Here is a 55,918-nt window from a genome sequence, read left to right as displayed (position 1 = left end):
TGACGCTGATCGGGGCAGACGCGCCCACTGAAATGCGTTAGGTTTAACTAAAAAACCTGTCACCTTTTGCCCACATTGCGCTGGTAAGGGCCAACCCTGCGCGACGTCCATGGCGTCCGACTGTGTGCGAGTTCGGGAACAATAATGGCAGACAGAACCCCGCTGAAAGTAGCCGACCATAACGACATCGCCGCCGACGATCCGTTCGCGGAATTGACCCGGATCATGGGTTTCGACCCACGCCAGCCGGTGAGGCAGCCGGCCCCCGCGGTCGAGAAGGCCATGCCGGCCAATCAGGCTGCGGAAGCTGACGATTTCGACATCGACCTCGAGAAGGAGTTGATGGGCGAGTTCGATTCCGTCGAGGAAAGCGCGCCCGTCGCTCAGCAGGCCGCACTGCATCAGATCAGCAATGAGCCGACTTTCGAGGCTGCCAGCGCCGCCGCGAACGACGACGAGCTTACCGCATCCTTCGAGCAGGATTTCGTGTTCGACGACGCGGCGGATCATGCCGAGTTCGCCGTGGCCCGCGCGCCAGAGCCGCATTTCGCGCCGGAGCCGGAAGTCGCGCCGGAGGCACATTTCGCATCTGAGCCGCATTTCGCGCCGGAGCCACAAGAAGCTCCCGAGCCGGAAGTCGCTTTCGACGATGACTTCGACAAGGCGGTCGCCAGTTCGCTGGATGTTTCGCCGCTCGAAGACGAGCTTCCGATCGACCAGGAGATGGCGGCTTCGCTGGACGAGGATTTCCTGCTCGACCATCAAGAGTCCGCCAATCTCGACTATCAGGAGCCGGCTGACGCCCGTCAGGACGCCGTCGAAGCCGTGCAGGCTGCGAGCGAGGAAGCGTTCGACGCCGATTTCGGCAATGCGGTCCAGATGTCGCTCGAAGACGAGCTGTCGTTTGAGAGCCACGAGCCGGAGCAGCAAGCGCAGGTCGTCGAGCCGGTCGAAGCTCATCCAGCCGCCCCGCTGATTTCCGAGGACGATTTGGCCGGTCATTTCGACCAGGCGATGGCCGACGTCGATATGGATCCCGGCCAGGATCAGGATATTCAGGAGCCGGAGCTGTCGCTTGGCGACGAGCCGGCGCCGATGGCCGAGGCGCCGATGGAGGCGACCCATTTTGCCGCTGAGCCGGAGTTCGCCGCTTCCGAACCCACCGCCGCGCTTTCCCTTGAAGACGATTTCGAACTGAGCTTCCGCGATGCGCTGAACGACGAGCCGCAAGCTCCGGTCGTCGAGCCCGTTGCCGCGCCGCAACCGGCCGCGGTTGAGCCGGCTCCCGCCGTGGCTGCCCCGGTGCCGCCGGTCGCCGCCGTTGAGCCGGTGAAACCAGCCGCCAGCGAGCGTAGCCTGGAGGACGAGCTCAATGCGCTGCTCGGCGCCATGACCGCGCGGCCGATGCCGGTCGTCAAGGAGCCTGCTCCCGCCCTGCGGCTGGTTGCGGAACCTGCGAGGCACGCCGGCGGACATGCGGCGGCTGACGATCTCGACTGGGATCTCGACGAGCACCAGCCGGCGCAGAACGGGCAGGGCGGTCAGCCGGTCGAGAGCGACCTCGACGACCTGCTCGCCAGCGAGCTCGACCGCCAGGATTTTGCGGCCCCGGCTAAGATCGAGTCTTCCAAGGCAGAGCCTTCGAGGACCGAACCGGGCGCTGATTTCGACGACGACGCCTTCGGCGCTGCTTTCGCCCAAAGCATCGAGGCCGAGCAGGAGGTCGCCACCCGGGCGAAGTCTCCGGCAAATTCGTCTGATTGGGTGCATTCGACGCCCGCGGAGCAGGCAAGGTCGTGGAGTCGCTCGACCCCGACCGCAGCTCCCCCGACGCAGGCTTCGTTCGCCGCGCAGCCGGCGCCCTCGGCACCGGTGCAGCCAGCGCCCCCGGCACCCGTGCAGGCAGCACCTTCGGCGCCGGTGCAGATGGCCGCGCCTGCCTATCGAAGCGAACCGGCAGTGGATTATTCCGCCTACGCCAAGCCGACGCCTTCGTCGCAGGCTCGCCGGCATGAGGACGTGCCGGATGTGGAGACCGTCGATGTGCCGGAGCGCGTGGTCGCGCTCGCGGATGACCTCGACATTCCGGAGCTCAGCTTCGAGGAGGACCAGCCAGCGGCGCCCGCTTACGACGATCTCGATGCGGAGTTCGCGAGCCTGCTAACCGACATGAACGCGACGGAGATCGCATCGGCGCCCGTGCAAAACCGCGGCTATGACGACGAATCCTACAATGCCGGCTTCAACGGCTACGACCGTCGCGACTTGCGCGCCGAAGCTCCGGCGGCTCCGGTGGCCCCGGCTTCGTTCGCCGTCGCCAATGATTACGACGCCGACGACGTGCCGGGCAGCCGGCCGGTTTCGCAGGCGGAGGATTTCGCCACCGATGAGCTGGACTACGATCCCGAGCTCGAGGAAGCGATGGCGATCCCCGGACTTGCCGAGCGCGAGGCGGCGCAGCCGCGCCGTCGCGGCATGATGATCGGAGCGCTCGTCGGTGCCGTGGTGGTTCTCGGCGGCCTTGGCGCGCTGGCCTTCTCCTTCGGCGGCAAGGGCGGTAGCGAGGCTCCAGTGATCGTCAAGGCCGACAATTCGCCGATCAAGGTGAAGCCCGAAAATCCGGGCGGCGCTGTGGTGCCGAACCAGGACAACAAGGTCTATGACGCGGTGGCCAAGGGCGGCGGCGCGGCCAAGCCGGCCGAGCCGGTGCAGCAGAAGCTGGTGAACACCACCGAGCAGCCCGTGGATCTGGCCTCGAAGGAACCGCCGGCGAGCCGCGTTGTCGATCTTTCGCCCAATGACAACAATGCCGCGGCCGGCACTGGCGCCACCGACGATCCAGCCGCAGCGTTGCCCGGCGTCGCGCAAGCAGCTGTGCCCGGAAGTGCGCAGCCTGCCGCTCCGGCAAGCGCGCAGCCGGCAGCACCGGCGCCAAAGTCGGAAGACCGCATCGCCCAGGTGCTGCAGCAGGATGCCGACAACACCGCCAACAACAACGACGTCGCCGCCGTCGCTCCGCGCAAGGTGAAGACCATGATGGTCAAGCCTGACGGCTCGCTGGTGCCGCGCGAGGACCCGGCTCCGGCTGCGCCGAAAGTCGCGGCGGCCGAGCCGAGCGATCCGGCGCCGCAGCATGTCGCGTCGGCCTCCGACGGGCAGCAGACGGGAACCGTGGCTTCCGACGCGGATCAGGCGGATGCGCCTGCCGTCAAGCCGGCGAAGCCCGCCAAGAAGGCCGAAGCCAAGGCGCAGTCGACCAACACGCCGGCGGTCGTCCCGGTGGCGCCGGCGCGTCCGTCCGACCAGCCGGTCGATATCGTCGGCGAGGTCAAACCGGACCAGGTCGCTTCCATCGACTCGACGGCAGCCGCCGGCGGCTCGTGGTCGATGCAGATCGCTTCGCAACCGACGGTCGAAAGCGCGCAGTCGACCTATCAGGACCTGCAACGCCGTTATGGCAGCGTGCTCTCCGGACGTACCGCCAACATCGTCAAGGCTGAGGTCACGGGTAAGGGCACCTTCTACCGTGTCCGCGTCCCGGCCCAGTCGCGCAACGATGCGATCAACCTTTGCACCAGCTACAAGGCGGCCGGCGGCAACTGCTTCGTATCGCGCTAACGGGATCAAGGTCTCTCAAGCCGGCGCCGCCGAAAGGCCGCGCCGGCTTTTCGTTGTGGACGGTGGTGGGCTTTGGATCGTCAGTGGCTGGGGGTGATTCCCTTTGCCCGGCCAAAGCCTTAAGCTTCCGTCTATGAGCGAATCAAAATCCATGATCCTCGGCTGCGCCGGGAAATCCCTCACCGAAGACGAAATCCGCTTCTATCGGGATGAACGCCCCTGGGGCTTCATCCTGTTTGCGCGCAACATCGGCGAAGCCGGACAGATACGCGACCTTGTCGCCGCGATGCGTGACAGCGTCGGCCGCCCGGACGCTCCGATCTTCATCGACCAGGAAGGCGGCAGGGTGCAGCGCCTGCGTCCGCCGCTGGCGCCGAACTATCCGGCCGGCGGGGCGCTTGGCGCGCTGTGGCGCGACGATCGCGAGGCCGGCCGCCGCGCCGCCTGGCTGATGGCGCGGCTGCATGCCTTCGATCTCTCGCGCCTCGGCATCACCGCCGACTGCCTGCCAGTGCTCGACGTTCCGGTCGAAGGCGCCAGCGACGTCATCGGCGCGCGCGCCTATGGCAAGGAGCCCAATGCCGTGATCGAGCTCGGCCGCGCCTCGGCCGAGGGATTGATGTCGGGCGGCGTGCTGCCGGTGATGAAGCATATTCCCGGCCACGGCCGCGCCTTTGCCGACACGCATTTCGCGCTGCCAACCGTCGATACGCCACTCGAGGAGCTCAGCTGGCATGATTTCGCCCCGTTCAAGGCACTCAGGGAACTGCCGATGGCGATGACGGCGCATGTGGTCTACAGCGCCATCGACCCTGACAATCCGGCGACGACATCGGCCAAGGTCGTCAATCAGGTGATCCGCGGCGAGATCGGCTTCGACGGGCTGCTGATGAGCGACGACACTTCGATGAAGGCACTTTCTGGGGATTTCCCGACAAAGGCGGCCTCGATCCTTGCGGCCGGCTGCGATCTCGTCCTTCACTGCAACGGCGTTTTCAAGGAGATGTCCGGGATCGCGTCGCGCACGACGGTGTTGTCGGGCAAGTCCTTGCAACGCGCGGAGCGGGCGCTGACCTATATAAAGGATCGCGACGTCGCCGACGAAACGGCGATACGCGCGGAATTTGCCACCTATTTCGAAGCGGTGGCCTGAACCGAAGGGACGAAAGGCAAGTGGCGGAGACATTGGAAGGCAAGGCCGCGAAGGCCGCACCGATGGACCGTCTGTGGGCCGAGAACGACGATTCACGCCTGACAGGCGATCCCTCGCTGGTCGTTGACGTGGCGGGTTTCGAAGGCCCGCTCGATCTTCTCTTGCATCTTGCCCGCAACCAGAAGGTCGATCTGGCGCGCATTTCGATCCTGGCGCTTGCCGAGCAATATCTGGCCTTCATCGAGAAGGTGCGAGCGCTGAGGCTTGAGCTCGCCGCCGATTATCTGGTGATGGCAGCATGGCTCGCCTTCCTGAAGTCGAAGCTCTTGATCCCGAAACAGCCGGGCGAAGAGGGTGAAAGCGGCGAAGAACTGGCGGCGGTGCTGCAATTTCGGCTGAAGCGCCTTGAAGCCATGCGCGACGCCGCGGCGCGGCTGGTCAACCGCAACCGGCTCGGGCGCGACGTCTTTGCGCGCGGCATGCCGGAAATGGTCATTATCGAGAAGCGCAACAGCTTCTCGGCTTCGCTCTACGATCTGCTCACCGCCTACGCGCAGCAGCGCCAGAAGCAGGCCATCAACAATGTGACGATCGCCCGGCGCGCCGTGTGGTCGCTGAAGGATGCGCGCGAGGTGCTGGCAAGGCTGGTCGGCACGGTCGGCGACTGGACTGCGCTCGACAGCTTCCTGATCGAATATCTGGCGGCGCCGGAAGAGAAGCGCACGGCGATCGCCAGTTCCTTCGCGGCGACGCTCGAAATGGTGCGCGAGGGTAAATTGGAAGTGCGGCAGGAACAGGTGTTCGCGCCGATCTATCTGCGCGGCCGCGCGCAAGGGGTAAGGGCAGTCGAGGTGGTATCATGAGCGAACGCGCCAACGCTTCGGTCATCCCGTTCAAGGTCGAGGACGAGCCGGAAGACGAGATGGCCGAGCAGGGTTCCATCGAAAACCCCGCCGAGCGGCTGCAATTGTCGGAAGCCGTGCGCATGGCCGAGGCGATCATTTTCGCCAGCGCCGAGCCGGTGAGCGAAAAGCAGCTTGCCGCGCGCCTGCCCGACGGCGTCAACATCGCCGCCGCGATGGCGGACCTGCAGGAAATCTATGCCAAACGCGGCGTCAACCTGGTGCGGGTCGGCGATGCCTGGGCCTTCCGCACCGCGGGCGACCTGGCTTTCCTGATGAACCGGGACTCCGTGCAGCAGAGAAAGCTCTCTCGCGCGGCGCTCGAAGTGCTGGCGATCATCGCCTACCACCAGCCGGTCACGCGGGCCGAAATCGAAGACATCAGAGGCGTGGAGACCTCCAAAGGCACGCTCGACACGCTGCTCGAAACGGAGTGGGTCAGGATGCGCAGCCGCCGCCGCACGCCCGGACGGCCGGTGACCTATGGCACCACCGACGCTTTCCTCGATCATTTCGCGCTTGAGGAAATCCGCGATCTGCCCGGCATGGAAGAGCTGAAGGGCGCCGGCCTGCTCTCGACGCGCATGCCGGCCAACTTCTCGATGCCGGTGCCGCCGGCCGACCCGGATGCGCTCACCGAGGACGAGGATGCGTTGACCGATATCGACCTCGAGGAACTCGGGCTGCTGACCCCGCGCGTCACGGAAGAGTGACAACGAAACCGGCGCGAATGGTTTATTAGCAAGGCCTGCGCGGATTCGTAGCAAGGTGCTCACGCCGAAAGTGCGTGACATCCGCTAGCCATTTTATCAACTTCATTGCGGTTGTGTTTGAATCCCCGAGCGAAAACGCATAGATCATCGCCAGGGAAAACATTCGAGAGAGAATAGCAATGGGTTCATTTTCGATTTGGCACTGGATGATCGTGCTGGTCATCGTGCTTCTGGTGTTCGGCCGCGGCAAGATCCCCGAGCTGATGGGCGACATGGCCAAGGGCATCAAGAGCTTCAAGAAGGGCATGGCCGACGACGACGTTGACGACAAGCGTACCGTCGAGCACCGCGCTGACGAGACTGTTTCGCCGGGCAAGGAAAAGGTCAGCAAGAGCTGATCCCGTTTGTTGGTTTGAGCATGCCGTTGTCCCAAAACCGCTTCGCATATGCGGGCGGCATGCACGCGTCGGAATAGATTGTCATGTTCGAAGTCGGTTGGAGCGAACTGCTGGTGATCGCGGTCGTCATGATCGTGGTCGTCGGGCCCAAGGATTTGCCCAACATGCTGCGCACCTTCGGCCGCACCGCGGCGAAGTTGCGCGCCATGGCCGGCGACTTCCAGAAGCAGTTCAACGAAGCGCTGAAGGAAGCTGAGCTCGACGACGTGAAGAGCTCGATCGACAGTCTTCGCAGCCTCAATCCGATGAACGAGGTGCGCAAGCAGCTCAATCCGTTCGAGCAGGCAGCGGCCGATGTGCGGGCCGGCGTCGATACGATGATGAAGCCCAAGCCGGCTGCCGATCCGGCGGCGCCGGCAGCGGAGACGCCACAAGCCGCCGAGCCGCTCAAGAACGGCGCGACGGACATGCCCGGCGTCAACGGAGCCGAAGCTGCCCCGGCTACCCCGATCTTCCCCGCCATGACCGACGCCTCCGTCACGGTTTCGGAGGCGCCCGAGGCGGCCAAGCCCGCGAAAAAGACCGCGACCGCCAAGGCCAGGACGGCCGGCGCCGCGGCGAAAACGGCAACCGCGTCAAAGGCGCCGGCTGCAAAAGCACCGGCCAAATCCGCGCCGGCACGGGTCAAGGCCGCCGCGCCCAAGGCTGAGGCGAAGCCTGCCGCGGCCAAGAAGCCCGCGGCCAAGAAGACAACCGACACCAAGAAGACGGCGGGGGCCGCCAAGTGAGCGTAACGGACAAGGAGAGGGAAGAGATCGAGAAATCGTCGGCCCCGCTGATCGAGCATCTCATCGAGCTGCGCCGCCGCCTGATTTGGTCGCTGGGCGGCTTTTTCATCGCCTTTCTCGTCTGCTTCTTCTTCGCCAAGCGCCTGTTCAACCTTCTGGTCATCCCGTTCAAATGGGCGACGCAATGGGCGGGGCTCGATCCGCACAAGGTCGAGCTGATCTACACGGCGCCGCAGGAGTTCTTCTTCACCCAGGTGAAGCTCGCCATGTTCGGCGGCATGGTGATCGCCTTCCCGCTGATCGCCACGCAGATCTACAAGTTCATCGCGCCCGGCCTCTACAAGAACGAGCGCAGCGCCTTCCTGCCGTTCCTGATCGCTTCGCCCATCCTGTTCCTGTTGGGCGCATCGCTGGTCTATTTCTTCTTCACCCCGATGGTGATGTGGTTCTTCCTGGCGATGCAGCAGGTGGGCACCAACGACCAGGTGCAGATTTCGCTGTTGCCGAAGGTTTCGGAATATCTCAGCCTGATCATGACGCTGATCTTTTCCTTCGGCCTGGTGTTCCAGCTGCCGGTGGTGACCAGCCTTTTGACGCGCGTCGGGCTGCTGTCGTCGCAGGCGCTGGCCGAGAAGCGCAAATGGGCGATCGTGCTTTCCTTCGTCGTCGCCGCGGTGCTGACGCCGCCGGATCCGATGAGCCAGTGCGGCCTCGCCATCCCGACCATCATCCTCTACGAGGTCGCCATCTGGTCCTCGCGCATGATCGAGCGCAGCCAGGCGCGCGACCGTCTGGAGCGCGAGCAGGCGGAGGCGGGGAGCTCGGTCGCGAGCAACACGCCGGACGCCCCGTCGACGTAAGTCGCCAAAGCCGGAAAATCGCGGCGGTGCGCCTACCCGCCGTCTTGCATCGATGGCGGATGCGGTTTACCCCCTCGATCCTTAAAGCGCGCCGCGCTGAAACGGATTCAAGCGACGCGCTTTAAGTCTTAGCTTTGATGCATGTCGTTGCCCCAGAACCGCGGCACACTTCTGGGCGACATGCATGACTTTTGAGGATCGACCATGCTTGACATCAAATGGATTCGCGACAACCCGAGGGCCCTTGTCGAGGCGCTGGTGAAGCGCTCGTGGTCGGCGGGCGAGGCGCAGTCCACGGTCGACGATCTGGTCGCCAAGGACGAGGCGCGGCGTTCGCATCTGAGCGAACTGCAGGTCAAGCAGGAGCGCCGCAATGCCGCCTCGAAGGAGATCGGCAACGCCATGCGTTTGGGCGATTCCGCACTTGCCGAAAAGCTCAAGGGCGAAGTCAGCGACATCAAGGCGTTCATCCAGGACGGCGAGGCGCGCGAGCGCGAGCTCGACAAGGCGCTGAACGACGCGCTCGCGGTGCTGCCCAACGTGCCGCTGGACGACGTGCCGGTCGGCAAGGACGAGCATGACAATGTCGTCAAGCGCATCGTCGGCGAGGTGCCGACGCGCCCGAACTGGGTGAAGGAGCATTTCGAGATCGGCGAGGCGCTCGGCATGATGGATTTCGAGCGCGCGGCGAAATTGTCTGGCGCGCGTTTCACCGTGCTGAAGAGCCAGCTGGCGCGCATGGAGCGCGCGCTCGGCCAGTTCATGATCGACCTGCACACTACCGAGCACGGCTATGAGGAGATCATCCCTCCGCTGATGGTGCGCGACGAGGTGCTGTTCGGCACCAACCAGCTGCCGAAATTCGAGCTCGACCTGTTCTTCACGCCGCATGGCGACAGTCGTCTCGGCCTGATCCCGACGGCCGAGGTGCCGCTGACCAACCTCGTGCGCGAGGAGATCACCGCGCATGAAAAGCTGCCGCTGCGCTACACAGCCCTGACGCCGTGCTTCCGCTCCGAAGCGGGCTCGGCCGGCCGCGACACGCGCGGTATGCTGCGCCAGCACCAGTTCTACAAGGTCGAGCTGGTCTCGATCACCGACCAGGAAAGCTCGATCGCCGAGCATGAGCGCATGACGCAATGCGCCGAGGAAGTGCTGAAGCGGCTCGGCCTGCCGTTCCGCACGGTCACGCTCTGCACCGGCGACATGGGTTTCGGCGCGCGCAAGACCTATGACATCGAGGTTTGGCTGCCGGGACAGAACGCCTATCGTGAAATCTCGTCCTGCTCGGTCTGCGGCGATTTCCAGGCCAGGCGCATGGATGCCCGCTACAAGGACAAGGACGGCAAGGGCAATCGCTTCGTCCACACGCTGAACGGCTCGGGCACGGCCGTCGGCCGCGCTCTTATTGCTGTCATTGAAAACTACCAGAATGAGGATGGCAGCGTAACCATTCCTGAAGTGCTGCGGCCTTACATGGGTGGTCTCGCCAAGATCGAAGCGAAGTGACGTGATGCGCATTCTCCTGACCAATGACGACGGCATCCACGCCGAAGGGCTGGCGTCGCTCGAACGCATCGCGCGCACGCTGTCGGACGATGTCTGGGTGGTGGCGCCCGAGCAGGACCAGTCCGGCTATGCGCATTCGCTGTCGATCTCGGAGCCGCTCAGGCTGCGCAAGATCGGCGAGAAGCATTATGCCGTGCGCGGCACGCCGACCGATTGCGTCATCATGGGCACGAAAAAAATCCTGCCCGGGCCGCCGGACCTGATCCTGTCCGGCGTCAATTCCGGCGCCAACATCGCCGACGATGTCACCTATTCCGGCACTGTCGCCGGCGCCATGGAGGGCGCGCTGCTCGGCGTGCGCTCGATCGCGGTGAGCCAGGCCTATTCCTATGTCGGTGAGGATCGCGTTGTGCCTTACGAGACGACCGAGGCGCTGGCGCCGGCGCTGCTCAAGCGCCTGGTGGAGACGCCGCTGCCTGAAGGCGTGCTGCTCAATGTCAATTTCCCCAACTGCGCGCCTGACGAAGTGGAGGGCACCGTCGTCACCTCGCAGGGCAAGCTGGTGCACAGCCTCTGGGTCGACGAGCGGCGCGACGGGCGCGGCCTGCCTTACTACTGGCTGCGCTTCGGCCGCGAGCCGGCCGAAGGCAGGAAGGGCACGGACCTTTATGCGATGCGCAACCGGCTCGTCTCGGTGACGCCGTTGCAGCTCGACCTCACCGCCCACGAGCTCCGCGACCAGCTGACCAAGGCGCTGTCATGAACAAGGCATGGGCATGAACACGGTTTTGGCATGAACACGGGCATCGACGATCGCGAAGGTTTCGCCGCTTTCCTGCTCAGGCTGCGGGGCAGGGGCACAGCGCCGAAGGCGCTGGTCGCCGCCTTCGAGGCGACGCCGCGACGCGGTTTCCTGTCGGCCCAGTTCCATGCGCTCGCCTGGTCGGACGGCATGCTGCCGATCGAATGCGGCGAGGCGATCGAAGGCGCCGATCTGCAGGCGGCGGTGATCGCCGCGCTCCACATCGAGCCGGGCAACCGCGTGCTCGAGATCGGCACAGGCTCCGGCTACACGGCCGCAGTCATGTCGCGGCTCGCGGCGCGCGTCATCACCATCGACCGCTACAAGACGCTGATCGAGCAGGCAAAGCAGCGTTTCGAGGCGCTCGCCATCACCAATGTCATCGTCCGCCAGGCCGATGGCTCGAATGGCCTGCCCAATGAAGGGCCGTTCGACCGTATCGTCGCCTGGGCGGCCTTCGACAGCCTGCCGCGCTTCCTGCTCGACCAGTTGTCGAGCGGCGGCGTCGTCATCGCGCCGATCGGCCCGGAAGAGGGTGAGCAGGTGCTGGCCAAGCTCACCAAGGTCGGCAGCCGCTTCGAGCGCGAGGACATCGGCATGGTCAGGCTGCAGCCTATCCTGCGCAGCGTCGCCGCGGTGATCTGAAGCCGTCCCGGTCTGAACGCTGCTTTTTGTGGGTCAAGAGTAGTTGAGCTGCGCAGCGCCTTGTGGTCGGCAGTCACCCATTCCAGTGGTAATTCAGATGTAAGCCAACCAGGTCGACGCCTTGGCTGATCTTGTCCCTTCCGAAAAGCCCGCCGCCAGGGACCGTCGTGAAAGTGATGGTCTTGTCGGGCATGAACAGATGATCATACTCGACCGCGAGCGACCAGTTCGGCGTGATACCATATTCGAGACCGGCGCCCAAAGCGCCGCCCCAACGGGTGCGATCTCCTGCATCGCCAACTAACGTCGCGGGCGGGGGGAAGGCCGACCCCGTGTAGACATCGAAGTGGTTGCCGGTCACGGCCGCGCCACCTTTGACGTAAACAAGGGCATTGCTGAAGCTGTAGCCGACCTGCGCCGTCAACAAGCCATACCACTTCACGTGGGATCGGTCGTTGAAGAAGGGGATGGGAAAAACAGTGCTGTCGTTGGAGCCCTTCAGATCAGCCCAGTTGCCCTGCGCTTCCAGGCCGAGCACCCAATTGTTGCTCTGCCAGCGATAGCCGAGTTGCGCCCCGACTGAGCCGCCGGTGGCATTATGGCAGCCTTCGCTGCCAAAGACCCCATCCCAACAAGAATGACTCGACCCCCAGCCGCCATTGGCGCCGATATAGACGCCGCTCCAATCGTAGCTCGCGGCAACAGGCGTTTCGATGAGATCGGCGGCGGATGCGGGCGCGGCAGCACCCAGGGCAGCGGCAAACGCCGCCGCGACGAGACAATATTTCATTGAAGGACCCTCCCAAGCGTCGCCACGCTACCGGAACTCAATCCGGAAATCCCGTGACCTTGCGGCAACAGTCGGGAATATTTGAATCCAAGCTATACTGCGTTGCCTGGGCCGACCATTTCGATGTTCGGAGATTGAAGTTGCTCTCGGCCTGGCAGTGAGGCGAAGCCGGCGGTTTAGAAAGCCAGCCGCGGATCTGCCGGAAAGCCGGCCCGATCGCGTCGCCGTCGCCCGGATTTTGGCCTCGCCAAAATTTCCGCCAATGTTTTAAGAAAATTTTCGCCGGATTCTAATGGGTTAACCGGCCAGTAACATTAACGCGCTTTAATCATGGCCAGTTTGTACCGGGTCTGTGCGGGTTAATGCGATGCAATTCAATCACTTGAAGGCAAACAGACGCAATCTGGCGCGCGGTTGCGCTGTCCTGATGATTGCCGGCGCGGCGGCCGGGTGCAGTTCCCAGTCGATGCGCTTCAACGGTGTCGACGATGTCTTCACATCGTCCACCAACAATCAGCGCGCCATCATCAACAAGCAGAGTGTCGACCAGCCCTATCCGGGCGACACGGTCGCGCCGGCGCCGGTCGACGGCACCCACACCCAGTCGGTGAGCCGTTCCAGCCTCGAGCCGGTCACGGCGCAGCAATTGCCGCCTCCGTCGGCGCCCGCCCCGGCAAAGCCGATGCGAACCGCTTCGGCTCCCGTCCTCGCGCCCGCTCCGGCGCTTGCCCCCGCGCCGCATCTCGACAGGACGGCCACCGGCACCGTTGCCGCGGCCAAGCCGTTCAAGACCGCCGAGCCCGACGCCGTGCGCAATGCGAGCGCTGCGCCGCACGCCACCGAAATCGTGGTGCGGGACGGCGAGACGCTTTCGGGCCTGGCGGCGCATTACCATGTGCCGGCCGATGCCATCGCCAAGGTCAACGGGATCGATCCGAAGAAGGGCATCCGTAGCGGCCAGAAGATCGTCATCCCCGCCTATGCCTATTCGAGCAAGGCGGAGCCGAAGGTCGCCGAAGGCAAGCCGACGAACACGCCGAAGCAGCCCGCTCCGGAGAAGGTCGCTGTGCTGCCGCAGCAGCCCAAGGTCAAGGGCGGCAAGGCGGCCGCCCAGGTCGATACGTCGGCTGCGGCCGCGGGTTCCAAGAATCCGAAGCCCGCGCCGCAGATGGCCGAGGCAAAGCCGGCCGGCGCAGGCGGCACCTATACGGTGCAGCAGGGCGACACGCTGTCGTCGATCGCCAGGAAGACCGGCGTCGGTACAACGGCGCTGAAGCAGGCCAATGGCATGAAGGACGGCCTGCTAAAGATCGGCCAGACGCTCAAGGTTCCGGCCGGCGGCACCGTTCAGGTCGCGTCCGCCAAGCCCGCGGCGGCACCCAAGCCGGCTGTCGACCCGGTGACGACGGCAACGACGCCGCCAGCGGCCAAGACCACCGAGACGCTCGCCTCCTATACGCCGCCGAAGAAGGACGCCAAGGTCATCCAGCAGGCCGAGGACGACGATGCGGCGGCACCCGGCGCGACCGGCATCGGCAAGATGCGCTGGCCGGTGCGCGGCCGCGTGATCTCCAGCTTCGGCTCCGGCAAGGACGGCGTCGACATCGCGGTGCCGGAAGGAACACCGATCAAGGCAGCCGAGAATGGCGTCGTCATCTATGCCGGCGACGGCCTCAAGGAGTTCGGCAACACCGTGCTGGTGCGGCACGAGAATGGCCTGGTCACCGTTTACGGCCATGCGAGCTCGATCGAGGTGCAGCGCGGCCAGAAGGTCAAGCGCGGCCAGGAGATCGCGCTCTCCGGCATGAGCGGCACCACCGACTCGCCCAAGCTGCATTTCGAAGTGCGCAAGAACTCGGCCCCGGTCGACCCGTCGGGCTATCTCGAATAGAACAAGAACAATTGCGGGCCGCCTGACCTCCAGTCCGGCCCGCCGTCTTCAGCCCGTTCCGCGAGGAGCGGGCTTTTTCAGTTGCGGGCGAGGGGAGCTGCTCAGTCCTTCAGCGGTTTGCCGAGGCGGCCGGCGAGGTCCTGGGTGAACTGCCAGGCGACGCGGCCGGAACGGCTGCCGCGCGTGGTTGCCCATTCCAACGCCTCGGCGCGCAGCTGCTCGGGATCGATCGTCAGGCCGTGATAGCGGACATAGCCGTCGATCATGTCGAGATATTCGTCCTGCGAGCATTTGTGAAAGCCGAGCCAGAGGCCAAAACGGTCGGATAGCGAGACTTTTTCTTCCACCGCTTCCGACGGATTGATGGCGGTCGAGCGCTCATTGTCGATCATGTCGCGCGGCAAGAGATGGCGCCGGTTGGACGTGGCGTAGAAGATGACGTTGGTGGGCCGGCCCTCGACGCCGCCTTCGAGCGCAGCCTTGAGCGACTTGTGGGAGGTATCATCATGGTCGAAGGAGAGGTCGTCGCAAAACAGGATGAACCGATAAGGCGCCGCCTTCAGGAGACCCATCAGCTTGGGCAGCGTATCGATGTCCTCGCGGTGGATCTCGATCAGCTTCAGCGGCCGGTCGAGCTTGTCGGAGGCGTTGACCGTGGCATGCACGGCCTTGACCAGGGAGGATTTACCCATGCCGCGCGCGCCCCACAAAAGCACGTTGTTCGCCGCATAGCCGGACGCGAAGCGCTCGGTGTTGTCGAGCAGGATGTCGCGCACGCGGTCCACGCCGCGGATCAGGCCGATATCGACGCGATTGACCTTGCGCACCGGCTCCAGAAAGCCGGGTTCCGCCTGCCAGACGAAGCAGTCGGCGACGCCGAGATCGGTCTGCGGAACCGGCGGCGGAGCGAGGCGGGAAACCGCCTCGATCAGGCGGTCGAGTTTCTTGTTCAATGCGTCCAGGCTGTCGGTCATTTGGGGTCTTTTTTGTTGTGCTATTTCAGCGTGTGGGAGCAGCTTCGATGACATTGCTGCAAGAACCAGGTCCAAGCTTTTGTTGGAGCATGATCTTTTCGGTGGCCTCGAAGCGGCTTCCGCTGCGACGCTCTAGCACGCCGCAAACGGCTGGAAAAGCAACGGATTGGGCTTGCAGCGCAGTTGCATTGGCAACTTTACCGACTATATTCCGGCCAAATTTTCGCGGGCGGCCGCGGCGGAATTTCACCATCCAGGAGTTTCTTGATGTTCGTTACACCGGCATACGCCCAGGGCGTCGGCGCTTCGCCAGACATGTTCATCTCGATTTTGCCGTTTGTCCTGATTTTCGTGATCATGTATTTTCTGATCATCCGGCCGCAGCGCGCGCAACTGAAGAAGCGCCAGGAGATGCTCTCGGCGGTGCGACGCGGCGATACGGTGGTGACCGGCGGCGGCTTTGTCGGCAAGGTGACCAAGGTGATCGACGACAATGAGCTGGAGATCGACCTTGGCGGCGGAACCAAGGTGACGGCGCTGCGCTCGACGATCTCGGAGGTGCGCGTCAAGGGCGAGCCGGTGGCGAACCAGAACGCCAAGAAGTAACCCTAACCCTCGATGGCGGAACGCTGCCGCTTGTACGCCTGAACGGATAAGAACGAATGCTCTATTTCTCGCGCCTGAAGATGATGCTGATCTGGCTCGCCGTGGCCATCACAGTGATCCTCGCCGCGCCCAATCTCTTCCCGGCAAGCATGCTGGCGCAATTGCCGAGCTGGGTGCCGAAGCGGCAGATGACGCTCGGCCTCGACCTTCAGGGCGGCTCGCACATCCTGCTCGAAATGAATCAGAACGATCTGATCAAGGACAGGATGGAGACGACGCGCGACGAGATCAGGACGCTGCTGCGCGACGCCAACCCGAAGATCAACTATACCGGCCTATCCGGCTCCGGACGCACCGTGCAGGTGCGCATCACCGACCCGACGCAGCTCGACCAGGCCAAGAAGGTCTTGAAGCCGCTGACCGATCCGGTTGCCGCCGGCCTGTTCAGCGGCGGTTCCATCCAGGAAATGGCGCTCGATGATTCCGAGCCTGGCCTGCTCAAGTTCACGGTTACCGACGCCGGCCTGAAATATCGCACGTCGACGGCGCTGACGCAGTCGATCGAAGTGGTCGAACGGCGCGTCAACGAGCTCGGCACGACCGAGCCGATCGTGCAGCGCCAGGGCGACGACCGCATCCTGGTGCAGGTGCCGGGCCTGCAGGACCCGCAGCGGCTGAAGGAAATCCTCGGCCAGACCGCGAAGCTGACCTTCCAGATGGTCGATCAGTCGATGCCGGTGCAGGACGCGCTGAAGGGCCGTCCGCCGGCCGGCTCTTCCGTTCTCTATTCCCAGGACGATCCGCCGGTTCCCTATCTGATCGAGAACCGCGTCATCGTTTCGGGCGAAAACCTGGTCGACGCGCAGGCGACCTATAATTCGCAGACCAACGAACCCGTCGTTTCGTTCCGTTTCGATTCCAAGGGCGCCACCCGCTTCGGCCAGGCGACGTCGCAGAATGTCGGCAGGCTGTTCGCCATCGTCCTCGACAACCAGGTGATTTCGGCGCCGCAGATCCGCGAGCCGATCCTTGGCGGCACCGGCCAGATCTCGGGCAATTTCACGCCGCAGAGCGCCAACGACCTTGCCGTGCTGCTGCGCGCCGGCGCGCTGCCGGCGACGCTGACGGTGATCGAAGAACGCACCGTCGGTCCGGGCCTCGGCCAGGACTCGATCCATGCCGGCAAGGTCGCCGGCATCATCGGCTCGATCCTCGTCGTCGCCTTCATGTTCGTCGCCTATGGCTTCCTCGGCTTCCTCGCCAACATCGCGCTCGCGGTCCACGTGGCGATGATCGTGGCCGTGCTGTCGCTGCTGGGCGCCACGCTGACCTTGCCCGGCATTGCGGGTATCGTGCTCACCATCGGCATGGCGGTGGACTCCAACGTTCTGATCTACGAGCGCATCCGCGAGGAGCGGCGAAACGGCCGCTCGGTGATCCAGGCGATCGATACCGGCTTCTCCAAGGCGCTGGCGACGATCGTGGACTCCAACGTCACCTCGCTGATCGCCACCGTGGTGCTGTTCTGGCTGGGCACCGGTCCGGTCAAGGGTTTTGCCATCACCTACGCGATCGGCATTCTGACCACGGTCTTCACCGCTTTCACCTTCACGCGCATGCTGGTGTCGATCTGGCTGCGCCGCGCCCGGCCGAAGGAACTGCCGCGTGCGCCGGTCACCTTCATTCCGCCGGGCACCAAGATCCCGTTCATGGGCATCCGCCGCTGGACCTTCGCTTTGTCCAGTCTGTTGTCGATCCTGTCGGTCGTCGGTTTCCTGACCATCGACATCAATTACGGCATCGATTTCAAGGGCGGCTCGATGATCGAGGTGCAGTCCAAGAAGGGCGACGCCGATCTCGGCGACATCCGCAACAGGCTGTCCGAGCTCAACATCGGCGAAATCCAGGTGCAGCAGTTCGGCGCGCCGAACGACGTCTTGATCCGCGTCGGCACGCAGGCCGCCGGCGAGAATGCCGAGCAGACCGTCATCGACAAGGTGCGGGGCGAGCTGCAGGATCAATATGATTTCCGCCGCGTCGAAGTTGTTGGCCCGACGGTGTCCGGCGAACTTGCCAAGCAGGGCACGATCGCCATGCTGATCGCGCTGGTCGGTATCCTGCTCTATGTCTGGTTCCGCTTCGAATGGCAGTTCGCGGTCGGCGCCATCGTCGCCACGGTGCACGATGTGGTGATGACGATCGGCTTCTTCGTTCTGACGGGGCTGGAGTTCAACCAGTCGTCGCTGGCGGCGATCCTGACCATTATCGGCTACTCTTTGAACGACACGATCGTCGTCTATGACCGCGTCCGCGAGGATCTTCGAAGATACAAGAAGATGCCGCTGCCGCAGCTCTTGAACAACGCCATCAACGAGACGCTGTCTCGAACCACGCTGACGTCGGTCACCACTATCCTGGCCCTGCTCGCGCTGGTGCTGTTCGGCGGCGAGGTGATCCGCTCCTTCACGATGGCAATGCTGTTCGGCGTGATCTTCGGCACCTACTCGTCGATCTTCATCGCCGCGCCGCTGCTGATCCTGTTCCGGTTGCGGCCGCAGGCCGCGACCGAAGAGGAGAAGAAGCCGGTGAACGGCAAGGCCGTGGCGACCTGACGTCGCCAAGGCCGGATGATGTCGTCCGAAAACCGCCCTGCACTTTTCGGCATCATGCTCTAGACCCATGGCCAAAGGCATCATCATCCGCGAGGCGCATTTCCCCGGCAAGGCGCCGATCGAGGCCTATGGCAATGGCGGCTTCCGCTTTGCCGACATGTCGCATCGCGGGTCGCTTCTCGTCCTGCCGTCGGGCATCCATGGCTGGGAGCCGGCCGATCCGCTGGCGCTGAAGGCCTCGGACTTCGACAAGTTGTTCGCCGAGGCCGGCAGAGTGGAGATCCTGCTGGTCGGCATGGGCAAGGATTTGCGGCCGCTGCCTGCGGCTTTGCGCGCCGCGCTCAAGGAGGCAGGCATCTCGGCCGACCCGATGTCGACGGGAGCGGCGGTGCGCACCTACAATGTGCTGCTCGCCGAAGACCGCGCCGTCGCCGCCGCGCTGATCGCCGTCGATTGAATGGCCGCCGCTTCCGACATCGTGACGGGCGACATCGTCATGGATGCGGTGCGCGCCGCCGACCATAACCGGTACCTGTCGGCGCTCTACGCGCCGGCCGACAAGCGCGACGCACTGCTTGCGCTCTACGCCTTCAACGCCGAAATCGCCAGCGTGCGCGATCGCATCCACGAGCCGCTGCCGGGCGAGGTCAGGCTGCAGTGGTGGCGCGATGTCATCATGGCCGACGGGGATGCCGAGACTGGCCACCCGACCGCCGATGCGCTGCGCGCGACGATCGCTGCCCACCATCTGCCGAAGGCTGCCTTCGACAACATGCTAGAGGCGCGCATCTTCGATCTCTACGACGATCCGATGCCGTCGCGGACCGACCTCGAGGGCTATTGCGGCGAGACGGCCGCAGCGCTGATCCAGCTGGCGGCGATGGCGCTCGATCCGGTCGCGGCGTCGGGCTTCGCCGAACTGGCGGGGAGAGCCGGTTGCGCGCAGGCCATCGCCGGTCTGCTGCTTCTGCTGCCGCTGCATCGTCGGCGCGGCCAATGCTACGTGCCCACCGACATCCTGGCAGCCGCCGGCACGACACCGGAGGAGTTCGTCAAAGACGGCGGCGCCGCCGCGGAGCGCGCGGTCGCTGCGATGATCGCGCTGGCGCGGGAACATCTCAACGCCTTCGAGAAAGGTGCGCCGACGCTTCCCGTTGCGCTGCGGCCTGCCTTCCTGCCGCTGGCGCTGACGCGCGCCTATCTCGACAAGATGGAGAAGACGGGCAGGTCACCGCTCACCGCGACGGCGACGCTCTCCACCTTGCGCCGGCACTGGCTGCTCTTGCGTCATGCAATGCGGGGCTGGGCGCCCCTTTGACGTAAACGTCAATTGTGCTAGGGGTTCTGTCGTGCGGACTCGCATCGAAGAAATGCGGGCCGCCGGAGGAGCCGTCTTTCCATGAGCCTGCCAGTCCTGGTCGTCCTTGTCGTGTTCGGCATCGCGCTGTCGGTCGCTGCCGTGCATTTCACCGGCGGCACGACAACCGCGACGCTTGCCGGCGCCGATCAAGCGCTCGCGCGCTTTGCCGAGGATTTTCCCGACGAGAGGCCGGGCGTCGTCTGGCTAACCGCCGACAATCGCACTGCGTTCCTTGAGCTAGGTCCGCAGCGCTGTGGCATCGTCCAGAGCATCGGCGACTGTTTTCTGACGCGCATCGTCACGCCGCACGACATTCTGGCGGTGACCACGGAAGGGACCGCAGTCTCGGTGCGGCTCAATGATTTCACCTGGAAAGGCGGCAATTTCGTCTTTGCCGACGAAGCCGGCGCGCTGGCCGTGGCGGCGGCATTGCAGGGCCATGAGCGGATCCGAAAGGCGGCGTGATGGACGAGTACAATTTCCCCCAGGTCACCCAGCTTGCGATCCCGTTCTTCGTTGCGGCGATCCTGATCGAGCTGTGCCTGGTGCGCACAGGCCGCGCCAAGGGATCGTTCGAAACGCGCGACACGTTGGCCAGCCTGATGATGGGGACCGGCAATGTCGTCGCCGGCCTGCTGCTCGGCGTCGTGTCCTACTGGGCGCTGCTCTGGCTTTGGCAGTTCCGCTTCTTCAATCTCGGCCTGTCGATCTGGGTGTTTGTCGCCGCCTTCCTGCTCGACGACCTGCGCTACTATGTCTATCACCGCATCGCGCACCGGGTGCGCTGGGTGTGGGCCGAGCACGTCAACCACCATTCCAGCCAGCACTACAATCTCTCGACGGCGCTCCGGCAGAGCTGGACCGGCCTATTCACCTTCACCTTCATCCTGCAGGCGCCGCTGGTGCTGCTCGGCTTCCATCCGGCGGTGATCGCCTTCGTCTTCGGCTTCAATCTGGTCTGGCAGTTCTGGATCCACACCGAGACGATCGGCAAGACGTGGGACTGGTTCGAATTCATCTTCAACACGCCCTCGCACCACCGCGTCCATCACGCCACCAATCCGCGCTATCTCGATGCCAATTTCGCCGGCACGCTGATCATCTGGGACCGCATGTTCGGCACCTTTGTCGAGGAGCTGGAGGAAGACAGGCCGCGCTACGGCATCGTCAAGAACCTCGGCACCTTCAACCCGCTGAAGGTGGCGTTCCACGAATGGATCGGCATGTTCAAGGATGCGCTGGCGCCCGGGCTGACGCCCGGTCAGCGCGTCAACTATCTCATCCAGCCGCCGGGCTGGAGTCATGACGGCTCGCGCGACACGTCGGAGACGCTGAAGGCTGCCTATGTGCGGAGGAATCCGAGAGAGGCGGGAAAGCCGGGATTGCCGGCGGCGAGGGCGGAGCCGGCGGAGTAATTCAGGACGGCTCGCTGCCGCCGCGTATCATCGCTTCGTAGTCGCGACCGCCGTAGAAGACATTGACGATGAATATTGCATCGCCTTCGACGACATAGGCGATGACGGCGGAATGCTCGAACGGAACCGTCCGTAATCCCGGCATGATGTCGTCGCGGGCACGGCCACCGCAAGGAACGTTGCCGATACCGCGGCAGCGCTCCTCTATCCGATCTACAAAGCCGCGATGTTTTCGCTTCCGCTGTTCTCCAGGATATAGGCGGCAATGGCTTCGAGATCGGCTATGGCCGCTTCGCTAAGAACGACGGCGAGACGCTGAATCATCACTGTCTCGCGCCAGTTGCGAAATCCGGCTCTTTACCCTGTGGATCGCCTCGTCGAGTGGAACAGCAGGCCTCTTATCCTCAAGCGACGCCTTCACCCGCGCTCTGATCGAGGCCATGCGTTCCGCATGCTCTTCCTCTTCGCGCTGGAAGGCCCGCAGCGCCGCGCGGATGACTTCGCTTGCCGAGCCGTAGGAGCCGTCATCGACCTTTTCGCGGATCATGCGCGCCATGGCTGGCGTGACGGTGATGGACAATTTCTCGGCGGATTCCATGGCATGCCTCCGTGCCTATAAAGTGGGATATTATCCTACTTTATAGGGGTCGTCCAACAGTGGCCGAAAAGCCTACTCTGCCGCCTCGGCCCGTTCGGGCAACCCCAGCCACTGGCGGCAATCGGCCAGCGCGCGCGAGGTGATGGCGTGGCGCTTGGCGACGGTCTTGTCCTTGCCGCGCAGGCGCTTGCCTTCGACCTTCGGCGCTTCTACCGGCGGGAACAGGCCGAAATTGACGTTCATCGGCTGGAAGGAGCGTTTGCCGGGCTCGTCGTCGGAGACGATGTGACCGCCGGTGATGTGGTTGAGCAATGCGCCGAAAGCCGTGGTCGAGGGCGGCAGCGAAGGCGCCTGGCCGAGCCGTTCGGCGGCGGCGAAGCGGCCGGCAAGCAGGCCGATCGCCGCGCTTTCGACATAGCCTTCGCAGCCGGTGATCTGGCCGGCAAAGCGCAGACCCGGGCGCGATTTGAGCTGCAGCGAGGGATCGAGCAGCGTCGGCGAGTTGATATAGGTGTTGCGGTGCAGGCCGCCGAGCCGCGCGAAGTCGGCGTTTTCAAGCCCCGGAATGGTGCGGAAGATGCGCACCTGCTCGGCATGCTTCAGCTTGGTCTGGAAGCCGACCATGTTGTAGAGCGTACCCAGCGCATTGTCCTGGCGAAGCTGCACCACCGCATAGGCCTTGACCGTCGGATTGTGGACGTTGGTGAGCCCCATCGGCTTCATCGGGCCATAGCGCAATGTCTCGACGCCGCGCTCGGCCATCACCTCGATGGGCAGGCAGCCATCGAAATAGGGCGTGCCTTCCCATTCCTTGAACTCGGTTTTTTGCCCCTCCAGCAGCGCCCCTACGAAGGCAAAGTACTGCTCCTTGTCCATCGGGCAGTTGATGTAGTCCTTGCCGGTGCCGCCGGGGCCGACCTTGTCGTAGCGCGACTGGAACCAGGCCGTGTTCATGTCGATCGTGTCGAAATGCACGATCGGCGCGATGGCGTCGAAGAAGGCGAGCGCATCGGCGCCGGTGGCTTCGGCGATCGACTGGGCAAGCGAGGGCGCCGTCAGCGGACCGGTGGCGACGATGGCCTGGTCCCAATCCTTGGGCGGCAGTCCGGGCACTTCCTCGCGCTGGATGGCGATCAGCGGATGCGCTTCGATCTTCGCGGTGACCGCATCGGAAAAGCCGTCGCGGTCGACCGCCAGCGCGCCGCCCGCCGGAACCTGGTTGGCGTCGCCGGCGCTCATGATCAGCGAGCCGGCAAGCCGCATCTCGGCATGCAGCAGGCCGACGGCATTGTTTTCGGCATCGTCGGAGCGGAAGGAGTTGGAGCAGACCAGCTCGGCCAGGCCGTCGGTCTTGTGCGCGTCGGTGCCGCGCACCGGGCGCATTTCATGCAGCACGACCGGAACGCCGGCTTCAGCGATCTGCCATGCGGCTTCGGAGCCGGCGAGGCCGCCGCCGATGACATGTACGGGATTTTTGCTCATGAGCGCCGGAATAGTCGCTTGGCGACGCGATTGCAATTGCCGGCTGAGAACGCACGCGGCCGGTGCCAATGCCAGAAACAACAACACCCGCCGGGGGAGGAGGTCCGGCGGGTGTCGTTTTGGGGGTCGATCCTCGGGAGGAGGTGAAGATCGACCGTATTCGTCATCGCCGGGGAGGAGGTCGGCTCTGACGAAATCTCTTTCGCCTTTTAGGACGAAAAATTCTTTTCGCCTTTTTAGAAGGGCGAAACCTTCGAAGACGAACTACGTTCGCTTCTGGAACAACGCCCGCCGGGGGAGGAGGTCCGGCGGGCGCCGTTTCTGTGGTCAACCCTTGGGAGGAGGTAAGGGTTGGCCGTATCCGCCAGGGTCGGGGAGGAGGTCGACCCTGGCGAAATTCCTTACTTAGATCGCCTTGCGGGCGACCATCTTGATCTCGTCGCGAACGATGCCGAGATCATGGAGCTGGCGGTTCGAAAGCCGACCCAGCTCAGCAACGGTGTCGCGGTAGACGCGCCAGTTGCGATAGCTGCGGATCAGGTTCATTGTCCTACTCTCTTCAAAACTGGTTCGGACCATTTGCGGCCCGAAGCGGATTAGACCGCCTTACGAGCGACGTAGTGGATGTCGCTGCGGCTGATGCCGAGGTCGGTCAGTTCACGGTTCGACAGGCGGCTCAGCTCGGAAACGGTTTCCCGGTAGCGGCGCCAGTTGCGGTAGTTGCGGATCAGGTTCATGGTAGTTCTCGTTTCGTCTTTGGTTCGGATCATTCCGTTTGTGTACGAACAGAAAATAGGTGGGATCGTATCGGTTTAAAAGTGCCGTTGGCGCATGGCAGCAATGCAAATTGTGCAATGCAACATTAACGGCCATTCACGCCCGCGCCACAAAGAAGGCCGAATCGGAAAATGCCGCCACGTCAACGGTTTGGCTGTTCCGGCTAAGGAAATGACCGGGTTCGGGGGAAAAGCATGGCGGGCTATTCGACACGGGTGAGGACGGATATCGCGCGCTGGCGGGAAGCCGGCCTGATTGATCCCGCCACGGCGGAGGCATTGACGCGCGACGTCGCCGCCAACGAGCGCGCTTCACTGAGCTTCGGCTCCATCCTGGCGATGATGGCTGCGCTTCTGTTCGGCGCGGCGATCCTGATTTTCGTTGCCGCCAACTGGGAGGTCATCCCGCGTCTCGTTCGCGTGGCGGCGCTGTTTGCGGTCATCCTCGCCGGCTATGTCGGGGGCGCGGTGCTGAAGACGCGCGACCATGCCGCGATCGGCGAGGCGCTGTGGATCGTCGCCGCCGCAGCCTTCGGTGGCTCGATCGCGCTGATCGGCCAGATGTACCATCTCTCGGGCGACGAGGCCTCGGCGCTGGTGACCTGGTGCGCCGGCACGGCGCTGGCGGCGGTGGCGCTGCGTTCCAATCCGCTAACGGTGGCGGCGGTCGGCATCGCTGATGCCTGGCTGGTCCTCAAGGGTTTCGGCTTCTACTGGCGCGCGGAAATTCCGCATCTCTTCATCGTCATGGCGATCGTCCTGTTCGTCATCTCGTTCTGGACGCGCAGCCGGGCCGCGCGCCACCTCATCGTCCTGTCCGTCATCCTCTATCTGGTTCTGTTGGCGACGGATCACGACACGTTGCCGGTGGCGGTGTCGTTGGCCACCGTATCGGCGCTGCTCTTTGCCGCGGCGGTCCTTGCGGGCGACGCGATCGACAGGATCCTTCAACTGGGCGGCCGGCTGCCCTTGCATGCCTTGCTCGGCTTTCTCACCGGCATGGCGATCATCCAGTTCGACCTGGCGGATGAAAGCACTTACAACAGCGGTTTCGCCGTCGCCTCGGTCGTGGCGTTGGCCGGTATCGTGGCGGCGATCATCCTGGCGGGTCGCGAGAGCAGGGGGCTGCGCTGGCTGGCCTATGCCGGCTTCGCCTTCGAACTCGCCATCATCTATGGCGTCACCTTGCGGTCGATGCTGGATACGGCCGGGTTCTTCCTGGCCGCAGCCGTGCTGCTCGGTATCCTGGCGCTGATCATCATCCGCGTCGAGAAACGCATGAGGGCGCCTGCCGAGACAGGAGCAGCGGCATGACCGGCAAGAAACTCATCATCTCGGCGCTGGTGCTGGCGCTCGTCCAGATCGGCTTCCTCAGCTGGATCATCGCCGGCCGCGCGGCGATCCTGCGCAACGGCAAGGAAGTGCTCCTGAAGGTCGAACCGGTCGATCCGCGCGATCTCCTGCGCGGCGACTACATCTCGTTGAACAACAACATTTCACGCATCCCGGTGAAGCTGATCGCCAACATTCCGCAAGGCGCGTTCTCAAGCGACGACGGCTCGATCACGGTGCGATTGAAGAAGGGCACGGACGGTTACTGGCAGCCGACGGCGGCCTGGCTCGGCAAAGCGCCGGCCACGGCCGCGGCGGACGAGGCGGATATCGCCGGGCATGTCGCTGCGGGCTGGGATCTTCGCAGCCCCGACATGACGATCGCGCCCGACTATGGGATCGACCGCTTCTATCTGCCGGAAGGCGAGGGCATGGCGATCCAGGACGACATGCGCGTGCGGCCGTTCGGCATCAAGCTCGCGCTCGCGGCCGACGGCACGGCACAGATCAAGGCGCTGATGGACGGCGACAAGACGCTGTTCGAGGAGCCGCTTTATTAAGATCGGCGCCGGTCCTCCTTCGCCAAGGCTTCGGAGGACACCTTCGGCTCTTCGAGCCTCAGGTGGTGGCCTGCCATCCGAAGCTCGAAGAGCGAAGGATGGTGCGGATGAAGGGACTCGAACCCCCACGCCTTTCGGCACTGGAACCTAAATCCAGGGCGTCTACCAATTCCGCCACATCCGCGTTCCCCGGCAATCCCATGTAGCCATCATTCTGTCAATGTCAGGGCCCAATCCATGCTTATCCACCAAAGCGCGTCGCGCTGGGGCGGATGAGGCGCTTCAAGCCGTTATTTGGTGCATGCCGTTCGCCCAAAACCGCTGCGCACTTTTGGGCGGCATGCACGGGAAGCGAAGATAGTTGAAAATTAGCCTAGCCTGTGACAAAAGGCGTGTCGAATGTGACGGAACGTGAATTTCCGCTTTTGCAAGATGTGAAAAGTTGTAGGAAAAACAAGAACTTATTCGCATTTTGCAAAGCTTAGTTCAGGGGAATTTGAACCGCATCGGCGGTCAAATCGCCAGGTTCCGTTCCAAAAGCCATTTCCGGCAAGATCATACCGGCAGGCTGTAAACGGTTGGGACCGTTTACCTGTCTCGTTGTTAAAACAAAGGTTCTAGGATGCAGGTCACCGAAACGCTCAACTCCGGTCTCAAGCGCGAGATCAAGATCACCGTGCCGGCCGGTGACATGGAAGCCAAGCTGATGGCGCGGCTGACCGATGCCCGCGACAAGGTGCGCATCAACGGCTTCCGCCCGGGCAAGGTGCCGGTGCAGCATCTGCGCAAGATGTACGGTAAGTCGTTCATGGCCGAGGTCGTCAACGAGATCCTCAACGACTCGACCCGTTCGATCATCTCGGGACGCGGTGAAAAGGCTGCCATGCAGCCCGAAGTGATCATGACCGAGGACGAGAAGGAAGCCGAGAAGATCCTGGCCGGCGGCGCCGATTTCGAATTCAGCCTCAATTACGAGGTCATCCCGGCGATCGAGATCAAGGATTTCTCCGACATCAAGGTGACGCGTCAGGTCTATGACGTGCCGGAATCGGAAGTCGACGACCAGGTCAAGCGCGTTGCCGAATCGGCGCGCAGCTACGAGCCGAAGACCGGCAAGGCCGCCGAAGGCGACCGCGTTAGCATCGACTATGTCGGCAAGATCGGTGGCGAGGCGTTCGCCGGCGGTGCTGGCACCGACCAGCCGCTGGTGCTCGGCTCGAAGGAGTTCATCCCGGGCTTCGAGGACCAGCTGATCGGCACGAAGGCCGGCGACGAGAAGCAGATCACCGTCACCTTCCCGGAAAACTACCAGGCGGCGCATCTGGCCGGCAAGGAAGCTACGTTCGACGTCACCGTCAAGGAAGTGTCGGCACCCGGCGCGCTCGAAGTCAATGACGAGACGGCCAAGAATCTCGGCCTGGAATCGCTCGAGCGCCTGCGCGAGATCGTGCGCGGCCAGCTCGAGAACCAGTTCGGCTCGATGACCCGCCAGAAGGTGAAGCGCCAGCTGCTCGACCAGCTCGACGCATCCTACTCCTTCGAGGCGCCGTCGAAGCTCGTCGAGGCCGAGTTCAACAACATCTGGGCTCAGGTCAACCGCGACCTCGAAGCCGCCGGCCGCACTTTCGCCGACGAAGAGACGACGGAAGAAGAGGCGCGCGCCGAATATATGCGCCTTGCCGAGCGCCGTGTGCGCCTTGGCCTGGTTCTGGCCGAGATCGGCGAGAAGGCCGGCGTCACCGTGTCAGACGAGGAGCTGCAGCGCGGCCTGTTCGAGCAGGTGCGCCGCTTCCCGGCCAACCAGCAGCAGGAAGCCTTCGAGTTCTATCGAGGCAACCCGGAAGCCATCAACACGCTGCGGGCGCCGATCTTCGAGGAGAAGGTCGTCGACTATCTGCTCGGCCAGATTTCGGTCAATGACGTCAAGGTCGGCAAGGACGAGCTGATGGCCGACGACGAAGAGGCCGAAACCGCGACCAAGGCGAAGCCGGCCAAGAAGGCCTCCTCGAAGAAAGCCGAAGCCAAGGCTGAGGCGGGCGAAGCCGCCGCCGAGGCCGAGGAGCCGAAGAAGAAGGCCGCGCCGAAGAAGAAGGCTGCCAAGGAAGCCGAGTAACAGGCTTCAACTCCGCGATTTGAAAAGGCCGCCTCCGGGCGGCCTTTTGCATTAGGAGCTACTTCATTGTGGCGGCGCGGCAACACAGACAACTTGTCTTGATGGTCCGCCGCTGGCGATACCAACCGTTGAATATTATCTGCGTTTCATCGCATTCGCGGGTTGTTTGGAGGCATTGGTGAGGCTGGGGTTCATGATGAGAGACGTGGTAGCCGCCGCGGCGCTCTTGTTTGCCGCAGCAACCGGCGCCGCGCGGGCCGAGCCGGATCTCGGCAATTGGAGCGTCGGCGCCGGCGACGATGGCCAGATCACGGCATCGCTGCACGCCAGCAACAAGCTGATCACCGGGGGTGGGGCGCTGGGCTACAGCCCGGTGCTGACCTTGGCCTGCCGGCCCGACGGCGAACCGCGGTGGAGCGAATGGCTCCAGCTCAACGACGCCGTCTCCGCCAGCCGCAGGATCACCATCTCCGTCATTGTCGATGGCGGCGGCAAGACAGATGAAAGCTGGTCGGTCGGCCCGCGCGGCAGAACGCTGTTCAGGGATGGCGACGACGGCATCAGGCGTCTGGCTTCGGCGAACCGGCTGACGCTGTCCTGGCGCTTCGGCCTGCTGTCGGGCCGTGGCGAGGCCGATTTCGAGCTCGCCGGTCTCTCCGATGCGATCGGCCGGATCGCGGCGAGCTGCAAAACCGATCCGCCGTGAGTCGGCTTGGGACCGCAATCCTTCGCAAAAGTCGCTTTGCTACTCAATGGCTGGATTTTGTGGTATGTAGGTAGCGCAATTCCACCGGGGAGGTACGGATATTTCGCTCTGCCATGAAGGGCGACATGCCGCCTGTGAGCGGCATGTGCCCACGATGACGATCAGGGAGGAAATACCATGCGCGCAATAGCGTTCTTAGCCGTCATGCCCGCTGTCGCTTTCGTCGTCCATCCGTCGCAGGCACAGGATGCCGCAGCAGGCGAGAAGGTCTTCACCAAGTGCAAGGTCTGCCACATTGCCGACCAGGACAAAAATATGGTCGGCCCGTCGCTGAAAGGCGTTATCGGGCGTACTGCCGGCACGCATCCCAATTTCAGCTATTCAGCAGCCATGATAGCAGCCGGAAAATCCGGCATCAAATGGGATGAGCCGACCCTGACGACCTACCTTCACGCCCCCCAGGCGATGGTCAAAGGGACGAAGATGACATTTCCCGGCCTCAAGGACGATAAGGATATAGCCAACGTCATCGCCTACCTGAAGCAGTTCTCCAAGTAACACCGGTCCGTTCAGGCCCATCGGTGGTCATTAAGGCGTGGTGCCGGGCGCCGTCACGACGGTAGCGCACAGAATCCCAACGCCAGCAGAATAATTATCCCAAGGCCGAGTATGAGCAGCGTCCGCGTGTCCATGACGTTCGCCTTCGACCGGGCGCATGAAACCGAAAACCGGGATCGATTTCCGCCGTCATGCACCAATCAAAGTGGTGCTGCACCCTTGTGCGCCACCAAAGGCGCGCGACGCTGTATGAGAATACCGAAAAAAGGTGCCTGGGACCAGCACGCCGTTCTGACAGGCCACCGCACCGCTTCGATGAAAGGCGACAAATCGGGCACAAGGGAGTATGTTGACCATGGTGCAGGTCGCGGTTTGCGTGGCCAGCCACGTAGAGCGGTAGCACTGTGAAATCCGCGACCTTGCCGGACCTGATTTGGAGGAACGGCCATGGCAAGCTTTCACGTGATTGCGGGTGCCAGCGAAACGCTGGAGCATACCAAGGTCAGGAAAATCAGCGTTTCTGATCTTTTCGATGCGCTCAGGCGCGGTGTCGACGACTTTATGGTCAAACCCTCGCACGTCGTGTTTCTGTGCATGATCTATCCGCTCGTCGGGGTGGTGCTCGCCACCTGGACATCGGGTGCAAACACGCTTCCGTTGCTATTTCCGCTGGTGTCGGGGTTCGCGCTGATCGGTCCACTCGCCGCGATCGGCCTCTACGAGATCAGCCGCAGACGGGAAGCCGGGCTCGATGCATCCTGGCGGCACGCATTCGAGGTCAGGCACTCTCCGGCGCTGCCGTCCATCGCGGCGGTCGGGATCATGCTGTTTGCAATCTTCATCACGTGGCTTTTGACCGCCAAGGTCTTCTACGAACATCTGTTCGGTCCCGAGCCGCCGGCGTCCCTGTCCAGCTTCATTGCACAGATATTCGCCACGGGACGTGGCTGGACGCTGATCGTGCTGGGTCACGCAATCGGCTTCGTGTTCGCAGCGGTCGTGTTGTGCACAACCGTGGTCGCTTTCCCGCTGTTGCTCGATCGAGACGTTGGTGCCTATGAAGCCATCCACACTTCGGTGCGCGTGGTCCTGGCTAACCCGATAGTGATGGCCGTCTGGGGACTTATCGTCGCCGTTGGGCTGATCATCGGTTCGGTGCCCGTGTTCGCAGGACTCGCGGTCGTGTTGCCAATCCTCGGCCATGCGACTTGGCATGTATACCGTAAGGTCGTTGAGCCGCCGCCATCATCACCGCCGGCAACTTGAGAAAGTTGTGTCAGATCGTCGTGCCGCCACGACCCCGGTTTCTCAAAAGGCCGGATGGCTGAAGCGGGCGACCCGCGCCCCTTGCAGCAGGTTGCGGAAGTCATCGCTTTTGACGTGCACCAGCGTCTTGTGGTCGCCGGCCTCGAAGTAGACGTCGCCGTCCGCGCCGAAGCTCTCGTCAAGAACGACCGGCACGTCGTAGGCGGCACCCACCGGGGGTACAGCACCGATATCGCAGTCGCTGAACAACTGGCTGACCTCATCTTCCGAGGCGAGGCCGAGCCGCCTGTCTATGACATCCTGCAGCGTGTTGAGTTCGACCCGGTGGTTGCTTGGCACTACCGCCAGCGTATAGCCCGTCTCATGGTGAACCACCACGGACTTCGCGAGTCTGCGGCTTGGCACATGCGCCGCCTGCGCCGTCTGGCTGCTGGTCGCGGTGCGATGGTGGGCAACGGTATCGTAGTTGATGCCCTTGCCGGCAATATAGTCCTTGAGCCTCCTTGCAATCGTCATCGTAGGCGCCTTTCTATCGGGGTGACGCGTCAGAGAACGAGACCGCTATTGTCCTCTCATCATTTTTCCTGTCAACGAAGAACGCGAGCCGGCTAGCGTAAACGGCGAGCCGATTACGGTCCCATGCCAAATGACAGGACGCGGGTAAGTTCGGTGTAGTCAGATTCGAGCACCATGATCGTAACAAAGACCAGGATCAGCAGTGGGGGCACCAGGATCGCATAGGCAAGCGCTAGCCGCTCCCACGCCATATGCATGAACACGGCCACGATCAGCCCGGCCTTGAGCATCATGAACGTAACGATCAGGCCCCACCTGAGAAGTCCCTGGAGGCCGAAGTAGTCGATGCTGTAGGAGCCGGCGCTGAGGATGAACAACCAGGCCCATACGACGAGATAAAGCTTGATCGGGTGCTGCTGACCTTCGGCATGTGTCACTGTGGTCGCCGGGGCGATGACATTTCCATGCAGCCCGTGATCCTGCGCTTCCGCCTGTGCCATCGCTCCACCTCACCAAAGATAGAAGAACGCGAAGATAAACACCCACACCAGATCAACGAAGTGCCAGTACAACCCCAAGATCTCGACGCTCTCGTATTGGCCGCGACGACTGGTGAAGAACCCGCGCGCGCCGGTTTCGAAGTCGCCGCGCCATACCTTTCGCGCGGTGATCAACAGGAAGATCACGCCGATCGTGACATGGGTGCCGTGGAACCCGGTGATCATGAAGAAGGATGAGCCGAACTGCACGGCGCCCCACGGATTCGTCCAAGGGCGCACGCCCTCGGTGATAAGCTTGGTCCATTCGAAAGCCTGCATGCTCACGAAGGTCGCACCGAGAGCGGCAGTGAGCAGCATGAAGACTGCAGTCTTCCTGCGTTCATGCCGGTAGCCGAAGTTGACGGCCATCGCCATCGTGCCGCTGGAGGATATGAGCACGAAGGTCATGATGGCGATCAGGATCAGCGGAATGTCCTTGCCGAACAAATGCAGCGCGAAAACCTCGCTGGGATTGGGCCATGGCACTGTCGTCGACATGCGTGCCGTCATGTAGGACAGCAGGAAGCAGCCAAAAATGAAGGTGTCGCTGAGCAGAAAGATCCACATCATGGCCTTTGCCCAGGAGACGTTCTTGAACGCCCTCTGGTCGGAAGACCAGTCAGCGGCGATGCCGCGCAGGCCAGGTGGCCGCGAAACGGGACGATTGCCATGTCCCAGCGTGGTCTCGGTCATCCGCTTTTCCTTCCAAAGCTCAACCGGATTGCCGCCATTTCTGACGGATTCGTGCATCAAAACCACATTCGCAGCGCCGCGCGTTCAACGCGGCGCCCTAGGTCAGGAGTCCGCGACAAATATCGATCAGATCAGCCGCCCATCCCATGAGCACCGAGAAGAGCGCCAGCCAGACCACGAGCAGGACATGCCAGTACATCGCGCAGAGTTCGGTCGACAGAACCAACCCTTCTGATCGGGAGCCTTGCCATGCGCGGACGTTGACCCGGCCGAGCGCGACCAGCCCGCCGACGATGTGAAGGCCATGCATCGCCGTGAGGAGATAAAAGAAGCTGGCGGCCGGGTTCGAGGTTGCGAAATAGCCCTGCGCCGCGAAATCGCGCCAGGCCAGCAATTGTCCTGCCAGAAAGCCGGCGGAGGCGAGGGCGCAGGTGAGAAGGGCGAGCCGCAGATTGCCGATCTGCCTTTTATGAGCAGCGGAGACCGCGCCCTGAAGCGCCACGCTCGCCCAACCCAGCATCGCCGTGTTGAGCCACAGCACCCTGGGCACGGGAGCCGGCTGCCAGTCGCTATAGACCATGCGCATGAAGTAGGCGCTGATGAGCAGTGCGAACAACGTGCCGACCACCGCGAGGAACACGCCAAGGCCGATCTTGGCCGGGTGCATGAGTGGCGCTTCCGTCCCGGGAAAGGCCGTCACCGGACCGGCCTCAAGCCAGGGTTTGGACATCAACCGCTGGCGCGATAGCCACCAGCCGGCCACCGCGGCTACAAGTGCGAGGAAGATCACAATCGCGCTCATGTGCTGCCGCCTTGGGTGATCGGGCGCGGATCGTTCTGTGGGATGAAGTCCTCCGGGGCGCCGGGTACGCTATAGTCGTAGGCCCAGCGATATACGACTGGCAGCTCCTTGCCGAAATTGCCGTGCGGGGGCGGCGTGCCTGCAGTCTGCCACTCCAGTGTCGTTGCCCGCCATGGGTTGTTGCCGGCCTCACGGCCGTGGCGGATGCTCCAGAGGAGGTTGAAGAGGAACACCATCTGGGCCATGCCAACGGTCAGTGCGGCAATGGTGATAAACTGGTTGAGCGTATGCACCGACGGAGGGACAAAGGCAGTCTCGCCGATCTCGGGGTAACGCCTTGGTACGCCGACCAACCCGACATAATGCATGGGGAAGAAGATCAGATAGGCGCCGAGGAAGGTTACCCAGAAATGGAAACGTCCCATCGTTTCGTTGAGCATCCGGCCGGTGATCTTGGGGTACCAATGATAGATTGCGCCGAAGACGACGAGGACGGGTGCCACGCCCATTACCATGTGGAAGTGCGCGACCACGAACATCGTCTGCGCCAGCGGCACGTCGACCACCACGTTGCCAAGGAACAGGCCGCTCAATCCGCCATTGATGAAGGTGACGATGAAGGCGAGCGCAAACAGCATCGGAATGGTCAGATGGATGTCGCCGCGCCACAGCGTCAGCACCCAGTTGTAGACCTTGATGGCGGTTGGGATTGCGATGATCAGGGTGGTGGTGGCGAAGAAGAAGCCGAAATAGGGGTGCATGCCTGAGACATACATGTGGTGCGCCCAGACCACGAAGCTGAGGGCTCCTATGGCAATGATGGCCCAGACCATCATGCGATAGCCGAAGATGTTCTTGCGGGCATGGGTGCTGATGAGGTCGGAGACGATACCGAAGGCGGGCAGCGCCACGATGTAGACCTCAGGATGGCCGAAGAACCAGAAAAGGTGCTGGAACATGATCGGGCTGCCGCCGTCATGCGGTAGCGGAGTTGCGCCCATCTCGACGATCGCCGGCATGAAGAAGCTCGATCCGATCAACCGGTCGAACAACATCATGACGCACGCAACGAAGAGCGCGGGGAAGGCAAGCAGGGCCATGACCGTAGCCGTGAAAATGCCCCAGACTGTCAACGGCAAGCGCATCAGCGTCATGCCGCGCGTGCGGCCCTGAAGCACGGTAACGACATAGTTCAGACCGCCCATGGTGAAGCCGATGATGAACAGGATGAGGGAAACAAGCATCAGGATGATGCCCCAATCCGTTCCGCCGGGCGTGCCTGAGGTGATGGCCTGCGGGGGATAGAGCGTCCATCCCGCACCGGTCGGGCCGCCGGGCGCGAAGAAGCTGCCGACCAGCACCAGAACAGCAAGCAGGTAGACCCAGTAGCTCAGCATGTTGACATAGGGAAACACCATGTCGCGCGCGCCGACCATCAAGGGGATCAGGTAGTTGCCGAAACCGCCGAGGAAGAGCGCGGTCAGGAGATAGATCACCATGATCATGCCGTGCATGGTCATGAACTGATAGTACATGTCAGGCGTGATCGCGGTGAACGTCTCGGGGAAACCAAGCTTCAGGCGCATTAGCCAAGACAGTACGAGCGCGACGAGGCCGATGGCGGAGGCCGTGCCGGCGTATTGAATGGCGATGACCTTGGCGTCCTGTGAAAAGACGTATTTCGTCCACCAGCTGTGCGGATGATAGAGCTCGACCTCAGGCACTTCCGCTACCGGAATGAGGCCTGCTCCATGAGGCGCGACGTCAACCATCTCTACACCTCTTCGTTCGTTTCAGTCTTTCCTGCGAGGCGACTCCTGCGCCGTCTCGCCAATGCCTTTCCTAGTTGGCCTGCACCGTTACCGGGACCATCAGCGCGCCTGTCTTGGCGGGCGCCGACAGTTGGGCAAAAGTCGATTGTTGCTGGAGCCAGGCCTGGTAGTCCTGTTCGGAATCGACCTTCACGACGCCACGCATGAAGGCGTGGCCAACGCCGCAAAGCTGGGAGCAAAGGATTTCGAATGTTCCGGTCCTGGTCGGAGTGAACCAGAAATAGGTGACCATGCCCGGCACCATGTCCATCTTGGCGCGGAATTCCGGAATGTAGAAATCGTGGATCACGTCGATTGAGCGCAGCAGGACCTTGACCGGTTTGCCGACGGGCAGGTGCAGGTCGGCCGCCACGACCAGGATATCGTCCTGGCCGTTCGGATCCTGCGGATTGAGGCCGAGCGGATCGTCGGGGCTGATAAAGCGTGCGTTTGTCGTTCCAAGCTTGCCGTCCTTGCCCGGCAAGCGGAAGCTCCATTGCCATTGCTGCGCAAAGACCTCGATCTCGGTCGCGTTCTTGGGGACAGTGACGAACTGGGCCCACACGAACAGGCCGGGTGCGAGCAATGACGCGACGCCAATGGCGGTGAACACGGTCAGCCAGGTTTCAAGCTTCCTGCTTTCGGGTTCGTACGCGGCCTCCCGTCCCTCCCTGTGCCGGAAGCGGAAAATGCAATAGGCCATAAACAGGACGACGGCAGAGAAGACTGTCCCGGTGATCCAGAAAGTGATGACAAGGGTGTTGTCGATATAGCCCCAGTTGGAGGCTATCGGCGTTGACCACCAAGGGCTCAGCACATGGAACAGGACCGAGCCTACGACAATCAGAACGAGTACGAGCGCTACCGCCATCGTCCGTTCCTCCGGCATCCTGAGGGACGCTGTCCCGCAGGAAGAACCGCGTACATAATAGCTCAATTTGTCGCTGGAATTCCAGAGCCGACTGTCTTTTGAGGAAAAGTCGTCGCCCGCGGCTGGCCTAAAGCGCGTCGCGATCTTTCAGATTCGCTCCATGCGCTTTAGGTTTTTGATTTTGCGCATGTCTTTGCCCCGAAACCGGTTACCACTTTCGGGAGACATGCTTTAGATCAGCAGCAGGCCCTTCATCGAGGCGTTGCCCTTGCGGCCGATGATGATGTGGTCGTGCACGGCAATGCCGAGGGGCTTGGCCGTATCGATGATCTGCTTGGTCATCTCGATGTCCGCGCGCGACGGCGTCGGATCCCCCGAGGGATGGTTGTGGACCAGGATGACGGCGCTGGCGGAGAGCTCGAGCGCGCGCTTCACCACCTCGCGCGGATAGACAGGCGTGTGGTCGACGGTGCCGGTCTGCTGCACCTCGTCGGCGATCAGTCCGTTCTTCTTGTCGAGGAACAGGATGCGGAACTGCTCGCGGTTCTCGAAAGCCATGGCCGAGCGGCAATAGTCGAGCAGTTGCGTCCAGTTGGACAGGACTTCGCGACCGCGCACCTCGCCGCGCGCCATGCGCTGGGCCGTCGCGGCGATGACCTTGAGATCGGTCGCGACGGCCGGCCCGATGCCTTTGACTTCCTCGAGCAGGGATGCCGGCGCGCCGAGCACCTCGGCCAGCGAGCCGAAGCGGGCGATCAGCGCCTTGGCGATCGGCTTGGTGTCGACGCGCGGAATCAGCCGGAAGAGCAGCAATTCGAGAAGCTCGTAGTCGGGCAGGGCGTCCGGCCCGCCGGCGACGAAGCGTTCGCGCAGACGGTCGCGATGGCCGTGATAGTGCGGCTTCTCCTCCGCCACGGCCTTCTTCTGTGGCTTCTGTGGTGGTTCGATCCAGGCTTCGGAAAAGAATGCCCGCTCGTCCTCGACTTTCGCCATAGCCCGCCCATCCCCTCCAGGCTTCCGGTCAAAAGACTAAAGCAATTCCAGGAAAAGTGTGAAGCGGTTTTCCGTTCGGAATTGCGTCGAAACAAGAGGATAGAGCGAAAACCGCTCTACGCCGGCAGGCCGGGGCGGTCGAGCTTTTTCGGCGACAGCGTGAAGATCTCGCAGCCGGTGTCGGTGACGCCGATCGTGTGCTCGTACTGCGCCGACAGCGAGCGGTCGCGCGTGACCGCGGTCCAGCCGTCCGACAGCACTTTCACGTGCGGGCGGCCGAGATTGATCATCGGCTCGACCGTGAAGATCATGCCGGGCCGCATCTCGACGCCTTCATTGACGGTGCCGTAATGCAGGATGTTCGGCGCGTCGTGGAAAAGCTGGCCGACGCCGTGGCCGCAGAAATCGCGCACCACCGAGCAGCGCTCGGCCTCGGCATAGGTCTGGATCGCGGCGCCGATGGCGCCGGTGCGGGCACCGGGCTTGATCGCGGCAATGCCGCGCATCAGGCATTCGTAAGTAACCTCAAGCAGCCGTTCGGCAGCGCGCTTGATCGTGCCCACCGGATACATGCGCGAGGAATCGCCGTGCCAGCCATCGAGGATATAAGTGACGTCGATGTTGACGATGTCGCCTTCCTTCAGCGGCTTGTTGTCGGGAATGCCGTGGCAGACGACATGGTTGATCGAGGTGCAGGACGACTTGGTGTAGCCGCGATAGTTGAGCGTCGCCGGCAGCGCGCCATGGTCCATGCCGAATTCGAAGACGAAGCGGTCGATCGCGTCCGTCGTCACCCCGGGCTTCACCATCGGCACAAGCTCGTCGAGGCAGCGCGCGGTGAGATCGCAAGCCTTGCGCATGCCGGCAAAGCCTTCCTCGCCATAAAGGCGGATCTGGCCGGTGTTTCGAAGGGGTGCGGTGGAGGCGTCGAGATAGGTAACCATTATTGTCCGTTTGCCGGCATTGGCTCCAAAGGAGGCGAATGCGAAAAATCTGCTCCAGATTTGGCACCGGAAGCCGCAAGGTTCAAGGACGAAGTGCGATTGCGGCGTCCATTGCGGCTTTCCTTTAGCCATTCGATCGGTTAGGCCGGTCCTGATATCCGGAGACCGCCTTGAAGGCACCTGAACGCGAAAGATCGAAGCTGCTGCCGGTCAGGACCGCTTTTGCGGGCCTGATGGCGCTGCTGATGCTCGCGCTGCTGAGCTTCGCCCAGGCCGAAATCTCCATGTCGGCCGCCTCGCTCTCGGGCGGCTCCAGCATCAGCGCCGCCCGCCAGAGCGACACGATCGCGCTGCTCAGGACGACCGGCAAGGCGCAGGCGCTTGAAGTCCGGGCCAGCCGGCCGCTTCCGATAAAGCTCGTCAGCGGCAATCCCGGCGCGCTCGCGCCCGCATCCGATTTCCTGGTCATCGGTCAGGCGTTGCCCGCCGAAATGGGCGTCACGCCCGTACGGGGAAGCGCGACAGCTTCGCGCACCAACCAGCCGCGCGCTCCGCCCGCCGCGTAAGGCCTGGCCGCAAAGCGCGGCATTCAAATCAAGACATTCCTTCGCGTCGCGATCCGGCGACGGCCGCTGGCCGTGCGTCGGTTGCGTGCGCGTCAGTTCGGATACCGTTCAATGCAACGCATCAAGACGTTCAAGACACTCACCCGCGCGGCGGCCGCGGCCTGCTTCCTGGCGATTCAGGCCGTAATCTGCATCGGCACCGTTTACTGGGCCGTTGCCGCCACCCTTCGCATGGAAGGAACGGCGGCGATCATGCTCGCGGCCATCTTCGCGCTGCCGTCCGCCTATGTGCTGATGGTGGTCACCCGCATGGCCTATGATGCCGAGACCGACCCGGCCAACCAATAGCGGCAAGGGCATGGAAGAGGGACAAAAGGCAGGGCGATGCGGGTTGCGTCGCCTTGTCACATAATGGTTATCCTGCGGCCTTACTCAGGTTTTCCAGCCCCGGCGCCTGCCGGACTTCCCCAGCCGTAATCAACAACAGGTATTTCCATGCGCCAGATCGTCCTCGCCGCCCTATTGCTGGCATCCACCGTAGCGGGGGCCGCCGCTGCCGACAGCACGCTGGTGCTCTATACGAGCCAGCCGAACACCGACGCCCAGCAGACCGTCGACGCCTTCATGGCGAAGAACCCGGGCATCAAGGTCGACTGGGTACGCGATGGCACGCCGAAGATCCTGGCGAAGCTCCATGCCGAGATCGAGGCCGGCCAGCCGCAGGCCGATGTGCTCCTGATCGCCGATGTCGTGACCATGGAAGGCCTCAAGAAAGAAGGCCGGCTGCTCGCTTACCCGGAGGCCAAGGTCGACGGCCTCGACGCCGCGCTTTACGACAAGGACAAGACCTATTTCTCGACCAAGCTGATCACCACCGGCATCGTCTACAACACCAAGGCGCCTTTCGTGCCGACGAGCTGGGAAGACCTGAAGAAGCCGGAGGCCAAGGGCCTGATCGCGATGCCGAGCCCCCTGACTTCGGGCGCGGCGATGATCCACACGGTGACGTTGACGGGCAATTTGCCGGAGGGCTGGGACTATTATGGTGCGCTGGCCAAGAACGGCGCGCAGGCCAATGGCGGCAATGGCGACGTGCTGAAGGCGGTCAGCGGCGGCGACAAGCTGTTCGGCATGATCGTCGACTACATGCCGATCCGCGAGAAGGCCAAGGGCGCACCGGTGGAGTTCGTCTTCCCGAAGGAAGGCGTGTCGGCCGTCACCGAACCGGTCGCGATCCTCTCGACAGCCAGGAACAAGGACGCCGCCAAGGCCTTCGTCGATTTCCTTTTGTCGAAGGACGGCCAGGAAGTGACCGCCAAGATGGGCTACATCCCGGCACGCGCCGACGTTGCGCTGCCGGCCGGCTATCCCGACCGCGCCTCGATCAAGGTGCTCGATTATGATGCGGCTGCCGCGCTCGCCAACGACGCCCAGAACAAGGAGAAGTTCAGCGCGGTGATGAGCCAGTAAGCGGCCCGGAAGGCAAGTTTGGCCTCCGCGGAACATCGCATCGCCGGATCGAGCCCGGCGTTGCCGCCGGCAGGCGGCTTCGAGCTGTCGGCCCCGGTATCCGGCCAGCGTCTGTCGGCGCTGGCGGTGCTCTCGGTCATCGCGGTGCTCAGCCTGCTGCCTATGGCGCGTCTCGTGCTTGCAGCGATCGCGCCAGGCGGTGAGGCCGATTTCACCGCCTTCGCCGGGCGGCTTGCCAGCCCTGCCGCGCTCAAGGCGATGTGGCACACGCTGGATACCGCCTTCTTTGGCGCGTTGCTGGCGCTCTGCCTCGGCGTTCCGTTCGCTGTCGCGGTGACGATGACCGATCTGCCGGGACGAAAGATCCTCGGCTTCCTGCTGCTGTTGCCGCTGATGATCGCGCCGCAGGTCACGGCGCTCGCCTGGCTGCATCTCTTCGGCCCGTCGAGCACGCTGCTCGGAATGCTTGGGCTGGCGCCTGCGCCCGGCAGCGGCAATCCGATGCTTGGTCGAGCCGGCATCATCCTTCTCTATGGCGTCCAGCACGCGCCGATCGTCTTCATCACCATGCGGGCAGGGCTGTCGCGCGTGCCGCGCGATCTGGTCGAGGCGGGGCGATCCTGCGGTGCCCGGCCGCTCGGCGTGCTGCGGACCATCGTGCTGCCCGTCGTGCGGCCCTACGTGGTGGCCGCCGCGGCGCTTGCCTTCGTCTCGGGCGTCGGCAATTTCGGCATACCGGCGCTGCTCGGCATGCCCGTCAATTATCTCACGCTGCCGACCTTGATCTATCAGGACCTGTCGAGTTTTGGGCCGAGTGTCTTGCCGCAGATCGCGGCGCTGTCGGTGCTGGTCGGCGCCTTGGCGCTTGTCGGCATGGTCTTCCAGTCGCTGGCGCTGCGGGGTGCAGGGCATCGCATCGTTGCCGGCACACCGGCGCAATTCGAACTCGGACGCTGGCGTATGCCGCTCGCTTGTGCCGGTTGGCTGGTCATCGGCCTGATCCTCGTTCTTCCGGCCTGCGCATTGCTGGCGACGTCGCTGGTGCCGTCCTTCGGCGTGCCGCTCGGCCCGCGGACGGCAACGATCGCCAACTATACGGAAGTGCTTGTCCGGCAGGCATCCACGGTGCGGGCCTTCCGCAATTCGCTGCTCTTTGCCGGCGGCGCGGCGCTGATGCTTGCCCTTGGCGTCATTCCGATGGCCGCGCGGCTCGAGCGTTTCGATAGGCGCTGGCGGCGCGTGCTCGGCGGCATCGTCGACCTGCCTTACACGATCCCCGGCGTGGTGCTCGCCATCGCCTGCATCCTTCTGTTCCTGCGGCCGCTGCCGCTGATCGGCAGCCTCTATGCGACCGCGTCGATCATCCTGGTCGCCTACGCGATGCGCTTCCTGACGCTGGCGATGAAACCGGTGACGACGGCCGTCGGGCAGATTCCGCGCGATCTCGATGAAGCGGCGGCGGTGTCCGGCGCCGGCCGGTTCCGGCGGCTGTGGACGATCACCGCGCCGCTCGCGGCGCCCGCGGCCGTGGCGGGCGGGCTGCTGGTGTTCATGAGCGCATTCAACGAGTTGACGGTTTCGGCGCTGCTGTGGTCGAGCGGCAAGGAAACGCTCGGCGTCGTGCTGTTCAGTCTGGAAGAGGCTGGGCTCGGCACGCAGGCGGCGGCAATCGCCGTGTCCACGATCGTCGTGGTGATCCTGCTGCTTCTGATGCTCGACCGGTTCGGCCGTCGCTTGCCGGCAGGCGTGTTGCCCTGGCGCTAATCTTTTATTTTTCCGCAATTCCGGACGGAAGACCGCCGCGCGCTTTTCCTAGAATTGCTCTTAAGCGCCCGGCACCACCCAGGCATCGGACACGGCGACATGCACGCGCTGTCCCGTCGCCAAGGCTTCGGTGCTGTCGACCAGCAGATGCTGTCCGTGCTCGGAGAGCGCCAGCCGCACTTCATGCACCGGTCCGCGATAGACGCTGTCCAGCACCGTCGCCGGCAGGCCTTCGGCCGCGATGCGCAAGGCTTCCGGGCGCAGCAGGACCTTGACCGCGCCGGCCGGCTTGTCGTGGCTGCGCGCCGCGAGCCGATGGCCGGCGATATCGATGATCGAGGCCTTGTCCGAATGGCGCACGGTGTTGCCCGAGACCAGGCTGCCGCGGCCGACGAAACCGGCAACCGCGGCGTCGGCGGGGGAACGATAGATTTCCTGCGGAGGGGCGGCCTGCAGCAGCCTGCCTTTGCTCATCACGGCGACACGATCCGCCAGCGCCAGCGCCTCGGCCTGGTCATGCGTGACATAGACGATCGTCGCGCCGGTGCGGCGGTGGATATCGCGGAAGGCATCGACCATGGCCGAGCGCAGATGCATGTCGAGATTGGCGAGCGGCTCGTCGAACAGGATGATGCCGGCCTCCGCGACCAGGCAGCGCGCGAGCGCCACGCGCTGCCTCTGGCCGCCCGACAGCTCGTCGATGCGGCGCTTGGCGAAGCCGCCGAGGCCGACGATGTCGAGCACGGATGCGACGCGGGCTGGGATGCCGGCGGATGGCACATGCCTGGCCTTCAACGGATAGGCGACGTTTTCGGCGACATCCATGTGCGGCCATAGCGCGTAGGACTGGAAAACGACGCCGACATTGCGCGCCTCAGGCGGCAGCTGCCGCTTCGGGTCGGCGACAAGCGCACCGCCAAGGAACACGCGGCCTTCGCTCGGCGCCTCGAAGCCGGCGATCAGCCGCAGCATCGTCGTCTTGCCGCAGCCGGAAGGGCCGAGCAGCGCCGTGAACGATCCCTGCGGAAAGGCCAGCGAAACGCCGTCCAGCGCGGTGGTGTCGCCATAGCGCTTGATAAGGGACTCGACCCGGATTTCGCTCATCTTTCGCCCACGGCAGCTGTGATGGCCGGCAATACGGTGGAAATCCGGCATTGGCAATGCAGGCGGCATCGATGCGGACCGGCGCCGATCTGCCGCGCCCGCGAACCGATTCTTCACCGCACTGAGGTCACATTTGCGAGTCAGAAGCCCGCAAAAGCAACTTTTCGGAACGAGCGGCGTTGCTCCGGCTGCGCCAGTTCGGGAGACAGGGAATGGACAGACTGCAATTCGAGGTGCCGGTGCGTATTGCGCCCGCGCCCGGCCTGCCGGTCGAGGAAATCTACGGCGTCGAGCAGGCGCTCGATTTTCTGCAGGATTGGCCGAAGCGCCGCCAGGGCAAGGTCTATGAAGCCGCGTTCAACGCCTGCTTCGGCGCGACTGTCGATGTCGCCAGCACCGAGGAAGCCTGCCGCGCCTTCGCGGCCTTCTGTCGTGTCAGCGGATTGCTGGCGAAGGACGCGATGTTTCCCGGCAAGCTCGGCAGCAGGGCAGGGACGTATCGCGAGGCGCGGGCTTAGAGCGCGTCGCAATCTTCCAGATTCGCTCCATCCGCTTTAGGTTTTGATTTTACGCATGTCTCTATCCCGAAACCGGTTCCCGCTTCGGGAGGCATGCTTTAGGGCCGGAAAACCGGACAATAACTCTCTCACGTTTCGAGTTGAAATGCGTTCGCCAATGCCGCCGGGCCGGCCTTGTCGGCACTCTGAAACAATCCTATGTTGTTTTACGGGGATGGAGTCCCCCAAAACCGCCCGATGAGGGCTGATGACTCCTGCAGCGTGGAAATGCGCGGCGGGAGTCGGACGAGTGAAAGACCGGCCCGCCATCGCGCGGGCTTTTTTGTTGCCGTTTCAGCGCCTGAGGCTGCTTGGGGAGAGGAGCGCGCGATGGAAAATGTGTGGCTGGTTTCGGCGGTCTGGTTGGGGCTGGCGCTGCTGGCTTCCGTCATCTCCATCCGGGTTGCGATGTCGGTCGCCCTCGTCGAGATCATCGTCGGGGCCGTCGCCGGCAATACGATCGGCCTTCACCTGACCGAATGGGTGAACTTTCTGGCAGGGTTCGGTGCGATCCTGCTGACCTTCCTGGCCGGCACCGAAATCGACGGCACTGTCGTGCGCAAGCACTTCCGATCGAGCATGTCGATCGGCGTCGTCGGATTTCTGGCGCCCTATATCGGCGTCCTGCTCTATGCCCACTACGCAATCGGCTGGCCCTGGCCGCAGGCCCAGATCGCCGGGATATCGCTTTCGACGACCTCCGTCGCGGTCGTCTATGCGGTCATGGTCGAGACTGGCTTCAACAAGACCGAGATGGGCAAGATCATCCTTGCCGCCTGCTTCATCAACGACCTCGGCACGGTGCTCGCTCTCGGCGTCGTCTTCGCCCATTTCGACTACTGGCTGGCGCTGTTCGGCGCCGTGACGGCAGTGGCTCTGTGGATGCTGCCCCGCTTCGCCCCGTGGTTCTTCGACCGGGTTGGCCATCGCGTCAGCGAACCGGAAACGAAGTTCATCTCGCTTGTCCTGCTCGGCCTTGGCGGGCTTGCCACTGTCGCGGGCAGCGAGGCGGTGCTTCCCGCTTACCTTGTCGGCATGGCGCTGGCACCCACCTTCCTCGCCGATCCGGAGCTGCCGCACCGGATGCGCATCATCGCCTTCACGATTCTCACGCCCTTCTATTTCCTGAAGGCCGGTTCGCTTGTCGATTTTCATGCCGTGATCTCGGCGGCCGGCCTGATCGCCACCTTTCTCGCGATCAAGATGGCCACCAAATTCGTCGGCATCCTGCCGCTCACCAAGGCTTTTCGTTTTGGCGCGCGCGAAGGCATGTACACCACGCTGCTGATGTCGACCGGGCTGACCTTCGGCACGATTTCGGCGCTCTTCGGTCTCACCAACCACATCATCGACCGAGAGCAGTACACGATCCTGGTGACGGCCGTGATCGGCAGCGCGCTGGTGCCGACGATCATCGCGCAGCGCTGGTTCCAACCGGATTTCAAGCCGATCGAAGGTGCTGCCCGCCCGGCACGGCCGGCGGAGGAGGAGGCCTGACATGTACGGCAGGATCCTCATCGCCAATGACGGTTCGGATGGAGCCGCCAAGGCGCTTGCTGTCGCTCTCAAGCTGGCTCACCGCCTCAAGGCCCCGCTTGCCATGATCTCGGTTGAGGAAATGCCGCATATCCCTGCGACGATCGACGAAGTCGTCGAGGACAGGCTCGATGAAGATCACCGCTACCAGCAAGTGATCGCGCAGGCGCAGTTTCACGCCAAGGCCGCCCAGGTGAAGCTCGAGGCCCATGTCGTCGCCGGCCATGCCGTGCCCTGCATCGTCGAATTCATCGAGCGCGGCGGCTTCGATCTTCTGGTGATCGGCTATATGGGCCATTCCGCCATCTACAACAGGCTGATCGGCAGCACGACGGATCGTCTGGTCGAACTCGCGCCTTGTCATGTGCTGGTCGTCAAATGAGAGAGATCATGTCCATTGGATCGATCATCGTGCGCGACAGGGACGCGGCCGGCAGCGGCGCAGGCCCGACGGGCGCCATGCAGGCCGAAGCGAAAAAACCCGAACCGCGTCCCGATCCGGCGCTCACGGAAAGCATCCTCGGCGGCGTGCCGGAAGAAGCCGGTGCCGAGCCGGCCTGTTTCACCGATCTCAATCTCGATCAGATCGTCGCGGCCGTGATCAATGGGCGTCAGGAATACAATCTGGTCCCGTTCTTCCGCGCCCCGCTCCTTCAGGCCGATGCCGTTCGCTACCGGCACGAGGTGTTCCGAGATCTTGAAGACGGCGCCGTGAGCGGGGCCGTCAGGCGGTTTGCGCAGCGCATGCGCGAGCTGCGCGAAACCCTCGCAAAGGCAGCCAAGCTCCACTACCGCTACCAGAAGGAGCGAGTGGTTCTCGATGCCGTGACGAGCTATTGCGAGGCCGCGACCGATCTTAGCGGCGATTTTTCCCAGGCGCGGTTGCAGTCGCGAGGGCTGATCGCATTCCGGGACTTCCTCGCCCGGCACACCTGTTCCAGCCAGTTCCTTGCCCTTCGCCGGGAGGCGATGCGGATCAAGGATGAGCTTTCGAACGTTCGCTACTGTCTTCACATCAAGGGCGGCCACATCAGGGTGCGCAAGCCGGAGAACGAAATCGATTACAGCGCGGAGGTGGAAAAGACCTTCGACAGGTTCAATCGCGGCGCCGTGAAGGACTATCTCGCCAACTTCTCCGATTTCTTCGAGATGAACCATATCGAGGCGGCCGTGCTTGGCATGGTGGCGCAACTCTATCCGCCGTTATTCGAGGCGCTGGACACCTTCTGCGCCGCGAACGCGACGTTCGTCGACCCGAAGATCAGCGCCTTCGACCGGCAGGCGCAGTTCTATCTCGCCTATCTGGACTACATTGCGCCGCTGCGTCGTGACGGGCTCGATTTCTGCTATCCCGAAGTCCTGAGCGGCGGCAAAGACATCTGCAGCACCGGCAGCTTCGATCTCGCTCTTGCGCAGAAGCTTCACGCCGAGAAAGCGGTCGTCGTCGGCAACGACTTTCATCTGAACGGCGCCGAGCGCATTTTCGTGGTGACAGGCCCGAACCAGGGCGGCAAGACCACCTTTGCCCGAGCCTTCGGCCAGCTGCACTACCTTGCGAGCCTCGGATGCCCGGTGCCCGGCAAAAGCGCCCGTCTCTTGCTGTTCGACCAGCTCTTCACCCATTTCGAAAAGGAAGAGGACGTTCGGTCCCTGCATGGCAAGCTGGAGGACGATCTGCTGCGTATCCACCAGATACTCCACGCGGCGACGGCAGACAGCATCGTCGTCATGAACGAGATTTTCACGTCCACGACCCTGCATGACGCGCTGTTTCTCGGCAGGGAGATAATGGAGCGGCTTTCCGGGCTCGATCTTCTGGCCGTCTGCGTCACCTTCGTCGACGAATTGAGCAGGCTGAATGAAAAAACGGTAAGCTTGGTCAGCACGGTCGATCCGAAGAATACAGTGCGGCGAACCTTCAAGATCGTCCGGCGACCCGCCGATGGGCTGTCCCACGCGATGGCAATCGCCAGCCGGCATCGCCTCGCTTATGGCGACCTAAGGAAAAGACTGGCGCCATGAAGTGCTTCCTCCTCTTCAGGGACAAGGACTTCAGCCGCGACGACGAACCGCCCTGGCAAACGCAGGCGCTTGCGCAGGATCTCGAGCTGGGCGCCCTGTTCGCGGCGATGGCGGACAAGGACAAGGTCCTGGAAGAGGTGGCTCGAAGGGTCGTCGTCGCCCCGCTGGAAGGCGAGGAGGCGATCCTATTCCGGCAGGAAATCCTGCGGGATTGCCTGAACAATGCGGAGCTGACCCGCGAGCTCTACGCTCTCGCCGTGGAGACGATCGAAAGCGAGAAGAAGAACCATTGGGGCCTCCTGATGGGCTATCCCGACACCGTTCTGCGCCGGTCCGTCGAGGTACTGACCATGTTCGTCTCGCGCCTGCGCAAGCTGAGGTCGATCGCCGAAAAGCAGGCGTCCTGCTTCAAATCTGCCGGTTTTCAGGGCTTTTTCGCCATGATCCGCGCCGAGCTGGACGCCGAGTACTTCGCTGAAATCCAGTACCATCTCAAGCAGTTGAAGCTGAATGACGGCGTGCTGATGAGCGCCGAATTGCAGGCCGGAAACAAGGGCGGCAATTATGTGCTTCGCAAGCCTCTCGATATCGACCGAAGCTGGTGGAAGCGCCTGTTCGTCAAGGGGCCGCCCGTTTTCACCTATCAGCTCCATCCGCGCGATGAGCAAGGCGCACGGGCGCTGTCGGAATTGCAGGATCGCGGCGTGAACCTGGTTGCCAACGCGCTTGCCCAATCAAACGATCATATTCTGAGCTTCTTCACCCAGATGCCGACGGAGCTGGCGTTCTACATCGGATGCCTCAACCTGCATGAGCGCCTGGCCGGGATCGGCGTGCCCATCTGCTTTCCGATCGTTTCCGGCGCCGGCGGCGATCGGCATTCCGTCGAACAGCTCTGTGATCCGTGCCTGGCCCTGAACAGCAGTCAGCCAGTGGTCGGCAACGACCTTCATGCCGACGGCAAGAATCTCATCATCATCACCGGCGCCAACCAAGGCGGAAAATCGACCTTCCTGCGCGCCATCGGCCTGGCTCAATTGATGATGCAAGCCGGCATGTTCGTGGCGGCAACGGCCTTCCGCGCCAACATCGCTCGCGGCGTCTTCACCCATTTCAAGCGCGAGGAAGACACCACCATGAAAAGCGGCAAGCTTGATGAAGAGCTCGGCCGAATGGACGAGATCGTCGACCATGTCGCTTCCGGCTCCTTGATGCTCTTTAACGAGTCCTTTGCAGCCACAAATGAGCGCGAGGGCTCCGAGATCGCGAGGCAGATCGTCGAGGCCCTGACCGAGACCGGGGTCAAGGCCTACTTCGTGACGCACCTTTTCGAATTTGCCCATGGTCTCCACGAACGCAACCTGCGAAATACGATGTTTCTGCGCGCCGAAAGGCGAGAGGACGGCGCAAGGACCTTCAAGCTGACAGAGTCAGCTCCATTGCAAACGAGCTTCGGCCAAGACCTGTACGATGAAATATTTTGGAGAGCGCATACATAGAAAGCAACGGTGCGTGCCAGCGCAAGCCTAGGCGAGGGCGGCAGTCCGTCTCAACCGCTTGGGAGGAGATCATGCAGATACCGAGCCAGGCTATGCTTCTACGCATCTTCATCGGTGAGGATGACCGAGGTCCCGGCCATCCACTTTACGAGTCAATCGTGCTGCAGGCCCGCGAGATGCATCTCGCGGGCGCGACGGTACTGCGTGGCGGGATGGGTTTTGGCCACTCCAGCCGCCTTCACACCGCCAAAATTCTTCGGCTTTCGCTGGATTTGCCTCTCGTCGTCGAGATCGTCGATAGCGAGGAAAAGATCAACGCGTTTCTGCCGGTCTTGGAAGGCATCATGCCGAGCGGTCTGGTGACGCTGGAGAAAGTTCAGGTTCTGCAATACGGGCCAAGCGGCGGGTAGGAGCATCTTTCTGCCAAGCACCACTTGGGTAAATGCCGGGCCAAGCCCTGCTTAAGAAGGGCCCATCGCATGGCTCTGCTTGCGATAGGGTCAGCCCTGTTCCGTTCGAATCCGCAGGAGGGCGATCGTGCCGGTGCCCATCAGCACAGCAGCGGCACCGAACCCGACGATCGGCGAAACCGCGCTCCACAACACGCCGACCGACGTGCTGGAGACGAATTTCGCCGCGCCGTTGACGGTGCCGAGCGCGCCGTAGCTGGTTGCGAGCGTGTCCTGGCTCACCATTTCGGCGGTCACAGTCGGTTCCAGTGCCTCCTGAACCGCGACATAGAGGCCGGCGACGAGGAAAATTCCCGTGAGTAGCGCCAAGCTTTCGGCTCCTGCAAAGGCAAGCGCGGTCAGAGCGGCGGTAAGAACGCCCAACGCGTAGCCGATGACCAGCATATTGCGATGGCCGAACCGATCGGCAAGCGCGCCAATCGGATAAGATGTCACCACCTGAACGACGTTCCGCCAGACGTAGAGCAGGCCCGCCAGCTGGGCGGCCTTGATGACGCCCAGGGAAGGTGTGAGCAACTGCGTCGCCGCCAGGATCAGCAGGCTGTGTGAGAAATCGCCGATACCGAAGATGCCGACCGCCGCAAGATAGCGTTTAAAGCGTGCCGGCAGGTCACGCAGTGTCGAGAAGAACTTCAGTTCCGGATTGGGTGACTTCTCGGGATCCCTGACCAGGACCAGAAAGGCGAGTACCGCGAGCACCCCGGGAATGAGGGTGAGCCAGAATACCATGCGAAAAGGTCCGGCGGCATTTTCCCAACGCAGGCTCTGTGCCCAGCCAAGCAGGAAGACGCCGAGAAGCGGCCCGGCCACCGCGCCAATGGTGTCCATGGCGCGATGGAAGCCGAACGCCCGGCCACGGGTTTCGGGCGTGATCGCCTGCACCATGATCGCATCGCGCAGGGGACCTCTCAGGCCCTTTCCGAACCAGGACACGATACGGCCAAGCAGGATGACCGGCCATCCGGCCGCAAGCGCAATGAACGCCTGCCCGAGCGGCGTCATGCCGTAACCAACCAGCACCAGGAATTTCCGATGGCCGAATTTGTCGGCGACGTAGCCGCTGACCATCTTGGTGAAGCTTGCGATGGCATCCGCAATACCCTCGATGACGCCGAGGGCTGCTGCTGGAATGCCGAGAACAGCAAGGAACCCCGGAAGGATCACTGTCGTGGTCTCGTAGCAGAAGTCGCCGAGCGCGCTTGTCACGCCGGCTCCGGCGATCGTCTGGTTGAGCCAGCCTCCGGGCCCGGGGCTGGGAACGGGTGCCTTGATGTTCGGGGTCATATCCATTGGACTCCCTGTCCGCCGGCTCTCGCCATGGCGTCGAAGGTGCTTTGGGCACTGACGTCGGGCAAGCTTTAGCAAGTCTTGATCGCAAGATTCAGCCGCCGAACGACACGCCGCGATAGCGCATACCCACCTGCACGCCGCGCACGATCACGCGCGACAGGATTTCCATGTCCAGCGGCATTTGCGGACGCCACACGTCGAGCAGGAGCGCGACGCGGGGCTGATCCGAATTGTTCATGACCTCGTGCTCGAACGTGTCGTCCCAGAGCATGCACTCGCCGTCGGCGATGCGCCTTTCCTCGTGATTGATCATCATGATCGTTGCCGGACGGCCGTCCGGTTGTTTAGGGATAACCAGGCCGAGATGGAACCGCATGATGCCGCGAAAGGGCCCGCGGTGCGGCGGAATATGCTTGCGCGGGGCGAGGAACGAGACAGCCGCCGATTTGACTTCGGGGCACTCCTTAAGCAGCCGGCTCAGGACCGGCATGCGCGCGAGGTTTTCCGGGACCGTCATGTCATAGGCTTTGAGCACGAACATGCGCCAGTCGAGACCATCATTGGCCGAGATATCGGCCTGCTCCGGCATGATGTCGTGGAAGCGCGGCGCCTTGTTCAGCTTTGCCGCCAGGGCCTCATCGCGAATATCTTGCCAGGCGGCGGCGAACTTCGCGGCATTGGGAAAATGCGTGCCGGCATCAAGAATGGCTGGTGCATCTATGCGCTTTTCATAGATACGGCGGACCAGATTGGTTCCAAGATCGTAGGCGCCTGACATCTCATTACCTCAACGAGGCTGTTATATAGTGGGATATTGTTTGCGGCCATGGCTCACGGAGATTTGTACGGGTCGTCAACAGGCGAATAGACATCGTGCGCCCAGGTCCACTGGTCTCGTCTCATTGGGTCTTCGATGCCAGGCGCGGCCCGGTGTCGACATCGATGATTTCGGGCCTGGCCGTGTCGATCGCGCCGTCCCAGCCGCCGCCGAGCGCCTTGTTCAGGACGATATAATCGGTGGCGATCGAGACTCGGCTTTGCAGGACGGAATCGTCGGCGGAATAGGCTGAACGCTCGGCATCGAGCACGTCGAGAAGGTTGGCCTCGCCAGCCTTGTAAAGCGTTCTTTCAAGCCGCGCGGCATCGCCGTAGGATTTCGCGGAGGAGGCGAGCTTGCCGTTTCTGATGCGCTCCTGCGACATTGAAACGGTGGCGTTTTCCACGTCTTCCAGCGCCGTCAGCACCGCGGCCTTGTAGGCGACGAAATACTGGTCGCGCTGAGCCTTGGCGACGTCGACGGCCGCCCGCAACTGGCCGCCGTTGAACAATGGCACGCTGAGCGTGGGGCCAAAGGACCAGCCGATGGTGGAGTTCTTGCCGAGATCGCCGAGCTTGAGAGATGTGGTGCTGATGTCGCCGGTCAGGCTGACACTCGGATAGCGCGCGGCCTCGGCCTGGCCGATCTTGGCGGTCGACTGCGCATATTGCCGCTCGGCCACGCGCACGTCCGGGCGGGTGAGCAGAATGTCGGCCGGGATACCGGTCGGGATCGGCAGGCGCGGCGCCGGGATCGGTGTTGCGCGCTTCAAGCGCTCGTTGAGGGCGGCCGGCGGCCGCCCGGTCAGCACGGAAAGGCGATGCACGGCCTCGGCATAGCTCGCTTCCAGGCTCGGAACGCCGGCTTCCGTGCTGCTCGCCTGTCCTTCCGCCTTGGCGACATCCGCCGCGGTCGCCGAGCCGGCCAGAGCCATGGTGCGGGTGAGCTGGGCTGTCTGCCGCTGCGATGCGGCGGAGCGTCGGGCAAGCGCTATGCGCGCCTGGTAGCCGCGCGCCTGGACGTAGTTTGAGGTCACATCGCCAACCAACGTGAGAAGGGTCGAACGCAGTTCCTCTTCGGAAGCGTCCAGCCCGTAGCTCGCCGCCTCGACTCCCCTGCGGTTGGCGCCGAAGAGGTCTAGTTCCCAGCTGGAATCGAAGCCCGCCTGATATTGGCTATAGGTCTCGCTGGCTGCGGTGCCGGCGGACGTCGCCGAAACCCTGTTGCGGGTGGCGGAGGCCGATCCGTCGGCGGACGGGAGCAATGTGCCCACCGATTGGCGGTAGCTCGCCCGCGCCTCGCGGATCTTGGCCCTGGCGCTTGCAACATCGAGATTGCCGGCGACTGCTTCGTCCACAAGCGCGTTGAGCTCGGGATCGCGCAGGCGCTGCCACCATTTCGACAATTGCGCAGGCTTGGCCGGCTTCGCCGCCTTCTGCCCGCTCCAGCTTGCCGGCATCGCCAGCAGAGGCTTCTGGTAATCCGGACCGACGACGCATCCCGAGAGCAGGGCAGCGGCAAACGCGGGCAAAAAGAGTCCCTTCGCGGTCGCGAGACCGCGTTCAAAATCAAACATTTGAGAGAAGCCTTTATTCCGGAGTGGCTGTCGCTTGTGTCCCGCCCGAATTCTGCTTGGCAGCCCTGCCTTTGAAGATGCGGCGCACCGTGACGAACAACAGCGGCACAAGGAATACGCCGATCACGGTCGCCGCGATCATGCCGCCCATGACGCCGATGCCGACCGAGTTCTGCGCGCCGGACCCCGCGCCGCTGGCGATCGCAAGCGGGGTGACGCCGAGAATGAAGGCCAGCGACGTCATCAGGATCGGCCGCAGGCGTTGTCGCGCCGCTTCCAGCGTCGCTTCGACCAGCCCCATGCCGGCAGACTGCCGCTCGATGGCGAACTCGACGATGAGAATGGCGTTCTTGGCCGCGAGCCCGATGGTGGTGAGCAGTCCGACCTTGAAATAGACGTCGTTGGTCTGGCCGAAGAGAGTGGCCGCCGCCAGCGCGCCGAATATGCCGATCGGCACCGACAGCATGACGGCGAACGGGATCGACCAGCTTTCATAGAGCGCGGCGAGGCAGAGGAAGACGACGAGCGCCGAGATCAGATACAGCGACATCGCCTGGTTGCCGGACAGCCGCTCCTGATGCGACAGCCCGGTCCATTCGTGCGAATATCCTGCGGGCAGTTGCGCGACCAGCCTGTCGATCTCGTCCATGGCCGCGCCCGAGCTCTGGCCGGCGGCCGCGGCGCCCTGGATCTCGACCGCCGCCGAGCCGTTATAGCGTTCGAGGCGGGGCGACCCATAGGCCCAGTGGCTGGACGTGAAGGCCGAGAACGGCACCATGGCGCCGCCGGAGTTGCGGACCTGCCATTTGTCGAGATCTTCCGGCTGCATGCGGAAGTCCGGGTCCGACTGAAGATAAACCGGCTTCACCCGCCCGCGATCGATGAAGTCGTTGACGTAGTTGCTGCCCCAGGCGGTCGAAAGCGTGTTGTTGATGTCGGCGAGGCCGATGCCCAGCGCGCTCGCCTTTTCCTGGTCGATGTCGACCGAGAATTGCGGCTGATCCTCCTGGCCGTTGGGCCGGGTGTTGGCGAGCAGCGTGCTCTTCGCGGCCAAGCTCAGAAGCTGGTTGCGTGTCTGGATCAGCGCCTGGTGGCCGGCGCCGTTGACGTCCTGCAGGTAGAAATCGAAGCCGTTGGTGTTGCCGAAACCCTGGATGGCGGGAGGCGCGAGCGCAAAGACCTGTGCGTCCCTGATCTTGGAGAAAGCGCCCATGGCGCGGCCGGCCACTGCTTTCGCGGCGAGCGCCGGTGTCTTGCGCTGGTCGAAATCCTTCAGCCGCACGAAGTCGATGCCGACATTCTGCCCGGCGCCGCCGAAGCCGAAGCCGGAAGCGGTGAACACGCCGTCGACCGCGTCCTTCTCTTCGTTGAGATAATGGTCGGTCACCTTGGCGAGCACGCGCTCAGTGCGATCCTGGGTCGCGCCGACGGGCAGCGAGGCGCTGGTGATCAGGATGCCCTGATCCTCCTCCGGCAGGAACGAGCTCGGCAGGCGGGCGAACATCCAGCCCATGGCGATGACGATGGCCAGGAACACGGCAAGGAAGCGCCACGGGCGGTTGATGATGCCATGCGAGCCGTCGCGGTAGGCGATCGTGCCGCGGTCGAAGAGGCGGTTGAACCAGCCGAACGGACCCCTTTGCGTCGCGTGATCCTTGGCGGGGCGCAGGATCGTCGCGCACAGCGCCGGCGTCAGCACAAGTGCCACCAGCACCGAGAGCACCATGGCCGAGACGATGGTGACCGAGAATTGCCGGTAGATGATGCCGGTGGAGCCGCCGAAGAAAGCCATCGGCACGAACACGGCCGACAGCACGGTGGCGATGCCGATCAGGGCGCCGGTGATCTCGTTCATCGATTTGCGCGTCGCCTCTTTCGGCGGCAGGCCTTCCTCCTGCATCACGCGCTCGACATTCTCGACCACGACGATGGCGTCGTCGACGAGCAGGCCGATGGCCAGAACCATGGCGAACATAGTGAGCGTGTTGATCGAATAGCCGAAGAAGGAGAGCACGCCGAATGTGCCGAGCAGCACCACCGGCACGGCGATCGTCGGGATGATGGTGGCGCGCAGGTTCTGCAGGAACAGCAGCATCACCAGGAACACCAGCACGATCGCTTCGGCGAGCGTCTTCACCACTTCCTGGATCGACAGGCGCACGAAGGGCGAGGTGTCGTACGGGTAGACGACCTCGACGCCTTGCGGGAAGGTCGAGCTCAGGCGGTTGATGGTCGTGCGCACCGCCTCGGCGGTGCTGATGGCGTTGGCGCCGGTCGCCAGGTTGACGGCGACGCCGGCGGCCGGCTTGCCGTTGTAGTGGGCTTGGGTGGTGTAGCTTTCGGCGCCGATCTCGACCTTGGCGACATCGTTCAGGCGCACCAGCGAGCCGTCGGTGTTGCTCTTGAGGATGATGTTGCGGAACTGTTCGGGGGTCTGCAGCCGGCTCTTGGCCGTCACCGTGGCGTTGAGCTGCTGGCCTTTGCGCGCCGGCAGGCCGCCGAGCTGGCCGGCCGAAACCTGCGTGTTCTGTGCCTGGATCGCGGTGGCGACATCGGTCGGCATCAGCGCGTATTGCGCTAATTTATCGGGGTCGAGCCAGATGCGCATGGCATAGCCGGAGCCGAAGAGCTGCGTCGAGCCGACGCCTTCGACGCGCTTCAGCGTGTCGTTGACGGTAGCGTCGACATAGTCGGCGAGGTCGGTCGAGTTCATCTTGCCGTCGGTGGAGACGAAGCCGATGACCATCAGGAATCCGGTCGAGGATTTGGAGACGGTGATGCCGTTGCTCTGGACGACCTGCGGCAGCTGCGACTGAACCAATTGCAGCTTATTTTGCGTCTGCACCTGCGCGGTGTCGGGATTGGCGGCGCTGGTGAAGGTCAGCGTGATCGAGGCCTGGCCGGTCGAGGTCGAGGTCGCCGTCATGTAATCGAGATTGTCGATGCCGGTCATGCCCTGCTCGATGACCTTGGTCACCGAGTTCTCCACTGTCTGGGCGTCGGCGCCGGGGTAGGTGGCGCTGATGTTGACCGTGGTCGGCGCGATCTGCGGATATTGCGAGATCGGCAGCGATTGCAGCGCGAGCAGGCCGCCCAGCATGATCACGATGGCGATCACCCAGGCGAAGATCGGCCGGTTGATGAAGAAGCCGGACATCGCTCAGTTCCCGGTTGCGCCAGAGGCGGGTTGCTTCGCCGCGCCGGCGGCGCTGCCGCCCGCGGGCGCGGCCGAGGCGGAGCTCTGCTCGCGATCCTTGATCTCGCCGGTCGTTTCGTCGATCGTCACCTCGACCGCTGTCGCGTCGCCGCCGGCGCGCACCAGCTGCAAGCCCTCGACGATGACGCGGTCGCCGTCGCCGACGCCGGAATCCACCAGCCAATTGTTGCCGATGCTGTTGCGCACGCTGAGCGTACGCTGCTCGACCTTGCCCTGGGCGTTGACGACCATGGCCGTCGCCTGGCCCTTGGGGTCGCGGGTGACGCCGCGCTGCGGCACCAGGAAGCTGTTTTGGGCGACGCCTTCCTCGACGATGGCGCGCACGTACATGCCGGGCAGGAGCAGCCGGTCGGGATTGGGGAACTGGGCTCTGAGCGCGAAGGTGCCGGTCGACTGGTCGACATTGGCGCCGGCGAATTCCAGCTTGCCGTTCT

At 63.4% G+C, this 55,918-nt stretch carries 55 protein-coding genes, 1 tRNA gene and 1 riboswitch (2 of these 57 cut by a window edge); of the genes, 34 read left to right on the top strand and 22 right to left on the bottom strand.

The window, feature by feature from the left end:
• The 11 genes from argS to RFM41_RS29215 all read left to right on the top strand — a co-directional run.
• Window positions 1–41, top strand: the final stretch of a protein-coding gene (gene argS, locus RFM41_RS29265) for an arginine--tRNA ligase (RefSeq protein WP_320248601.1). The gene continues 1,717 nt to the left of window position 1, outside the view; the window shows 41 of its 1,758 coding nt (coding positions 1,718–1,758); its start codon lies off the left edge, out of view; its stop codon occupies window positions 39–41.
• Window positions 42–144: 103 nt separating this feature from the next.
• Window positions 145–3,618 (top strand): SPOR domain-containing protein, encoded by a 3,474-nt coding sequence (locus RFM41_RS29260; RefSeq protein ID WP_320248602.1) that lies wholly within the window; start codon window positions 145–147, stop codon window positions 3,616–3,618.
• 133 nt (window positions 3,619–3,751) lie between these two features.
• Window positions 3,752–4,771 (top strand): beta-N-acetylhexosaminidase, encoded by a 1,020-nt coding sequence (gene nagZ / locus RFM41_RS29255; RefSeq protein WP_320248603.1) that lies wholly within the window; start codon window positions 3,752–3,754, stop codon window positions 4,769–4,771.
• Window positions 4,772–4,833: 62 nt separating this feature from the next.
• On the top strand, window positions 4,834–5,634 hold the full coding sequence (locus tag RFM41_RS29250) for a segregation and condensation protein A (RefSeq protein WP_320248788.1): 801 nt from the start codon (window positions 4,834–4,836) through the stop codon (window positions 5,632–5,634).
• Complete coding sequence (scpB, locus tag RFM41_RS29245) at window positions 5,631–6,386, top strand: SMC-Scp complex subunit ScpB (RefSeq protein ID WP_320248605.1); 756 nt, start codon at window positions 5,631–5,633, stop codon at window positions 6,384–6,386. Before RFM41_RS29250 ends, scpB begins: the two co-directional genes overlap by 4 nt.
• 179 nt (window positions 6,387–6,565) lie before the next feature.
• Complete coding sequence (locus RFM41_RS29240) at window positions 6,566–6,784, top strand: twin-arginine translocase TatA/TatE family subunit (RefSeq protein ID WP_095815328.1); 219 nt, start codon at window positions 6,566–6,568, stop codon at window positions 6,782–6,784.
• 83 nt (window positions 6,785–6,867) lie between these two features.
• Entirely contained in the window at window positions 6,868–7,572 is a 705-nt protein-coding gene (gene tatB / locus RFM41_RS29235; protein ID WP_320248614.1) for a Sec-independent protein translocase protein TatB, read from the top strand.
• Window positions 7,569–8,432: a twin-arginine translocase subunit TatC gene (gene tatC / locus RFM41_RS29230; protein WP_320248615.1), complete on the top strand. Its 864-nt coding sequence runs from the start codon at window positions 7,569–7,571 to the stop codon at window positions 8,430–8,432. The genes tatB and tatC overlap by 4 nt, the downstream gene beginning before the upstream one ends.
• Window positions 8,433–8,636: 204 nt before the next feature.
• Window positions 8,637–9,941 (top strand): serine--tRNA ligase, encoded by a 1,305-nt coding sequence (gene serS / locus RFM41_RS29225; protein ID WP_320248617.1) that lies wholly within the window; start codon window positions 8,637–8,639, stop codon window positions 9,939–9,941.
• A 4-nt stretch (window positions 9,942–9,945) separates the two neighbouring features.
• Complete coding sequence (gene surE / locus RFM41_RS29220; RefSeq protein WP_320248618.1) at window positions 9,946–10,704, top strand: 5'/3'-nucleotidase SurE; 759 nt, start codon at window positions 9,946–9,948, stop codon at window positions 10,702–10,704.
• 30 nt (window positions 10,705–10,734) lie between these two features.
• Entirely contained in the window at window positions 10,735–11,388 is a 654-nt protein-coding gene (locus tag RFM41_RS29215; RefSeq protein WP_320248619.1) for a protein-L-isoaspartate(D-aspartate) O-methyltransferase, read from the top strand.
• A gap of 73 nt (window positions 11,389–11,461) precedes the next feature.
• Here the strand turns inward: RFM41_RS29215 and RFM41_RS29210 are convergent, their stop codons facing one another.
• On the bottom strand, window positions 11,462–12,178 hold the full coding sequence (locus RFM41_RS29210) for an outer membrane protein (RefSeq protein WP_320248620.1): 717 nt from the start codon (window positions 12,176–12,178) through the stop codon (window positions 11,462–11,464).
• Window positions 12,179–12,545: 367 nt separating this feature from the next.
• On the opposite strand from RFM41_RS29210, the gene RFM41_RS29205 reads away from it, so the two are divergent.
• Entirely contained in the window at window positions 12,546–14,069 is a 1,524-nt protein-coding gene (locus RFM41_RS29205; protein WP_320248622.1) for a peptidoglycan DD-metalloendopeptidase family protein, read from the top strand.
• 101 nt (window positions 14,070–14,170) lie between these two features.
• Here RFM41_RS29205 and RFM41_RS29200 read toward each other — a convergent pair whose 3' ends face one another.
• A complete protein-coding gene (locus RFM41_RS29200; protein ID WP_320248623.1) occupies window positions 14,171–15,043 on the bottom strand; it encodes an ATP-binding protein in 873 nt (290 codons plus the stop codon).
• A gap of 267 nt (window positions 15,044–15,310) precedes the next feature.
• Between RFM41_RS29200 and yajC the strand changes: the two genes are divergently transcribed.
• From yajC to RFM41_RS29170, 6 genes are all read left to right on the top strand, one after another.
• Window positions 15,311–15,649 (top strand): preprotein translocase subunit YajC, encoded by a 339-nt coding sequence (gene yajC, locus RFM41_RS29195; protein ID WP_320248625.1) that lies wholly within the window; start codon window positions 15,311–15,313, stop codon window positions 15,647–15,649.
• A gap of 56 nt (window positions 15,650–15,705) precedes the next feature.
• Window positions 15,706–18,261, top strand: a complete 2,556-nt coding sequence (gene secDF, locus RFM41_RS29190; protein WP_320248627.1) for a protein translocase subunit SecDF — start codon at window positions 15,706–15,708, stop codon at window positions 18,259–18,261.
• 67 nt (window positions 18,262–18,328) lie between these two features.
• On the top strand, window positions 18,329–18,718 hold the full coding sequence (locus RFM41_RS29185) for an Mth938-like domain-containing protein (protein WP_320248630.1): 390 nt from the start codon (window positions 18,329–18,331) through the stop codon (window positions 18,716–18,718).
• On the top strand, window positions 18,719–19,579 hold the full coding sequence (locus RFM41_RS29180) for a phytoene/squalene synthase family protein (protein WP_320248631.1): 861 nt from the start codon (window positions 18,719–18,721) through the stop codon (window positions 19,577–19,579). It abuts the gene before it with no gap.
• 81 nt (window positions 19,580–19,660) lie between these two features.
• Window positions 19,661–20,086 (top strand): hypothetical protein, encoded by a 426-nt coding sequence (locus RFM41_RS29175; RefSeq protein WP_320248633.1) that lies wholly within the window; start codon window positions 19,661–19,663, stop codon window positions 20,084–20,086.
• Complete coding sequence (locus tag RFM41_RS29170) at window positions 20,086–21,036, top strand: sterol desaturase family protein (protein WP_320248635.1); 951 nt, start codon at window positions 20,086–20,088, stop codon at window positions 21,034–21,036. Before RFM41_RS29175 ends, RFM41_RS29170 begins: the two co-directional genes overlap by 1 nt.
• A 1-nt stretch (window position 21,037) precedes the next feature.
• Here RFM41_RS29170 and RFM41_RS29165 read toward each other — a convergent pair whose 3' ends face one another.
• The 5 genes from RFM41_RS29165 to RFM41_RS29145 all read right to left on the bottom strand — a co-directional run bounded on the left by RFM41_RS29165 (window position 21,038) and on the right by RFM41_RS29145 (window position 23,853).
• Window positions 21,038–21,181 (bottom strand): hypothetical protein, encoded by a 144-nt coding sequence (locus RFM41_RS29165; protein ID WP_320248636.1) that lies wholly within the window; start codon window positions 21,179–21,181, stop codon window positions 21,038–21,040.
• 150 nt (window positions 21,182–21,331) lie between these two features.
• Window positions 21,332–21,634 (bottom strand): type II toxin-antitoxin system ParD family antitoxin, encoded by a 303-nt coding sequence (locus tag RFM41_RS29160; protein ID WP_320248637.1) that lies wholly within the window; start codon window positions 21,632–21,634, stop codon window positions 21,332–21,334.
• Window positions 21,635–21,706: 72 nt separating this feature from the next.
• On the bottom strand, window positions 21,707–23,116 hold the full coding sequence (gene trmFO, locus RFM41_RS29155) for a methylenetetrahydrofolate--tRNA-(uracil(54)-C(5))-methyltransferase (FADH(2)-oxidizing) TrmFO (protein ID WP_320248638.1): 1,410 nt from the start codon (window positions 23,114–23,116) through the stop codon (window positions 21,707–21,709).
• A gap of 405 nt (window positions 23,117–23,521) precedes the next feature.
• Complete coding sequence (locus RFM41_RS29150) at window positions 23,522–23,662, bottom strand: DUF1127 domain-containing protein (RefSeq protein WP_071031998.1); 141 nt, start codon at window positions 23,660–23,662, stop codon at window positions 23,522–23,524.
• Window positions 23,663–23,712: 50 nt separating this feature from the next.
• On the bottom strand, window positions 23,713–23,853 hold the full coding sequence (locus RFM41_RS29145; protein ID WP_071031999.1) for a DUF1127 domain-containing protein: 141 nt from the start codon (window positions 23,851–23,853) through the stop codon (window positions 23,713–23,715).
• Between the two features lie 234 nt (window positions 23,854–24,087).
• Here RFM41_RS29145 and RFM41_RS29140 point away from each other — a divergent pair, with 234 nt between their 5' ends.
• Both RFM41_RS29140 and RFM41_RS29135 read left to right on the top strand, forming a co-directional pair.
• Window positions 24,088–25,206: a DUF2157 domain-containing protein gene (locus tag RFM41_RS29140; RefSeq protein WP_320248641.1), complete on the top strand. Its 1,119-nt coding sequence runs from the start codon at window positions 24,088–24,090 to the stop codon at window positions 25,204–25,206.
• On the top strand, window positions 25,203–25,784 hold the full coding sequence (locus RFM41_RS29135; protein ID WP_320248643.1) for a GDYXXLXY domain-containing protein: 582 nt from the start codon (window positions 25,203–25,205) through the stop codon (window positions 25,782–25,784). Before RFM41_RS29140 ends, RFM41_RS29135 begins: the two co-directional genes overlap by 4 nt.
• Before the next feature lie 99 nt (window positions 25,785–25,883).
• On the opposite strand, the gene RFM41_RS29130 is transcribed toward RFM41_RS29135, so the two are convergent.
• A tRNA-Leu gene (locus RFM41_RS29130) sits at window positions 25,884–25,968 on the bottom strand.
• A 438-nt stretch (window positions 25,969–26,406) separates the two neighbouring features.
• On the opposite strand from RFM41_RS29130, the gene tig reads away from it, so the two are divergent.
• The 4 genes from tig (at window position 26,407) to RFM41_RS29110 (ending at window position 30,427) form a co-directional block, all read left to right on the top strand.
• Window positions 26,407–27,897: a trigger factor gene (gene tig, locus RFM41_RS29125; protein WP_320248645.1), complete on the top strand. Its 1,491-nt coding sequence runs from the start codon at window positions 26,407–26,409 to the stop codon at window positions 27,895–27,897.
• A 193-nt stretch (window positions 27,898–28,090) separates the two neighbouring features.
• Window positions 28,091–28,603, top strand: a complete 513-nt coding sequence (locus RFM41_RS29120; protein ID WP_320319321.1) for a hypothetical protein — start codon at window positions 28,091–28,093, stop codon at window positions 28,601–28,603.
• Between the two features lie 177 nt (window positions 28,604–28,780).
• The gene (locus RFM41_RS29115) at window positions 28,781–29,161 is read left to right on the top strand and encodes a c-type cytochrome (RefSeq protein ID WP_320248649.1); all 381 of its coding nucleotides are present in this window, start codon (window positions 28,781–28,783) and stop codon (window positions 29,159–29,161) included.
• 447 nt (window positions 29,162–29,608) lie between these two features.
• On the top strand, window positions 29,609–30,427 hold the full coding sequence (locus RFM41_RS29110; protein ID WP_320248651.1) for a DUF2189 domain-containing protein: 819 nt from the start codon (window positions 29,609–29,611) through the stop codon (window positions 30,425–30,427).
• A gap of 42 nt (window positions 30,428–30,469) precedes the next feature.
• Here the strand turns inward: RFM41_RS29110 and RFM41_RS29105 are convergent, their stop codons facing one another.
• The 8 genes from RFM41_RS29105 to map form a co-directional block, all read right to left on the bottom strand.
• Complete coding sequence (locus RFM41_RS29105; protein WP_320248653.1) at window positions 30,470–30,943, bottom strand: aminoacyl-tRNA deacylase; 474 nt, start codon at window positions 30,941–30,943, stop codon at window positions 30,470–30,472.
• Window positions 30,944–31,056: 113 nt separating this feature from the next.
• On the bottom strand, window positions 31,057–31,443 hold the full coding sequence (locus RFM41_RS29100; RefSeq protein ID WP_320248655.1) for a cytochrome C oxidase subunit IV family protein: 387 nt from the start codon (window positions 31,441–31,443) through the stop codon (window positions 31,057–31,059).
• 9 nt (window positions 31,444–31,452) lie between these two features.
• Entirely contained in the window at window positions 31,453–32,175 is a 723-nt protein-coding gene (locus RFM41_RS29095; protein WP_320248657.1) for a heme-copper oxidase subunit III family protein, read from the bottom strand.
• Between the two features lie 97 nt (window positions 32,176–32,272).
• Window positions 32,273–32,977 (bottom strand): cytochrome c oxidase subunit 3, encoded by a 705-nt coding sequence (locus tag RFM41_RS29090; RefSeq protein ID WP_320248658.1) that lies wholly within the window; start codon window positions 32,975–32,977, stop codon window positions 32,273–32,275.
• Window positions 32,974–34,749: a cbb3-type cytochrome c oxidase subunit I gene (locus RFM41_RS29085; protein ID WP_320248659.1), complete on the bottom strand. Its 1,776-nt coding sequence runs from the start codon at window positions 34,747–34,749 to the stop codon at window positions 32,974–32,976. Before RFM41_RS29085 ends, RFM41_RS29090 begins: the two co-directional genes overlap by 4 nt.
• Before the next feature lie 70 nt (window positions 34,750–34,819).
• A complete protein-coding gene (locus tag RFM41_RS29080) occupies window positions 34,820–35,659 on the bottom strand; it encodes a cytochrome c oxidase subunit II (RefSeq protein ID WP_320248660.1) in 840 nt (279 codons plus the stop codon).
• 231 nt (window positions 35,660–35,890) lie between these two features.
• A complete protein-coding gene (radC, locus tag RFM41_RS29075) occupies window positions 35,891–36,652 on the bottom strand; it encodes a RadC family protein (protein ID WP_320248662.1) in 762 nt (253 codons plus the stop codon).
• 116 nt (window positions 36,653–36,768) lie between these two features.
• On the bottom strand, window positions 36,769–37,596 hold the full coding sequence (gene map, locus RFM41_RS29070; protein WP_320248663.1) for a type I methionyl aminopeptidase: 828 nt from the start codon (window positions 37,594–37,596) through the stop codon (window positions 36,769–36,771).
• 170 nt (window positions 37,597–37,766) lie between these two features.
• On the opposite strand from map, the gene RFM41_RS29065 reads away from it, so the two are divergent.
• The 4 genes from RFM41_RS29065 (at window position 37,767) to RFM41_RS29050 (ending at window position 41,396) form a co-directional block, all read left to right on the top strand.
• Window positions 37,767–38,162 carry a hypothetical protein gene (locus RFM41_RS29065; RefSeq protein ID WP_320248665.1) on the top strand — a complete coding sequence of 132 codons (396 nt, stop codon included), beginning with the start codon at window positions 37,767–37,769 and terminating at the stop codon, window positions 38,160–38,162.
• Window positions 38,163–38,273: 111 nt separating this feature from the next.
• On the top strand, window positions 38,274–38,510 hold the full coding sequence (locus tag RFM41_RS29060; RefSeq protein WP_320248666.1) for a hypothetical protein: 237 nt from the start codon (window positions 38,274–38,276) through the stop codon (window positions 38,508–38,510).
• Window positions 38,511–38,657: 147 nt separating this feature from the next.
• Window positions 38,658–39,632, top strand: a complete 975-nt coding sequence (locus RFM41_RS29055; protein WP_320248667.1) for an ABC transporter substrate-binding protein — start codon at window positions 38,658–38,660, stop codon at window positions 39,630–39,632.
• Window positions 39,633–39,794: 162 nt separating this feature from the next.
• Window positions 39,795–41,396 (top strand): ABC transporter permease, encoded by a 1,602-nt coding sequence (locus tag RFM41_RS29050; protein ID WP_320248789.1) that lies wholly within the window; start codon window positions 39,795–39,797, stop codon window positions 41,394–41,396.
• A gap of 60 nt (window positions 41,397–41,456) precedes the next feature.
• On the opposite strand, the gene RFM41_RS29045 is transcribed toward RFM41_RS29050, so the two are convergent.
• The gene (locus RFM41_RS29045) at window positions 41,457–42,500 is read right to left on the bottom strand and encodes an ABC transporter ATP-binding protein (RefSeq protein WP_320248668.1); all 1,044 of its coding nucleotides are present in this window, start codon (window positions 42,498–42,500) and stop codon (window positions 41,457–41,459) included.
• A 212-nt stretch (window positions 42,501–42,712) separates the two neighbouring features.
• On the opposite strand from RFM41_RS29045, the gene RFM41_RS29040 reads away from it, so the two are divergent.
• The 6 genes from RFM41_RS29040 to RFM41_RS29015 all read left to right on the top strand — a co-directional run bounded on the left by RFM41_RS29040 (window position 42,713) and on the right by RFM41_RS29015 (window position 48,524).
• Complete coding sequence (locus tag RFM41_RS29040; RefSeq protein WP_320248669.1) at window positions 42,713–43,018, top strand: DUF982 domain-containing protein; 306 nt, start codon at window positions 42,713–42,715, stop codon at window positions 43,016–43,018.
• A 201-nt stretch (window positions 43,019–43,219) separates the two neighbouring features.
• Window positions 43,220–43,282: riboswitch (Fluoride riboswitch) on the top strand.
• A gap of 105 nt (window positions 43,283–43,387) precedes the next feature.
• Window positions 43,388–44,554, top strand: coding sequence for a cation:proton antiporter (locus tag RFM41_RS29035; protein ID WP_320248670.1), 1,167 nt, complete (start codon window positions 43,388–43,390; stop codon window positions 44,552–44,554).
• A 1-nt stretch (window position 44,555) separates the two neighbouring features.
• On the top strand, window positions 44,556–44,975 hold the full coding sequence (locus tag RFM41_RS29030) for a universal stress protein (protein WP_320248672.1): 420 nt from the start codon (window positions 44,556–44,558) through the stop codon (window positions 44,973–44,975).
• 8 nt (window positions 44,976–44,983) lie between these two features.
• The gene (locus RFM41_RS29025; RefSeq protein WP_320248673.1) at window positions 44,984–46,615 is read left to right on the top strand and encodes a MutS-related protein; all 1,632 of its coding nucleotides are present in this window, start codon (window positions 44,984–44,986) and stop codon (window positions 46,613–46,615) included.
• Between the two features lie 107 nt (window positions 46,616–46,722).
• Window positions 46,723–48,114, top strand: coding sequence for a MutS-related protein (locus RFM41_RS29020; protein WP_320248674.1), 1,392 nt, complete (start codon window positions 46,723–46,725; stop codon window positions 48,112–48,114).
• A 71-nt stretch (window positions 48,115–48,185) separates the two neighbouring features.
• A complete protein-coding gene (locus RFM41_RS29015) occupies window positions 48,186–48,524 on the top strand; it encodes a DUF190 domain-containing protein (protein ID WP_320248676.1) in 339 nt (112 codons plus the stop codon).
• Window positions 48,525–48,614: 90 nt separating this feature from the next.
• Here the strand turns inward: RFM41_RS29015 and RFM41_RS29010 are convergent, their stop codons facing one another.
• The 5 genes from RFM41_RS29010 to RFM41_RS28990 all read right to left on the bottom strand — a co-directional run.
• Window positions 48,615–49,868, bottom strand: a complete 1,254-nt coding sequence (locus tag RFM41_RS29010; protein WP_320248677.1) for an MFS transporter — start codon at window positions 49,866–49,868, stop codon at window positions 48,615–48,617.
• Between the two features lie 97 nt (window positions 49,869–49,965).
• Window positions 49,966–50,652: an aspartyl/asparaginyl beta-hydroxylase domain-containing protein gene (locus RFM41_RS29005; protein ID WP_320248678.1), complete on the bottom strand. Its 687-nt coding sequence runs from the start codon at window positions 50,650–50,652 to the stop codon at window positions 49,966–49,968.
• Window positions 50,653–50,773: 121 nt separating this feature from the next.
• Window positions 50,774–52,267 (bottom strand): efflux transporter outer membrane subunit, encoded by a 1,494-nt coding sequence (locus tag RFM41_RS29000; protein ID WP_320248680.1) that lies wholly within the window; start codon window positions 52,265–52,267, stop codon window positions 50,774–50,776.
• Window positions 52,268–52,280: 13 nt separating this feature from the next.
• Complete coding sequence (locus RFM41_RS28995) at window positions 52,281–55,424, bottom strand: efflux RND transporter permease subunit (protein ID WP_320248681.1); 3,144 nt, start codon at window positions 55,422–55,424, stop codon at window positions 52,281–52,283.
• A 3-nt stretch (window positions 55,425–55,427) separates the two neighbouring features.
• Window positions 55,428–55,918, bottom strand: the final stretch of a protein-coding gene (locus RFM41_RS28990; RefSeq protein ID WP_320248683.1) for an efflux RND transporter periplasmic adaptor subunit. Its footprint extends 736 nt past the window's final position; only the last 491 of its 1,227 coding nucleotides appear in the window; its start codon lies beyond the right edge, outside the window; its stop codon occupies window positions 55,428–55,430.

Source organism: Mesorhizobium vachelliae (assembly GCF_033977325.1).
Lineage (GTDB): Bacteria > Pseudomonadota > Alphaproteobacteria > Rhizobiales > Rhizobiaceae > Mesorhizobium > Mesorhizobium vachelliae.
Note: the sequence above shows the minus strand (reverse complement) of the source record. Positions and strands in the feature narration are given on the sequence as shown.

Coding starts and splice junctions, on each gene's coding strand:
- RFM41_RS29260 (WP_320248602.1), top strand. CDS start 145: ATGGCAGACAGAACCCCGCTGAAAGTAGCCGACCATAACGACATCGCC.
- nagZ (WP_320248603.1), top strand. CDS start 3,752: ATGAGCGAATCAAAATCCATGATCCTCGGCTGCGCCGGGAAATCCCTC.
- RFM41_RS29250 (WP_320248788.1), top strand. CDS start 4,834: ATGGACCGTCTGTGGGCCGAGAACGACGATTCACGCCTGACAGGCGAT.
- scpB (WP_320248605.1), top strand. CDS start 5,631: ATGAGCGAACGCGCCAACGCTTCGGTCATCCCGTTCAAGGTCGAGGAC.
- RFM41_RS29240 (WP_095815328.1), top strand. CDS start 6,566: ATGGGTTCATTTTCGATTTGGCACTGGATGATCGTGCTGGTCATCGTG.
- tatB (WP_320248614.1), top strand. CDS start 6,868: ATGTTCGAAGTCGGTTGGAGCGAACTGCTGGTGATCGCGGTCGTCATG.
- serS (WP_320248617.1), top strand. CDS start 8,637: ATGCTTGACATCAAATGGATTCGCGACAACCCGAGGGCCCTTGTCGAG.
- surE (WP_320248618.1), top strand. CDS start 9,946: ATGCGCATTCTCCTGACCAATGACGACGGCATCCACGCCGAAGGGCTG.
- RFM41_RS29215 (WP_320248619.1), top strand. CDS start 10,735: ATGAACACGGGCATCGACGATCGCGAAGGTTTCGCCGCTTTCCTGCTC.
- RFM41_RS29210 (WP_320248620.1), bottom strand. CDS start 12,178: ATGAAATATTGTCTCGTCGCGGCGGCGTTTGCCGCTGCCCTGGGTGCT.
- RFM41_RS29205 (WP_320248622.1), top strand. CDS start 12,546: ATGCAATTCAATCACTTGAAGGCAAACAGACGCAATCTGGCGCGCGGT.
- RFM41_RS29200 (WP_320248623.1), bottom strand. CDS start 15,043: ATGACCGACAGCCTGGACGCATTGAACAAGAAACTCGACCGCCTGATC.
- yajC (WP_320248625.1), top strand. CDS start 15,311: ATGTTCGTTACACCGGCATACGCCCAGGGCGTCGGCGCTTCGCCAGAC.
- secDF (WP_320248627.1), top strand. CDS start 15,706: ATGCTCTATTTCTCGCGCCTGAAGATGATGCTGATCTGGCTCGCCGTG.
- RFM41_RS29185 (WP_320248630.1), top strand. CDS start 18,329: ATGGCCAAAGGCATCATCATCCGCGAGGCGCATTTCCCCGGCAAGGCG.
- RFM41_RS29180 (WP_320248631.1), top strand. CDS start 18,719: ATGGCCGCCGCTTCCGACATCGTGACGGGCGACATCGTCATGGATGCG.
- RFM41_RS29175 (WP_320248633.1), top strand. CDS start 19,661: ATGAGCCTGCCAGTCCTGGTCGTCCTTGTCGTGTTCGGCATCGCGCTG.
- RFM41_RS29170 (WP_320248635.1), top strand. CDS start 20,086: ATGGACGAGTACAATTTCCCCCAGGTCACCCAGCTTGCGATCCCGTTC.
- RFM41_RS29165 (WP_320248636.1), bottom strand. CDS start 21,181: ATGCCGGGATTACGGACGGTTCCGTTCGAGCATTCCGCCGTCATCGCC.
- RFM41_RS29160 (WP_320248637.1), bottom strand. CDS start 21,634: ATGGAATCCGCCGAGAAATTGTCCATCACCGTCACGCCAGCCATGGCG.
- trmFO (WP_320248638.1), bottom strand. CDS start 23,116: ATGAGCAAAAATCCCGTACATGTCATCGGCGGCGGCCTCGCCGGCTCC.
- RFM41_RS29150 (WP_071031998.1), bottom strand. CDS start 23,662: ATGAACCTGATCCGCAGCTATCGCAACTGGCGCGTCTACCGCGACACC.
- RFM41_RS29145 (WP_071031999.1), bottom strand. CDS start 23,853: ATGAACCTGATCCGCAACTACCGCAACTGGCGCCGCTACCGGGAAACC.
- RFM41_RS29140 (WP_320248641.1), top strand. CDS start 24,088: ATGGCGGGCTATTCGACACGGGTGAGGACGGATATCGCGCGCTGGCGG.
- RFM41_RS29135 (WP_320248643.1), top strand. CDS start 25,203: ATGACCGGCAAGAAACTCATCATCTCGGCGCTGGTGCTGGCGCTCGTC.
- tig (WP_320248645.1), top strand. CDS start 26,407: ATGCAGGTCACCGAAACGCTCAACTCCGGTCTCAAGCGCGAGATCAAG.
- RFM41_RS29120 (WP_320319321.1), top strand. CDS start 28,091: ATGATGAGAGACGTGGTAGCCGCCGCGGCGCTCTTGTTTGCCGCAGCA.
- RFM41_RS29115 (WP_320248649.1), top strand. CDS start 28,781: ATGCGCGCAATAGCGTTCTTAGCCGTCATGCCCGCTGTCGCTTTCGTC.
- RFM41_RS29110 (WP_320248651.1), top strand. CDS start 29,609: ATGGCAAGCTTTCACGTGATTGCGGGTGCCAGCGAAACGCTGGAGCAT.
- RFM41_RS29105 (WP_320248653.1), bottom strand. CDS start 30,943: ATGACGATTGCAAGGAGGCTCAAGGACTATATTGCCGGCAAGGGCATC.
- RFM41_RS29100 (WP_320248655.1), bottom strand. CDS start 31,443: ATGGCACAGGCGGAAGCGCAGGATCACGGGCTGCATGGAAATGTCATC.
- RFM41_RS29095 (WP_320248657.1), bottom strand. CDS start 32,175: ATGACCGAGACCACGCTGGGACATGGCAATCGTCCCGTTTCGCGGCCA.
- RFM41_RS29090 (WP_320248658.1), bottom strand. CDS start 32,977: ATGAGCGCGATTGTGATCTTCCTCGCACTTGTAGCCGCGGTGGCCGGC.
- RFM41_RS29085 (WP_320248659.1), bottom strand. CDS start 34,749: ATGGTTGACGTCGCGCCTCATGGAGCAGGCCTCATTCCGGTAGCGGAA.
- RFM41_RS29080 (WP_320248660.1), bottom strand. CDS start 35,659: ATGGCGGTAGCGCTCGTACTCGTTCTGATTGTCGTAGGCTCGGTCCTG.
- radC (WP_320248662.1), bottom strand. CDS start 36,652: ATGGCGAAAGTCGAGGACGAGCGGGCATTCTTTTCCGAAGCCTGGATC.
- map (WP_320248663.1), bottom strand. CDS start 37,596: ATGGTTACCTATCTCGACGCCTCCACCGCACCCCTTCGAAACACCGGC.
- RFM41_RS29060 (WP_320248666.1), top strand. CDS start 38,274: ATGCAACGCATCAAGACGTTCAAGACACTCACCCGCGCGGCGGCCGCG.
- RFM41_RS29055 (WP_320248667.1), top strand. CDS start 38,658: ATGCGCCAGATCGTCCTCGCCGCCCTATTGCTGGCATCCACCGTAGCG.
- RFM41_RS29050 (WP_320248789.1), top strand. CDS start 39,795: ATGGCGCGTCTCGTGCTTGCAGCGATCGCGCCAGGCGGTGAGGCCGAT.
- RFM41_RS29045 (WP_320248668.1), bottom strand. CDS start 42,500: ATGAGCGAAATCCGGGTCGAGTCCCTTATCAAGCGCTATGGCGACACC.
- RFM41_RS29040 (WP_320248669.1), top strand. CDS start 42,713: ATGGACAGACTGCAATTCGAGGTGCCGGTGCGTATTGCGCCCGCGCCC.
- RFM41_RS29035 (WP_320248670.1), top strand. CDS start 43,388: ATGGAAAATGTGTGGCTGGTTTCGGCGGTCTGGTTGGGGCTGGCGCTG.
- RFM41_RS29030 (WP_320248672.1), top strand. CDS start 44,556: ATGTACGGCAGGATCCTCATCGCCAATGACGGTTCGGATGGAGCCGCC.
- RFM41_RS29025 (WP_320248673.1), top strand. CDS start 44,984: ATGTCCATTGGATCGATCATCGTGCGCGACAGGGACGCGGCCGGCAGC.
- RFM41_RS29020 (WP_320248674.1), top strand. CDS start 46,723: ATGGCGGACAAGGACAAGGTCCTGGAAGAGGTGGCTCGAAGGGTCGTC.
- RFM41_RS29015 (WP_320248676.1), top strand. CDS start 48,186: ATGCAGATACCGAGCCAGGCTATGCTTCTACGCATCTTCATCGGTGAG.
- RFM41_RS29010 (WP_320248677.1), bottom strand. CDS start 49,868: ATGACCCCGAACATCAAGGCACCCGTTCCCAGCCCCGGGCCCGGAGGC.
- RFM41_RS29005 (WP_320248678.1), bottom strand. CDS start 50,652: ATGTCAGGCGCCTACGATCTTGGAACCAATCTGGTCCGCCGTATCTAT.
- RFM41_RS29000 (WP_320248680.1), bottom strand. CDS start 52,267: ATGTTTGATTTTGAACGCGGTCTCGCGACCGCGAAGGGACTCTTTTTG.
- RFM41_RS28995 (WP_320248681.1), bottom strand. CDS start 55,424: ATGTCCGGCTTCTTCATCAACCGGCCGATCTTCGCCTGGGTGATCGCC.